At 67.3% G+C, this 55,187-nt stretch carries 52 protein-coding genes and 1 pseudogene (1 of these 53 running past the window's edge); 26 read left to right on the forward strand and 27 right to left on the reverse strand.

Going from position 1 to position 55,187, the window contains the following annotated elements:
* Positions 1-151 precede the first annotated feature (151 nt).
* From ACVOLJ_RS02310 to ACVOLJ_RS02320, 3 genes are all read right to left on the reverse strand, one after another.
* Entirely contained in the window at positions 152-1,327 is a 1,176-nt protein-coding gene (locus ACVOLJ_RS02310; RefSeq protein WP_481563356.1) for a lytic polysaccharide monooxygenase, read from the reverse strand.
* 196 nt (positions 1,328-1,523) lie between these two features.
* Entirely contained in the window at positions 1,524-2,696 is a 1,173-nt protein-coding gene (locus ACVOLJ_RS02315; RefSeq protein WP_481563357.1) for a lytic polysaccharide monooxygenase, read from the reverse strand.
* Between the two features lie 231 nt (positions 2,697-2,927).
* On the reverse strand, positions 2,928-3,413 hold the full coding sequence (locus tag ACVOLJ_RS02320; protein ID WP_481563358.1) for a DUF1203 domain-containing protein: 486 nt from the start codon (positions 3,411-3,413) through the stop codon (positions 2,928-2,930).
* A gap of 317 nt (positions 3,414-3,730) precedes the next feature.
* Here ACVOLJ_RS02320 and ACVOLJ_RS02325 point away from each other — a divergent pair, with 317 nt between their 5' ends.
* From ACVOLJ_RS02325 to ACVOLJ_RS02335, 3 genes are read left to right on the forward strand one after another with little or no spacing between them, the layout of a single operon-like run.
* Positions 3,731-5,257 (forward strand): alpha/beta hydrolase, encoded by a 1,527-nt coding sequence (locus ACVOLJ_RS02325; RefSeq protein WP_481563359.1) that lies wholly within the window; start codon positions 3,731-3,733, stop codon positions 5,255-5,257.
* Positions 5,254-6,000 (forward strand): ABC transporter ATP-binding protein, encoded by a 747-nt coding sequence (locus tag ACVOLJ_RS02330; protein WP_475280775.1) that lies wholly within the window; start codon positions 5,254-5,256, stop codon positions 5,998-6,000. Before ACVOLJ_RS02325 ends, ACVOLJ_RS02330 begins: the two co-directional genes overlap by 4 nt.
* Positions 5,997-7,181, forward strand: coding sequence for an ABC transporter permease (locus ACVOLJ_RS02335; RefSeq protein WP_475280776.1), 1,185 nt, complete (start codon positions 5,997-5,999; stop codon positions 7,179-7,181). The genes ACVOLJ_RS02330 and ACVOLJ_RS02335 overlap by 4 nt, the downstream gene beginning before the upstream one ends.
* Before the next feature lie 98 nt (positions 7,182-7,279).
* Here ACVOLJ_RS02335 and ACVOLJ_RS02340 read toward each other — a convergent pair whose 3' ends face one another.
* On the reverse strand, positions 7,280-8,065 hold the full coding sequence (locus ACVOLJ_RS02340) for an AraC family transcriptional regulator (protein ID WP_475280777.1): 786 nt from the start codon (positions 8,063-8,065) through the stop codon (positions 7,280-7,282).
* A gap of 75 nt (positions 8,066-8,140) precedes the next feature.
* Here ACVOLJ_RS02340 and ACVOLJ_RS02345 point away from each other — a divergent pair, with 75 nt between their 5' ends.
* Entirely contained in the window at positions 8,141-8,395 is a 255-nt protein-coding gene (locus ACVOLJ_RS02345; RefSeq protein ID WP_475280778.1) for a hypothetical protein, read from the forward strand.
* 73 nt (positions 8,396-8,468) lie between these two features.
* On the opposite strand, the gene ACVOLJ_RS02350 is transcribed toward ACVOLJ_RS02345, so the two are convergent.
* Entirely contained in the window at positions 8,469-9,464 is a 996-nt protein-coding gene (locus tag ACVOLJ_RS02350; RefSeq protein WP_475280779.1) for an energy transducer TonB, read from the reverse strand.
* A gap of 200 nt (positions 9,465-9,664) precedes the next feature.
* Positions 9,665-10,291: a TIGR00645 family protein gene (locus ACVOLJ_RS02355; RefSeq protein WP_481563360.1), complete on the reverse strand. Its 627-nt coding sequence runs from the start codon at positions 10,289-10,291 to the stop codon at positions 9,665-9,667.
* Between the two features lie 112 nt (positions 10,292-10,403).
* On the opposite strand from ACVOLJ_RS02355, the gene ACVOLJ_RS02360 reads away from it, so the two are divergent.
* The 4 genes from ACVOLJ_RS02360 (at position 10,404) to ACVOLJ_RS02375 (ending at position 15,880) form a co-directional block, all read left to right on the forward strand.
* Entirely contained in the window at positions 10,404-11,093 is a 690-nt protein-coding gene (locus tag ACVOLJ_RS02360) for a glutathione binding-like protein (protein WP_475280781.1), read from the forward strand.
* Between the two features lie 155 nt (positions 11,094-11,248).
* A complete protein-coding gene (locus tag ACVOLJ_RS02365) occupies positions 11,249-13,474 on the forward strand; it encodes a S9 family peptidase (protein ID WP_481563361.1) in 2,226 nt (741 codons plus the stop codon).
* A gap of 100 nt (positions 13,475-13,574) precedes the next feature.
* The gene (locus tag ACVOLJ_RS02370) at positions 13,575-14,015 is read left to right on the forward strand and encodes a cytochrome c oxidase assembly factor Coa1 family protein (protein WP_475280783.1); all 441 of its coding nucleotides are present in this window, start codon (positions 13,575-13,577) and stop codon (positions 14,013-14,015) included.
* Between the two features lie 68 nt (positions 14,016-14,083).
* Positions 14,084-15,880: a DUF885 domain-containing protein gene (locus ACVOLJ_RS02375; RefSeq protein WP_475280784.1), complete on the forward strand. Its 1,797-nt coding sequence runs from the start codon at positions 14,084-14,086 to the stop codon at positions 15,878-15,880.
* Between the two features lie 42 nt (positions 15,881-15,922).
* Here ACVOLJ_RS02375 and ACVOLJ_RS02380 read toward each other — a convergent pair whose 3' ends face one another.
* The gene (locus ACVOLJ_RS02380; protein ID WP_475280785.1) at positions 15,923-16,381 is read right to left on the reverse strand and encodes a hypothetical protein; all 459 of its coding nucleotides are present in this window, start codon (positions 16,379-16,381) and stop codon (positions 15,923-15,925) included.
* Between the two features lie 182 nt (positions 16,382-16,563).
* On the opposite strand from ACVOLJ_RS02380, the gene ACVOLJ_RS02385 reads away from it, so the two are divergent.
* The 4 genes from ACVOLJ_RS02385 (at position 16,564) to ACVOLJ_RS02400 (ending at position 19,165) form a co-directional block, all read left to right on the forward strand.
* Positions 16,564-16,812, forward strand: a complete 249-nt coding sequence (locus ACVOLJ_RS02385; protein WP_475280786.1) for a hypothetical protein — start codon at positions 16,564-16,566, stop codon at positions 16,810-16,812.
* A gap of 123 nt (positions 16,813-16,935) precedes the next feature.
* Entirely contained in the window at positions 16,936-17,853 is a 918-nt protein-coding gene (locus ACVOLJ_RS02390) for a bestrophin family protein (protein ID WP_475280787.1), read from the forward strand.
* Positions 17,854-17,872: 19 nt separating this feature from the next.
* A complete protein-coding gene (gene hemB / locus ACVOLJ_RS02395) occupies positions 17,873-18,862 on the forward strand; it encodes a porphobilinogen synthase (protein ID WP_475280788.1) in 990 nt (329 codons plus the stop codon).
* A gap of 33 nt (positions 18,863-18,895) precedes the next feature.
* Positions 18,896-19,165 (forward strand): gas vesicle protein GvpG, encoded by a 270-nt coding sequence (locus ACVOLJ_RS02400; RefSeq protein WP_481563362.1) that lies wholly within the window; start codon positions 18,896-18,898, stop codon positions 19,163-19,165.
* 98 nt (positions 19,166-19,263) lie between these two features.
* Here ACVOLJ_RS02400 and ACVOLJ_RS02405 read toward each other — a convergent pair whose 3' ends face one another.
* Positions 19,264-20,133, reverse strand: a complete 870-nt coding sequence (locus ACVOLJ_RS02405; protein ID WP_481563363.1) for a TolB family protein — start codon at positions 20,131-20,133, stop codon at positions 19,264-19,266.
* Positions 20,134-20,194: 61 nt separating this feature from the next.
* Between ACVOLJ_RS02405 and aroE the strand changes: the two genes are divergently transcribed.
* From aroE to dinG, 3 genes and pseudogenes are all read left to right on the forward strand, one after another.
* Complete coding sequence (gene aroE, locus ACVOLJ_RS02410; protein WP_481563364.1) at positions 20,195-21,040, forward strand: shikimate dehydrogenase; 846 nt, start codon at positions 20,195-20,197, stop codon at positions 21,038-21,040.
* A gap of 3 nt (positions 21,041-21,043) precedes the next feature.
* Positions 21,044-21,397 (forward strand): hypothetical protein, encoded by a 354-nt coding sequence (locus ACVOLJ_RS02415; RefSeq protein WP_475280792.1) that lies wholly within the window; start codon positions 21,044-21,046, stop codon positions 21,395-21,397.
* Positions 21,398-21,594: 197 nt separating this feature from the next.
* Positions 21,595-23,652 (forward strand): annotated as a pseudogene (gene dinG / locus ACVOLJ_RS02420) (ATP-dependent DNA helicase DinG); the annotation flags it as partial.
* A gap of 20 nt (positions 23,653-23,672) precedes the next feature.
* On the opposite strand, the gene ilvD reads toward dinG, so the two are convergent.
* A complete protein-coding gene (gene ilvD, locus ACVOLJ_RS02425) occupies positions 23,673-25,511 on the reverse strand; it encodes a dihydroxy-acid dehydratase (protein ID WP_481563365.1) in 1,839 nt (612 codons plus the stop codon).
* A gap of 346 nt (positions 25,512-25,857) precedes the next feature.
* Between ilvD and ACVOLJ_RS02430 the strand changes: the two genes are divergently transcribed.
* The 3 genes from ACVOLJ_RS02430 to ACVOLJ_RS02440 are packed head-to-tail and all read left to right on the forward strand — an operon-like array spanning position 25,858 to position 28,272.
* Entirely contained in the window at positions 25,858-26,427 is a 570-nt protein-coding gene (locus tag ACVOLJ_RS02430) for a DUF1190 domain-containing protein (protein WP_475280794.1), read from the forward strand.
* Between the two features lie 7 nt (positions 26,428-26,434).
* Positions 26,435-27,613 carry a glutathionylspermidine synthase family protein gene (locus ACVOLJ_RS02435; RefSeq protein WP_481563366.1) on the forward strand — a complete coding sequence of 393 codons (1,179 nt, stop codon included), beginning with the start codon at positions 26,435-26,437 and terminating at the stop codon, positions 27,611-27,613.
* Positions 27,613-28,272, forward strand: a complete 660-nt coding sequence (locus ACVOLJ_RS02440) for a hypothetical protein (RefSeq protein WP_475280796.1) — start codon at positions 27,613-27,615, stop codon at positions 28,270-28,272. The genes ACVOLJ_RS02435 and ACVOLJ_RS02440 overlap by 1 nt, the downstream gene beginning before the upstream one ends.
* 148 nt (positions 28,273-28,420) lie before the next feature.
* Here ACVOLJ_RS02440 and ACVOLJ_RS02445 read toward each other — a convergent pair whose 3' ends face one another.
* The 10 genes from ACVOLJ_RS02445 to ACVOLJ_RS02490 form a co-directional block, all read right to left on the reverse strand.
* The gene (locus ACVOLJ_RS02445; protein WP_481563367.1) at positions 28,421-29,719 is read right to left on the reverse strand and encodes a DUF58 domain-containing protein; all 1,299 of its coding nucleotides are present in this window, start codon (positions 29,717-29,719) and stop codon (positions 28,421-28,423) included.
* On the reverse strand, positions 29,716-30,702 hold the full coding sequence (locus tag ACVOLJ_RS02450) for an AAA family ATPase (protein WP_475280798.1): 987 nt from the start codon (positions 30,700-30,702) through the stop codon (positions 29,716-29,718). The genes ACVOLJ_RS02445 and ACVOLJ_RS02450 overlap by 4 nt, the downstream gene beginning before the upstream one ends.
* Complete coding sequence (locus ACVOLJ_RS02455; protein WP_475280799.1) at positions 30,699-31,886, reverse strand: DUF4350 domain-containing protein; 1,188 nt, start codon at positions 31,884-31,886, stop codon at positions 30,699-30,701. The genes ACVOLJ_RS02450 and ACVOLJ_RS02455 overlap by 4 nt, the downstream gene beginning before the upstream one ends.
* Entirely contained in the window at positions 31,883-33,508 is a 1,626-nt protein-coding gene (locus ACVOLJ_RS02460; RefSeq protein ID WP_481563368.1) for a DUF4129 domain-containing protein, read from the reverse strand. Before ACVOLJ_RS02460 ends, ACVOLJ_RS02455 begins: the two co-directional genes overlap by 4 nt.
* On the reverse strand, positions 33,498-34,490 hold the full coding sequence (locus tag ACVOLJ_RS02465; RefSeq protein ID WP_475280801.1) for a stage II sporulation protein M: 993 nt from the start codon (positions 34,488-34,490) through the stop codon (positions 33,498-33,500). Before ACVOLJ_RS02465 ends, ACVOLJ_RS02460 begins: the two co-directional genes overlap by 11 nt.
* Positions 34,487-35,176 carry an RDD family protein gene (locus tag ACVOLJ_RS02470; RefSeq protein ID WP_481563369.1) on the reverse strand — a complete coding sequence of 230 codons (690 nt, stop codon included), beginning with the start codon at positions 35,174-35,176 and terminating at the stop codon, positions 34,487-34,489. Before ACVOLJ_RS02470 ends, ACVOLJ_RS02465 begins: the two co-directional genes overlap by 4 nt.
* A gap of 124 nt (positions 35,177-35,300) precedes the next feature.
* A complete protein-coding gene (locus tag ACVOLJ_RS02475) occupies positions 35,301-35,831 on the reverse strand; it encodes a gamma carbonic anhydrase family protein (RefSeq protein WP_475280803.1) in 531 nt (176 codons plus the stop codon).
* Between the two features lie 70 nt (positions 35,832-35,901).
* Entirely contained in the window at positions 35,902-36,720 is an 819-nt protein-coding gene (locus tag ACVOLJ_RS02480) for a nucleotidyltransferase domain-containing protein (RefSeq protein WP_481563370.1), read from the reverse strand.
* A gap of 137 nt (positions 36,721-36,857) precedes the next feature.
* Entirely contained in the window at positions 36,858-38,747 is a 1,890-nt protein-coding gene (gene mnmG / locus ACVOLJ_RS02485) for a tRNA uridine-5-carboxymethylaminomethyl(34) synthesis enzyme MnmG (RefSeq protein ID WP_475280805.1), read from the reverse strand.
* A gap of 599 nt (positions 38,748-39,346) precedes the next feature.
* Positions 39,347-39,811 carry a hypothetical protein gene (locus ACVOLJ_RS02490; RefSeq protein WP_475280806.1) on the reverse strand — a complete coding sequence of 155 codons (465 nt, stop codon included), beginning with the start codon at positions 39,809-39,811 and terminating at the stop codon, positions 39,347-39,349.
* 158 nt (positions 39,812-39,969) lie between these two features.
* Between ACVOLJ_RS02490 and ACVOLJ_RS02495 the strand changes: the two genes are divergently transcribed.
* Positions 39,970-40,932, forward strand: coding sequence for a pyridoxal-phosphate dependent enzyme (locus ACVOLJ_RS02495; RefSeq protein ID WP_481563371.1), 963 nt, complete (start codon positions 39,970-39,972; stop codon positions 40,930-40,932).
* Entirely contained in the window at positions 40,917-41,561 is a 645-nt protein-coding gene (locus tag ACVOLJ_RS02500) for a YdcF family protein (RefSeq protein ID WP_481563436.1), read from the forward strand. Before ACVOLJ_RS02495 ends, ACVOLJ_RS02500 begins: the two co-directional genes overlap by 16 nt.
* A 210-nt stretch (positions 41,562-41,771) precedes the next feature.
* On the opposite strand, the gene bioC is transcribed toward ACVOLJ_RS02500, so the two are convergent.
* The 5 genes from bioC to bioB all read right to left on the reverse strand — a co-directional run bounded on the left by bioC (position 41,772) and on the right by bioB (position 46,609).
* Positions 41,772-42,656, reverse strand: coding sequence for a malonyl-ACP O-methyltransferase BioC (bioC, locus tag ACVOLJ_RS02505; RefSeq protein ID WP_481563372.1), 885 nt, complete (start codon positions 42,654-42,656; stop codon positions 41,772-41,774).
* A 12-nt stretch (positions 42,657-42,668) separates the two neighbouring features.
* Complete coding sequence (locus ACVOLJ_RS02510) at positions 42,669-43,448, reverse strand: SDR family oxidoreductase (protein WP_481563373.1); 780 nt, start codon at positions 43,446-43,448, stop codon at positions 42,669-42,671.
* Positions 43,449-43,477: 29 nt separating this feature from the next.
* Positions 43,478-44,257 (reverse strand): pimeloyl-ACP methyl ester esterase BioH, encoded by a 780-nt coding sequence (bioH, locus tag ACVOLJ_RS02515; protein WP_475280810.1) that lies wholly within the window; start codon positions 44,255-44,257, stop codon positions 43,478-43,480.
* Between the two features lie 17 nt (positions 44,258-44,274).
* Entirely contained in the window at positions 44,275-45,498 is a 1,224-nt protein-coding gene (gene bioF, locus ACVOLJ_RS02520) for an 8-amino-7-oxononanoate synthase (protein ID WP_475280811.1), read from the reverse strand.
* A 67-nt stretch (positions 45,499-45,565) separates the two neighbouring features.
* Positions 45,566-46,609: a biotin synthase BioB gene (gene bioB, locus ACVOLJ_RS02525; protein WP_475280812.1), complete on the reverse strand. Its 1,044-nt coding sequence runs from the start codon at positions 46,607-46,609 to the stop codon at positions 45,566-45,568.
* A gap of 158 nt (positions 46,610-46,767) precedes the next feature.
* Between bioB and ACVOLJ_RS02530 the strand changes: the two genes are divergently transcribed.
* From ACVOLJ_RS02530 to ACVOLJ_RS02550, 5 genes are all read left to right on the forward strand, one after another.
* Positions 46,768-47,334: a DUF3658 domain-containing protein gene (locus ACVOLJ_RS02530; RefSeq protein WP_475280813.1), complete on the forward strand. Its 567-nt coding sequence runs from the start codon at positions 46,768-46,770 to the stop codon at positions 47,332-47,334.
* A gap of 261 nt (positions 47,335-47,595) precedes the next feature.
* On the forward strand, positions 47,596-47,886 hold the full coding sequence (locus ACVOLJ_RS02535) for a helix-turn-helix transcriptional regulator (protein ID WP_475280814.1): 291 nt from the start codon (positions 47,596-47,598) through the stop codon (positions 47,884-47,886).
* 334 nt (positions 47,887-48,220) lie between these two features.
* Complete coding sequence (locus ACVOLJ_RS02540; RefSeq protein WP_481563374.1) at positions 48,221-49,129, forward strand: HEAT repeat domain-containing protein; 909 nt, start codon at positions 48,221-48,223, stop codon at positions 49,127-49,129.
* Positions 49,130-49,144: 15 nt separating this feature from the next.
* Entirely contained in the window at positions 49,145-50,050 is a 906-nt protein-coding gene (locus tag ACVOLJ_RS02545; RefSeq protein WP_475280816.1) for a transposase, read from the forward strand.
* Positions 50,050-50,301 (forward strand): hypothetical protein, encoded by a 252-nt coding sequence (locus ACVOLJ_RS02550; RefSeq protein WP_475280817.1) that lies wholly within the window; start codon positions 50,050-50,052, stop codon positions 50,299-50,301. Before ACVOLJ_RS02545 ends, ACVOLJ_RS02550 begins: the two co-directional genes overlap by 1 nt.
* 166 nt (positions 50,302-50,467) lie before the next feature.
* Here ACVOLJ_RS02550 and ACVOLJ_RS02555 read toward each other — a convergent pair whose 3' ends face one another.
* The 3 genes from ACVOLJ_RS02555 to ACVOLJ_RS02565 all read right to left on the reverse strand — a co-directional run bounded on the left by ACVOLJ_RS02555 (position 50,468) and on the right by ACVOLJ_RS02565 (position 52,499).
* On the reverse strand, positions 50,468-51,031 hold the full coding sequence (locus ACVOLJ_RS02555) for a fasciclin domain-containing protein (RefSeq protein WP_475280818.1): 564 nt from the start codon (positions 51,029-51,031) through the stop codon (positions 50,468-50,470).
* Between the two features lie 162 nt (positions 51,032-51,193).
* Positions 51,194-51,616: an H-NS histone family protein gene (locus ACVOLJ_RS02560; protein WP_475280819.1), complete on the reverse strand. Its 423-nt coding sequence runs from the start codon at positions 51,614-51,616 to the stop codon at positions 51,194-51,196.
* Positions 51,617-52,085: 469 nt separating this feature from the next.
* On the reverse strand, positions 52,086-52,499 hold the full coding sequence (locus ACVOLJ_RS02565; protein WP_481563375.1) for a hypothetical protein: 414 nt from the start codon (positions 52,497-52,499) through the stop codon (positions 52,086-52,088).
* Between the two features lie 710 nt (positions 52,500-53,209).
* Here ACVOLJ_RS02565 and ACVOLJ_RS02570 point away from each other — a divergent pair.
* Positions 53,210-55,187: the 5' portion of a type VI secretion system Vgr family protein gene (locus tag ACVOLJ_RS02570; RefSeq protein ID WP_481563376.1), read on the forward strand. It continues 140 nt past the right edge of the window; the window shows 1,978 of its 2,118 coding nt (coding positions 1-1,978); the start codon lies at positions 53,210-53,212; its stop codon lies beyond the right edge, outside the window.

Here is a 55,187-nt window from a genome sequence, read left to right on the forward strand (position 1 = left end):
GGGTGGAGGCTGGGCCCGAAGTTTTTACGGCGGGGGGTGGGGGAATGCCCCATACCCCCCGCTATATGTCCGCCCGCCGCAAGTCGGCCCGGCCGCGGGCCGGCAACCCCGCACGCCGGAGGCGGCATCACGCCGCCTCCGGGACCATGCCTCAGTACGGCACCCAGGCGTCACGCCAGGCGAAGCCGGTGCCCGGGCGGTAGGCATCGGCATTGATGTTGCACCATGCGCCGTGCGGGAACGGGCGGCAGGCGTAGAGCTTGCCGTCGGTACCCTTCACCACGGTCTCGCCCGGCTTGTAGCTGCCAAGGCCGGCCGGGTACACGAAGTCGTAGTCGCCGCTCGGCGGATCGACCGGATCGATCGGGCCCGGACCCGGCACCTGGGTTTCCAGCTGGAAGCGGTTGCCCGGCTTCAGGTACACGCGGTTGTCGGTAGCCGAGGCGACCGGCGTGATCACGCCGTTCTTCATCACACCCACGCGCGCGTGCTGTGCGCTGGCGTTGACCTTGCGGGCCAGGGCCAGCGGCCACTGCACCGGTGCGGTCTGGACAGCGGTCAGCTTGGTTTCCACGCGCTCCAGGTCGTTGCCGTTGGCATTGAACACGCGCAGGGTCACGGTGCTGTCCACCTCCAGTGCGCCATTGGCGGTCACCGCGCCGGCATCCTGCCACTGCGGCGGCGGAACCACGCCACCGCCACCTTCAAAGCGCACGTCCATGCAGGTGTAGAACGCCTCACCCGAATCCGAGCGCTGCCAGGTGTTGTAGATGATGTGCTGGCCACTGCGCTTGGGCAGCGGGCAGTCCAGTTTGTAGACACCGCCTTCGGACAGCGGCACGTTGCCCAGGGTGCAGAATTCCTGCAGGTCGGCCCAGCGCAGCGGGCTGCCCGGCTGCCAGCCGTCACGGGTGACGTAGAACTTCCACTCGCGGGTGGCGTGCGGCGCCGGGGCCAGGAATTCGAAGGTGTAGCGGCCACGCGAATCGGCGCGCATCGGCGTGGTTGGCCAGTCGCTGCGGTTCAGATCGAGGCCGCGGTACTTGGGGATGCTGGCGCTGCACAGCTCGCCATCACGCACCAGGTCGCGGTGGTTGCCATTGGCGTTGCCATGCGCGATCGCGCTCCAGTCATAGAACGGCTGCGCGCCGCCGATGGCCTTGGCCGCGGCACAGGCCGGGTTGGTCGGGTTTTCCGGATTGCCTTCGTGACACTGCTTCACGCGGCTGAGCGGCTTGGACATGGTGCCGTGGGCGAGGGCGCTGCCGGACAGGGCCAAGCCGGCGACGACGGACAGTGCGAGGACCGCCCGATGGGACAGATGCATGCAGGAATTCCTTTGCGAAGTGTGGGAAACCTCGCGCAGTCTCCACATGCAGGTGTACCGGCAACATCGGACAAGTTTTAAATCGATGGCTGCTTTTAAATCGATGGCTGCTGTGTTCGATCTGCAACACGATGCTCACTGTGCAGCCTTCCGGGCGGAAGGCGGTGCACTGTGCACCGCCTCCCGCATCACTGCCTCAGTACGTGATCCACGCATCACGCCAAGCCGCGCCTGCACCCGGCCGATAGGCTTCAGCGTTGACGTTGCACCATGCCCCTTCCGGGAACGGGCGGCAGGCATACAGTTTGCCATCGCCGCCCTTCACCACGGTCTGGCCCGGCACGTAACTGCCGATGCCGGCGGGGTACACGTGGTCGAAATCGCCGCCCGGTGACGGCGTGCCGGGGTCGGGCACCTGGGTGTCGAGCTGGAAGCGGTTGCCGTCCTTCAGGTACACGCGGTTGTCGGTGGCCGAAGCGGAGGGCGTGATCACGCCATTGTTGAGCACGCCCACACGTGCGTGCTGGGCGCTGGCATTGACCTTGCGGGCCAGCGCCAACGGCCATTGCGCGGCCGCGGTCTGGCCGCTGGCCAGGGTCGCTTCCACGCGTTCGACATCATTGCCGTTGGCATTGAACACGCGCAGTGCCAGGGTGGTGCCGACCGGCAACTCGCCGCGTGCGGTGACCGGGCCGGCGTCCTGCCACTGCGCTGCTGGCGGGGTGCTGCCGCCGCTTCCTTCAAAGCGCACGTCCATGCAGGTGTAGAACGCCTCGGTTGAATCGGCGCGCTGCCAGGTGTTGTAGATCACATGCGGGCCACTGCGCTGCGGCAGCGTGCACTGCAGCTTGTAGGTGCCATCGGCCGACAGCGGCGTATTGCCCAACGTGCAGAACTCCTGCAGGTCGGCCCAGCGCAGCGGGCTGCCCGGCTGCCAGCCGTCGCGGGTGACGAAGAAGCGCCAGTCGCGCGTGGCATGCGGTGCGGTGGCCTTGAATACGAAGGTGAACTTGCCGTTGGCGTCTGGCTGGATCGGTGTGGTCTGCCAGTCGCTGCGGTTCACATCCAGGCCGCGGAAGGTGGGGTTGTTGCCGCTGCACAGCTTGCCGTCGGGCACCACGGCCTGGTGGTTGCCATTGGCATTGGCCTGGTTGATGCCGTTCCAGTCATAGAACGCCTGCGATCCACCGACGGCCTTGGCCGCAGCGCAGGCCGGGTTGGTCGGGTTTTCCGGGTTGCCCTGGAAACAGGCATAGACGCGGCTGGCCGGGCTGATCATGGTGCCGTGCGCGGCTGCAGTGCCGGCAATACCGGCGCCGGCTCCGGCGCAGAGCGTGGCCAACAGTAGTGGGGTGTATCGCAGAGACATGGCGCATCCTTGTGGGTGTCGAGGGGAGCGGTGGCCACGGGTTCTGCGCTGCATCGCGCGCTGGACAGCGGCGGCACCGTGGCGAGTATCGAGCTGCGCCGCATGCTGGAAAACCGTGTTGATGCCGATCCGTGACTGCGTGTGTGAAGCCCTTCCCGCAGGCTTCACGCCACGCTGAACGAGCGCGTTGGCGGTCACGCCTGCAACGCGCCGGCGATCACGTTCGCGGCATCAGCACGGCGCGGTGCGCACCCGGTCCGCCTGGCAGGAAAAACAGCCATAACCGGCGTTGTGCAGCTGCACGAACGCCACGGCCGTATCGGCGAACAGACGGTCCAGCTGCTCGGCAACGCCCGCACCCTCGCAGACCTGCCCACCCAGCATCAGGTCTGCGCTGTCGTATGCGCGCAGCGAGATCAGGCGACGTTGCACGTAAGGCGGCACCGCGCCAGGCGGCAGCACGCAGCGCGTCGCTCCGCGCTGGATGAAGATGGGGCCTGAAGCGCGGTAGGGTGAGTGCGTCTGCAGATGCACATAGGGCAGCAGTAGCAGCTCTGCCCCGGGTGCCGCGTCGGTCAGGCTGATCCGGCACGGATAGCTTGCGCGGTCATCGGCGCGGCGGCGGACGATTCCCCTGGCGGACAGGATCCCGTCGCTGGCGTCGAAGAGGGGAAGGAAGCGTTGGTGGTCGATGCCGCTGAGGTGCCAGGTGTGCATGGGGAGTCTCCGGGGTCTGCACGCATTCTGGTTGCGCGTCCGCCGCGCTGCTCGCCGCTTCCCGCCATCAAGTTGGGCCGCGACAGGTCGCGCGTGCCACACCAGCACACGGGTGCCACAGCGTGCTGCAGCCGTGTGCTGGCAGGGGCCGCGACAGGCAGGTGGCGGTGCCGATGCCGGTCCAGCCCATCGGCCGGTCGCCGTCGGCGCCGGGGCCGTGTAAGTTGCTCATATCAGAGCGGCTACATCTGTCCGGTCACATCTGCCGCGACAACGCGTCAGAGTCGACAGGAACATTCCCAGGGGGAACACGCACGATGCAACGACACCATTCCAGGCGGGCCGGATTGCTGGCCGCCATGCTGATTGCCGGCTGCAGCGCACCGCCGCAGGCCGCAACCGAGGGCGCCGGAGATTCGCCCAGCCGCCACTACGGCCAGATCGACTTCCGTCCCTGCACGCTCACCACGGTCGGCGCCAGCGTCAACGTGGAAGCCCAGTGCGCCACCCTGCAGGTGCCCGAGGACAGGGCCCGGCCCGATGGCCGCCGCATTGACCTGCGCATTGCCTGGCTGGAATCGGGCAGCAGCGGCGCCAGCCAGCCGGACCCGGTGTTCTTCCTGGCCGGTGGCCCGGGCCAGGCGGCCAGCGAGGTGGCGGTGATCGTCGATACCGCCCTGCGCCAGGTGCGCAAGCAGCGCGATATCTTCCTGATTGACCAGCGCGGCACCGGCGGCTCCAACCCGCTCAGCTGCCTGGGCGCCGACGGCAAGGACCTGCCGATGGACGAAGAGGCTGCGCCCAGCGAGGCATTGCTGCGCGATTACGCCGAACGCTGCGCGGCGTCGCTGAAGGGGCACGCAGATCCACGCTTCTACACCACCAGCGAGGCCATCGCCGATCTGGACGCGGTGCGCCAGGCGCTGGGGGTCGCTACGGTCAATCTGATCGGCGGCTCCTATGGCACCCGCGTCGCCCAGCGCTACGCCCAGGCCTTCCCGCAGCACACACGCAGCATCGTGATCGACGGCGTGGTGCCGAACGACCTGGTGGTCGGCGGCGATTTCGCCAACACCTTCGACAACGCGATCACTCTGCAGTCCGAGCAGTGCCGCAAGGATGCCGTCTGCAGCAAGCGCTTCCCGACCGACACCCGCGAGCAGCTGCGCAGCGTGGTGGAAACCCTGCGACGTGCACCGGTCACGGTCGACTACCGGGATCCTGGTACCAACGCGCCGCGGCAGGACGTGTTGACCCCGGACAGTGTGGTCGGTCTGGCATTCGCCTTCTCCTACGTACCGCAGTACTCCTCGCTGTTGCCGCTGGTGCTGGATGAAGCCGCGCAGGGCCGCTATGCACCGCTGGCGTCGCTGGCGCGCGGAGCGACCCGCAGCATGGACTTCCAGATCAACCGCGGCATGCAGTGGTCGGTGATCTGCAGCGAAGATGCGCCGCGCTACCAGGCGCCGCCCGCGAGTCCCGGAAGCCTGGTGGGCCCGGAGGTGGCGCGTGCGTTCTTTGCCGCCTGCCCGGTATGGCCGCACAGGCCGGCGCCGGCTGCAGTGTCCACGCCGCTGAAGACGGATCTGCCGGTGCTGCTGCTGTCGGGCGAACTGGACCCGGTCACGCCGCCGCGCTATGCCGAGCAGGTACTGAAAGGGCTGCCGAATGGCCGCGCGCTGGTCGCACGCGGGCAGGGTCACGGCACCCTCAGCGCGGGCTGCATGCCGCGCCTGCTGGGTCAGTTCATCGACACCACCGATGCCAAGGCGCTGGATGCCGGCTGCCTGGACACGCTGAGCTACGTGCCGGCGTTCACCTCGTTCAATGGATGGGCCCCATGATCGTCGCCGACAACCTGCACAAGGCTTTCGACACCCGTACCGGTCGCATCCAGGCGGTGGCCAACGTCGGCTTCCGTGCCGAGGACGGCCGCATCACCGGCCTGCTGGGCCCCAATGGCGCCGGCAAGACCACCACCATGCGCATGCTCTATACGCTGATGACGCCGGATGAAGGCAGCATCACCGTCGATGGCATCGATGCGGCCCGCGATCCGGTTGAAGTGCGTCGCCACCTGGGCGTGCTGCCCGACGCACGTGGCGTCTACAAGCGGCTGACCGCGCGCGAGAACATCGCCTACTTCGGCGAACTGCATGGCCTGTCGGCCTCGCATATACGCGAACGTATCGAAGTGCTGTCACATGCATTGGACATGGCCGACATTCTTGACCGCCAGACCGATGGCTTCTCGCAGGGCCAGCGCACCAAGACCGCCATTGCCCGCGCGCTGGTGCACGACCCGCGCAATGTGATCCTGGACGAACCCACCAATGGCCTGGACGTGATGACCACCCGTGCGCTGCGCCGGTTCCTGCTGGGCCTGCGCGAAGAGGGGCGCTGCGTGATCCTGTCCAGCCACATCATGCAGGAGGTCGGTGCGCTGTGTGACCACATCGTCATCATCGCCAAGGGCACGGTGATGGCCGCCGGCAGCGCCGATGAGCTGCGTGCGCAGTCCGGTGAGCCGAACCTGGAGGATGCGTTCGTGAAACTGATCGGCAGCGAAGAGGGCCTGCACGCATGAAGATGATGTCGACCCTGATGACGGTGATGCGCAAGGAACTGCGTGATCTCTCGCGTGATCGCCGCACGCTGATGCTGACCCTGCTGTTTGGTCCACTGCTGTACCCGCTGCTGATCCTGGGCATGGGCAAGCTGGCCGAGAGCCGTGTGCGCACCCAGATCGAACAACCGCTGCAGATCCCGACCATCGGCGCCGAGAACGCGCCGAACCTGGTGCGTTTCCTGGCGGCGCAGGGGCTCAATACCGCGCCTGCACCGGCCGATCTGGCCGAAGCGATCCGCTCCCAGGACATCGACGTGGCCCTGCGCATCAGTACCGACTTCGGCAAGGACTGGGCCGATGGCAAGCCGGCGCTGGTGGAGGTGATCGCCGACAGCACCCGGCGTGCCGCCGAGGTGCCCAGCGCCCGCCTGCAGGCAGCGCTGGCGACCTACAACGGCCAGGTCGGTGCGTTGCGCCTGATGGCGCGTGGTGTCGATGCACAGGTGGCGCGACCGCTGGATGTGGCCAACCAGGACATGGCCAGTGCCGAAGCCAAGCGCGGCATGATGCTGTCGATGCTGCTGCCGGTGCTGTTGACGCTGACCTCGTTCATCGGTGGCGCCTACCTGGTCATGGATGCCACCGCCGGTGAGCGCGAGCGGCAGTCTCTGGAACCGCTGCTGGCGACCCCGGGTTCGCGCAGTGCCATCGTCAGCGGCAAGATCGCTGCGGCCTGCGTGGTGGGTTTCGCCTCGCTGCTGCTGACCCTGATCGCGTTCAAGGCCAGTGCGCAGATCGCGCCCGGCAATGTCGGGCGGCAGCTCAACATGAATGTCGGTTCGATGCTGCAGATGCTGCTGGTGATGGTGCCGATGCTGTTGATTGGCACCTCGCTGCTGACCTACCTGTCCGCGGCAGCCAAGAGCATGAAGGAAGCACAAAGCCACATGACCTGGCTGGTGCTGCTGCCGATGCTGCCCGGCTACGCGCTGATGGCCTACCCGGTGAAGAGCGAGCTGTGGCAGTACGCAGTGCCGTTCCTGTCGCAGAACCAGATGCTGCTGAAGGTGATCCGCCATGAGGTGATCAGCCCGACCATCTGGGCGATCTACCTCGGCGCCAGCCTGGGCCTGGCCGCCGTGCTGTGGTTCGCCGCCGTACGCCGCTACCACAACGAGCGCCTGGCCATCTCCGGCTGACTGTGGCGGCAGCGCCGGGCCATGCCCGGCGTACATGGAACGAGGCCCGGTCATTCCGGGCCTCTCTTTTGTGCGTTGCGCCGGCCTCGGCGAATGCATCATCCGCCGGCGTACCGCGCCGGCGTGACTCCCATCTCGCGCTTGAACACGGCAATGAAGGCGCTGGGCGTGTCGTAGCCCATCGACAGCGCGACGCTGATGACCGCTTCCCCGGCCAGTAGGCGTGGCAACGCCAGCAGCACGCGCAGGCGCTGCCGCCACTGGCTCAGCGACATCCCGGTTTCGGCCTGCCAATGGCGGGCCAGGCTGCGGCTGGACAGGCCGCTGGCGGTGGCCCAGTCCTCGACGGTGCGGGTGTCGTCTGGTGAACGAACCAGCGCGGCAGCGACCCGCCGCAGGCGTCGATCACGTGGTTGTGGCAGGGCCAGCGGCAGCGCCGTGCTGGTGGCGATCTCATCGGCGATCACCCCGGCCAGGCGCGCCTGCGCGGCATCCAATGCACGCTGTTGCCACTGCAGCGCCCGAATCACCGCGGCCTGCAGCAGCGGCACTGGCTGGAAAATGCGAGGGGCTGCAGGCAGCCCGGCACACGCCGCCGCGCTGAAGTAAAGGCTCCAGCCATCGAAGGCGCCGCTGCTGACCAGTGCATGCGGCAGCGAAGGCGGTATCCATGCCATATGGCCAGCGGGCAACAACCAGTGGAAATCGCCGGCCTCGATCCGCAGCAGTCCCCGGTGCGCGCCGAGCAGCTGCCCGCGGGCGTGCTGATGGCGCGCCGTCCGGCGCGGCACGGGCAGCCGCAGCTGCGCGGCAAGCAGGGCCGGGCCGTCGTCCGCATCGGCTGACGCAGGGGTGATCCAGCCGGTGAATGTCTGATCTGCCATATCGGTTGGCAGTTATACGGCAGAACGGTCGATGCCAGCCACCGACACTGGCCTGCCACTTCCCAGGAGTACGCCATGCAACCGCACGACATCCTTCCCGACCACCAGAACGATGTGCAGGTGAACGGCCTCACCGTGCGCAAGGGCAGCGTCGGTGCCTTTCTCGCCACCGTGCGGCAATGGCAGGACCCGGCCAGTGACGCCGGCATGCGTGCCGCCGCCGAAGCTGATCTGCGTGATCTGCTGCCCGGGCTGCACGCGCTGGGCCTGTTCCAGGTGCTGGGCGCACGTGATCCGGTGCTGCAACGGCTGATCGATAGCGCAGCCTGAAACGTACAAGGCCCGGATCGCTCCGGGCCCTGTGGGCAACAACAGCCGCCGGGCGTGGCCCGGCGCTACCCGCTCAGCCGCCCGGCGCGAACACCAGCGTACGGCGGGTGGTGACCGGGGCATTGACCGGCTCGAAGCGCCAGCGCTTGACCGCATTCAGCGCTTCGCGATCGAACACGCGCGACGGCGTCCCACGCAGCACGCGTGCGTTGGTGACCGAACCGTCCGTGCCAACGGTGATTTCCACCAGCACTTCGCCGGAGGTGCCCGAACGCAGTGCTTCGGCCGGATAGCGTGGGGCCGGCGTGCTGACCGGGCGCAGGCTCGGAGCCGCCGGAGTCGCCGCCTGGCGCGCGGCGCTGGCCTGCTGGGCAGCGGCCTGCTGCTGCTTCTGCTCGGCCTCGCGACGGGCTGCGGCCTGGCGCTCGGCTTCCTGGCGCACCGTATCCTGCTGTGCAGCGATCACCTTGGCCGCTTCGGCTTCCTTGGCGCGCTGTTCGGCCAGACGCTGCTGCTCGGCCAGCTGCTTGGTGCGGTCCTCGGCATCCTTCTTGACCTTCTCGGTCTCGTCCTCGGTGCGCTTGGCGGCCACCTGCACGCCCTTGGCCAGGCCTTCCTTCAGGCGCGGCAGGGCCGGTGCAGAGGCATCGACCTTCTCGATCAGGGCGACCAGACGCTGCGCTTCAGTGAAATCCTCGCGGCCCAGGTGCTGCTCGGCGGCGATCAGGGTGTAGGGCAGCAGGTCGGTCAGCGCGCTCTTGACCGACGCATCGTCCGGCGTCTTGTCGCGCAGTGCCAGGTAGTACTCGATCGCGTTGTCGCCGGCGGGGGCGTACATGCGGTTCTCGCGCAGGGCCTGGCTGGCCGATTCGCGCAGCTGTTCGGTGCCCATCGACTGCACTTTGGCAGCGACCGCAGGTGCGGCCGGTGTGGCGGCGGTGGTGGCGGCAGCCGAACCGGGTGCGGCGGCGGCCGGTGTTTCTTCCTTGCCCGAGCAGGCGGCCAGAGCCAATGCCAATGCAACCGGCATCCACCGGCGCCCGGCAGCGATCATTGCGACGTGCGACATCCTGCTCCCCTCTAAGAAGACGACGTTACGAAAAACGTAGTGGTGCCTGCCGGGACCGGAGGTCCGGGCGCGTTCGATGGCGTTTCCCGACGCCACCGCCGACAAAGGCGAGGGTGCAATCTAGCATCCCGGCAACGCCTGCGTACAAGGGCTGACGTGCCAGGCCGGTGGCGGCGGAGACTCCGCCACCGGCGTTGGGGTCAATGCGCGGCGGACTTGCCGTGGCCATCAGACTTGTCGTGGCTGCTGGACATCAGCTTGTCGGTCCAGGCAATGCCGATCGCCGACAGGATGAACACGCAGTGGATGATGGTCTGCCACAGCACGCCATCCGCGGTCAGCATCGAGCAGCGTGCCACGCCGATGTTGGCAGCGGCCACGCCCATCTGCTCCGGGGTGCACAGCGGGATGCCACCCAGTGCCCCGGTGGCGATGAACGTCTTCAACAGGTGGATCGAGGAGATGCCGATGATCGCCATCGCCAGCTTCACCTTCAGCACGCTGGCGTTGACGTGGCTCAGCCATTCCGGCTGGTCCGGGTGGCCTTCCAGGCGCAGGCGCGAGACAAAGGTCTCATAGCCGCCCACGATCACCATCACCAGCAGGTTGGAGATCATCACCACGTCGATCAGGCCCAGCACGATCAGCATGATCTGCTGCTCGCCCATCGAGGCCGAGTGGGAAATCAGGTGCCACAGTTCCTTGCCGAACAGGAACACGTAGACGCACTGCGCCACGATCAGGCCCAGGTACAGCGGCAGCTGCAACCAGCGCGAGGCGAAGATCAGGTTGGACAGCGGGGACAGCGGCGGTCGGTTTGCGCTCATGCGGAGGATGCTGCGTTTCGGGGGAGAGGCGAGGTTACCGGCCCGCCATGACGGTGCCAACCCAACTCTCGCACTAGACTTCAGGTTCCTTTCCGCACCCCGAGCCGCCGCCATGATCGACCTGTATTACTGGCCCACCCCGAACGGCCACAAAGTGACCCTGCTGCTGGAAGAAGCCGGTCTGGAATACCGCATCCACCCGGTCAACATCGGTTCGGGCGACCAGTTCAAGCCGGAATTCCTGGCCATTTCACCCAACAACAAGATGCCGGCGATCGTCGACCATGCCCCGGCCGACGGGGGCGCCCCGCAGAGCGTGTTCGAGTCCGGCGCGATCCTGCTGTACCTGGCCGAGAAGACCGGCCGCTTCCTGCCCAGCGACCCGCGCGGCCGCGTCACCACGCTGGAATGGCTGTTCTGGCAGATGGCCGGGCTGGGCCCGATGAGCGGCCAGATGGGGCATTTCAACGTCTACGCGCCGGAAAAGATCCCCTACGCCGTCGAGCGCTACGACAATGAAGTGCGTCGCCTGCATGGGGTGATGGACAAGCGCCTGGCCGAGCACGCCTTCCTGGCCGGCGACGACTACACCATCGCCGACATGGCCAGCTACCCGTGGATCGGTGCCTACGACAAGATCCCGGTCGATTTCGCCGCGTTCCCGCACCTCAAGCGCTGGCACCAGGCCATTGCCGACCGCCCCGCCACCCAGCGCGCCTATGCGCTGCGCACGCAGGTGAACCCGGACGCCGGCAAACCGCTCAGCGACGAAGAGCGCAAGCACCTGTTCGGCAAGCGCTGACCCAGTACGGTGGGTGCCGACCGTTGGTCGGCACTCCTTGCCGGCACTCCTTATGGGCAGAAGGTCATGCTGCCTTCCCGCACGGGCTTGGTTAGGATGGGGGACGACCGCCCCGCGTCCACCGGGGGCGGACCTGCCGTTTGCCGGGACCCTCCATGCGCCATCTGTTCGCTTCGCTCGCCCTCATGCTCGCTACCAGTACCGTCGCCCACGCTGAAAAACTCACCCTGGAAGCCATCACCGGCCCGCTGCCGCTGTCCGGCCCGACCCTGATGAAACCCAAGGTGGCCCCGGACGGTTCGCGCGTGACCTTCCTGCGCGGCAAGGACAGCGACCGCAACCAGCTGGACCTGTGGAGCTACGACATCGGCAGCGGCAAGACCCGCCTGCTGGTGGATTCGAAGATCGTGCTGCCCGGCACCGAAACCCTCAGCGATGAAGAGAAAGCCCGCCGCGAGCGCCAGCGCATCGCGGCGATGACCGGCATCGTCGATTACCAGTGGTCGCCCGACGCGCAGCGCCTGCTGTTCCCGCTGGGTGGCGAGCTGTACCTGTACGACCTCAGGCAGGAAGGCAAGGCCGCCGTGCGCCAGCTGACCCACGGCGAGGGCTTTGCCACCGATGCCAAGCTGTCGCCGAAGGGCGGCTTCGTCAGTTTCATCCGCGGCCGCAACCTGTGGGTGATCGACCTTGCCACGGGCAAGCAGGCGAAGCTGACCGGAGACGGCAGCGCGACCATCGGCAACGGTGTTGCCGAATTCGTTGCCGATGAAGAGATGGACCGCCACACCGGTTACTGGTGGGCGCCGGACGATTCGGCCATCGCCTATGCGCGCATCGATGAAAGCCCGGTGCCGGTGCAGAAGCGCTACGAGGTGTATGCCGACCGCACCGATGTGGTCGAGCAGCGTTACCCGGCAGCCGGCGATGCCAACGTGCAGGTGAAGCTGGGTGTCATCTCGCCGGTTGAACACGCACAGACGCACTGGATCGACCTCGGCGGGGAGGCGGACATCTACCTGGCCCGCGTCGACTGGCGCGATCCGCAGCACCTGAGTTTCCAGCGCCAGTCGCGCGACCAGAAGCAGCTGGACCTGGTCGAGGTCACCCTCGCCAGCAACACCCAGCGCGTCCTCGTCCACGAAACCAGCCCGACCTGGGTGCCGCTGCACAACAGCCTGCGCTTCCTTGCCGATGGCAGCGTGCTGTGGTCGTCCGAGCGCAGCGGTTTCGAGCACCTCTACCGCATCGACGGCAAGGGCAAGGCGACCGCGCTGACCCAGGGCAACTGGCCGGTGGATGAACTGCTGGCCGTCGATGAAGCGGCCGGCAAGGCCTACTTCCGCGCCGGCATCGACTCGGCGCGCGAAAGCCAGATTTACGCGGTGTCGCTGAAGGGCGGCCAGCCGCAGCGCCTGTCGAAGGCACCGGGCATGCACAGCGCCAGCTTTGCGCGCAATGCCAGTGTGTATGTCGATACCTGGTCCAACAGCGGCACGCCGCCGCAGATCGAGCTGTTCCGCGCCAATGGCGAGAAGATCGCCACCCTGCTCGAGAACGACCTGGCCGATCCCAAGCATCCCTATGCGCGCTACCGCGATGCACAGCGCCCGGTCGAGTTCGGCACGTTGATGGCTGCCGACGGCAAGACCGCGCTGAACTACAGCCTGGTCAAGCCGGCCGGTTTCGATCCGTCCAAGCGCTACCCGGTGGCGGTGTATGTGTACGGCGGTCCTGCCAGCCAGACCGTCACCGACAGCTGGCCCGGCCGCGGCGATCATCTGTTCAACCAGTACCTGGCCCAGCAGGGCTACGTGGTGTTCTCGCTGGACAACCGCGGTACCCCGCGCCGCGGCCGTGACTTCGGCGGCGCGCTGTACGGCAAGCAGGGCACGGTGGAAGTGGCCGACCAGCTGCGTGGTGTGGCATGGCTGAAGCAGCAGCCGTGGGTGGATCCGGCGCGCATCGGCGTGCAGGGCTGGTCCAACGGCGGTTACATGACCCTGATGCTGCTGGCCAAGGCGTCGGACAGCTACGCCTGCGGCGTGGCCGGCGCACCGGTCACCGACTGGGGCCTGTACGACAGCCACTACACCGAACGCTACATGGACCTGCCCAAGCGCAACGATGCCGGCTACCGCGAAGCGCGCGTGCTGACCCACATCGAGGGCCTGCGCTCGCCGCTGCTGCTGATCCACGGCATGGCCGACGACAACGTGCTGTTCACCAACTCGACCAGCCTGATGAGCGCGCTGCAGAAGCGTGGACAGCCGTTCGAACTGATGACCTATCCGGGTGCCAAGCACGGCTTGTCCGGTGCTGATGCGCTGCATCGCTACCGGGTTGCCGAAGCCTTCCTTGGACGTTGCCTGAAGCCCTGATCGCCCCACGGGAAGGAGCCCGCCGATGACACTGCCACCGCCGATTCCAGGTTCCTGCGCATCATCGTCCAGCTGGTGGTGCCGGCATTGGCGGTGGGCGATGCCGCTGGCCGTTGTGCTGTCCCTGGCCGTGCTGGGCAGCACCATCGCCTGGAGCGTGCTGCGCTGGACCGATGCGGCACACGGCAGCGCACCCATGCGCGAAGCCATGCGTCGTGCCGGTTGCAGCGTCGAGCTGGTGCAGGTGTTCGGTGAACCCCTGCAGGCCGGTGCACTGCCGCTGGGCAGCATGCAGACCGCCTTCAACGGCCAGCGCGATGTCGGCCTCACCGTGAGCCTGGAAGGCCCGCACGCACAGGGACGGCTGTTCGTGCAGGGCACCCAGCGCGACCACGTGTGGGATTACCCGGTGATGTACGTGCTGGCCGATGACAAGCAGACCTTCGACCTGAGCGAGCTGGACGATGCGGAGGCGGCAGGCGAGTGCGAACTGCAGGCCTGCCGTGCGCGTGGGGAATGCGCGTTGACCGCCGCGCTGTGACCTCCGGCCGATTGTCGCCACCGCCCTGAGCGCGTAAGTTGCGGGACAACCCTGTCCTGGAGTGCTTCATGAAGCCGATCGCGCTGGCCGTCGCCCTGGCCCTGACCGCTGCCCCGCTGTTGTCAGCCCCTCCGGCCCTTGCCGCACCGACGGCCAAGTCGGCCACCCCGGCCAGTCCGGCCTGGGTCGCCCGCAGCAATGCGCTGGCGCAGATCCTGCTCGATGCTCAGGGCCCGTTCCAGCCGGAGGAAACCGGCTTCTTCGGTGTGCCCGGCTACGACGACAAGGTGGCCGACCTCGGCCCGGACAATGACGCGCGGTATCGCGCGGCGATGGCCAAGGCGCGCGATGAACTGAAGACCAGGCTGGCCACCGAAAAGGATCCCAACGTCCGCCAGGACCTGGCGATCATGATCGCCGCCGCCAACCAGAACATCGAAGGCAGCGAGCTCAACCAGAAGTACCTGCTGCCGTGGCGCGACGCGCCGCAGACGGTGTTCAGCGGCCTCAACCTGCTGCTGTCCGACCAGGTGCCGGCCGAGCGCCGGGCCAAGGCGGTCGATCGCCTCAAGGCCTATGCCGGCCTGCAGCCGGGCGGCACCGCTTTCACCACGCTGGCCCGCCAGCGCTACGAGGAACGGCTGAAGGACACCACGCTGCTGCAGCCGACCAGGATCGAAGTGCAGCAATCGCTGGACAACGTCGAGACCTACATCACCGGCATCGAGTCGCTGCTGAAGAAGTACCAGGTCGCCGGTGCCGACGACGCGATGAAGGCGCTTGCCGGGCAGATGAAGGACTATGCCGCCTGGACCCGCAAGGAGGTGCTGCCGAAGGCACGTGCCGATGCGCGCCTGCCGGCGCCGCTGTATGCGTACCAGCTCAAGCAGGTCGGCATCGACATCGACCCGAAGCTGCTGATGCAGCGCGCGCAGCTGGAATTCATGGAAACCCGTTCGGCGATGCGCCAGCTGGCGCCGCTGGTGGCCAAGGACAAGGGCCTGAAGCTCAGCGACCCGAGCGACCCGGTGGCGGTGATCCGCGCGCTGAAGGGCGACAAGATCGCCAATGACCAGCTGGAAGGGCACTACCGCAAGGTGATCGATGCGATCGACCCGCTGATCCGCGAGCACCGCATCGTCGATGTGCCGCAGCGCGCGATGCAGATGCGCCTGGGCTCTGCCGCCGAGAGCGCGGCCAGCCCAGCACCGCACTTCCTGCCGGCGCCGCTGGTCAACAACACCGGGCAGCAGGGCACGTTCGTGCTGCCGCTGGGGAATCCGGCCGCCGGTGAGGGTGCGCAGTACGACGATTTCAATTTCGGTGCGGCGGCGTGGACGCTGAGTGCGCATGAAGGCCGTCCGGGCCACGAACTGCAGTTCACCGCGATGGTCGAGCGCGGCATTTCGCTGGCCCGCACCATGTTCGCGTTCAATTCGGTGAACGTGGAAGGCTGGGCGCTGTATGCCGAAGCCGAGATGGTGCCCTACGAACCGCTGGACGGTCAGATGATCGCGCTGCAGTTCCGCCTGCTGCGTGCTGCCCGCGCGATGCTCGACCCGATGCTCAACCTGGGCCTGACCGATCGCGCCAATGCCGAGCGCGTGCTGATCGAACAGGTTGGTCTTTCCAAGGCGATGGCCACCCAGGAGCTGGACCGCTACATGGTGCGCATGCCGGGCCAGGCCGGCAGCTATTTCTACGGCTATACCCGCATCCTGGAACTGCGCATGCAGACCGAGCTGGCACTGGGCGCGAAGTTCGACCGCCTGGCGTTCAACAACTTCCTGCTGGATCAGGGCCTGCTGCCGCCGGACCAGTTGGCCGAAGCGGTGAACAAGGTGTTCGTGCCGAAGTACCGGTAGCACCGGGCCATGCCCGGCGCTTCCCGCCTCGACGCACGCGCGTCAGCGTTGCGGGGTGATCGTCTGCGTCGGCAGGCGTGCCGGCGGCTCCGGGTTGGGCACCCAGATCGCCACACCGGCCGCGCGCTTCTGCGTGGTCGGTATGCCGATGCCCACGCCACCGCCCACGTGCGATCCGTAGCTGCCTGCACCGACCGACATGCCGACCGGTGAACCGCTGCTGCCAACGCCCATCAGGATCACACCGTTGGCGCCCAGCGCAGCGGCCTCGCGCTTGAGCCGGGCCACCGCCGCATCCGTCTGGCCCTGCGTGCCAAAGCCCACGGCCGAGGACGATTCCAGCTGGGCGATTTCCTGCGAGCCCGCCGGCGGTGTCGAATAGATCTGCACCTGGGCCGGATCGATCGGCGCGCGGGCGCGGCCCAGCATGACCTTGGAGGTGCTGGCACAACCGGCAGCGGCCAGCAGCATGGCCGCCAAGGCGACCCAACGGATGTTCATGGCGTGTACCCCTGTAGGACTGGTTCGGATCATCGACCGGGCACTCTGAATCGGCGCCAACATCGGCCCTCGACCCATGGCCGCACGCTAGCACGGCGCCGGTGAGGCTGTCGGCAATGGCGGTAGGCGACGCTGCCGGGACCGGCTATGGTGGCAGGCAGGGCAAACCACCGGAGCACGGCATGGGTGTGATCAGTCTGTTATGGGGCGTACTGGCGCTGTTGTGGATGATCCTGGCGCTGATCCCGCTGCTGGGATGGGGCAACTGGTTCCTGATCCCGTTTGCTGCAGTCGGCGCGATCATCGGCGCGCTGGGCATCCTGTTCACCCACCCCAGCAGGCGCGGCCGCGCCTGGACCGGGTTGATCCTGAACGGCATCGTGGTGGTGGTCGGCATCCTGCGGCTGGGACTCGGTGGCGGGGTGATCTGACAACCCGCACCGGGTGCGACAGGGCGTCGCAGGAGCAGGGCCGGCGGCCGGGCAGGGGAGTACAATGAACGGCTGCGCGAGCCCCCCGCGTGCCTGCAAAACCGCGTGCGCCGCGGCTGTCCGATGATAATCCGTTCCCGTCCCCACGGCTGGCAACTTCTCTACATCCTGCGTGGCTCCATCGTTCCGGCCATTGCGCCGAAGGTGCTGGCCATCCTGGTGCTGTCCATCGCCGTGGCGGCGGTGGTGGAACTGGCCCGGCCGCCTGGCATCGAGCGTGTTTCGGTTGTTCCGTTCACCCTGCTCGGCCTGGTCCTGTCGATCTTCCTCAGCTTCCGCAACAGCGCCTGCTATGACCGCTGGTGGGAAGGCCGCAAGCTGTGGGGCCAGCTGATCTATGAGTCGCGCTCGCTGGCGCGCCAGATACACCTGTTGCTGGCAGACGACAGTGGCCGCCGCCGCCGCATCGCCTATCTCACCACCGCCTTTGCCTACGCGCTGGCCGCGCGACTGCGCGGACGCATCGTCGCGCTGGTGGCGCTGCCCTGGCTGGACAAGGCGCAGCGCGAACAACTGGGCGAGCGCGAGAACGTGCCCGACGCCCTGCTGGCGATGATCGCCGCCGAGCTGGCGCAGGCGCTGCGCAGCGGCGAGCTGGACCCGATCCTGTATGCCCAGCTGGAAGATCGCCTGCACGCGATGTCCTCCATTCAGGCCGGCTGCGAGCGCATCCTCAGCACGCCGCTGCCATTTGCCTACACCCTGCTGCTGCACCGCTGCGCATGGATGTTCTGCGTGCTGCTGCCGTTTGGCCTGGCCAGTTCGCTGGGCTGGGCCACGCCGGTGCTGTCGGCGGTGCTGGCGTATGCCTTCTTCGGCCTGGACCAGCTGGGCGAGGAAATGGAAGAGCCTTTCGGGCTGGAGCCGAATGATCTGCCGCTGGACGCGATGGTACGTACCATCGAGATCGACCAGCTCGACGCCCTGGGCGAACGCCCGTTGCCCGAACCCCTGCTGCCGCAGGGTTACCTGCTGCAATAGCCACTCCCCGGAGCCTGCCATGCATCACCCCCATTACCGCCCGCGGCGCATGCGCCATGACGAATTCTCGCGCCGCCTGATGCGTGAGAACACACTGACCACCGATGACCTCATCTACCCGGTGTTCGTGCACGAACCCGCCGGTCGCGTGGCGGTGCCGTCGATGCCGGGCGTGGAACGGTTGTCGATCGAAGAACTGCTGAAGGTGGCCGAAGAAGCGCTGGAGCTGGGCATCCCGGTGATCGACCTGTTCCCGGTGCTGGATGCCTCGCAGAAGTCGCTGGACGCCGCGGCGGCGTGGTCGGAGGACGGCCTGGCGCAGCGTGCGATCCGCGCGCTGAAGTCGCGCTTCCCGGAGCTGGGGGTGATGACCGACGTCGCCCTGGACCCCTACACCACCCACGGCCAGGACGGCATCATCGATGACAAGGGCTACGTGCTCAACGACATCACCGTCGAAGCGCTGGTGAAGCAGTCGCTGTCGCATGCCGAAGCAGGCGCGGACATCATTTCGCCCTCGGACATGATGGATGGCCGCATCGGCGCGATCCGCCGCGCGCTGGACGCCGACCACCACCTCAACGTGCGCATCATGGCCTACTCGGCCAAGTACGCCTCGGCGTTCTACGGCCCGTTCCGTGATGCCGTGGGCAGCGCCGCCAGCCTCGGCAAGGCCGACAAGAAGACCTACCAGATGGACCCGGCCAACGGTGACGAGGCGATGCGCGAGATCGCCCTGGACCTGGAAGAAGGCGCGGACATGGTGATGGTCAAGCCGGGCATGCCGTACCTGGACCTGGTGCGCCGGGTGAAGGAAACCTTCGGCGTGCCGACCTTTGCCTACCAGGTCAGCGGCGAGTACGCGATGATGAAGGCGGCCTTCGCCAACGGCTGGCTGGACGAACGTTCCTGCGTGCTGGAATCGCTGCTGGGCTTCAAGCGTGCCGGCGCCGATGGCGTGCTGACCTATTTCGCGCCGCAGGTGGCGCGTTGGCTGCGCGAGCGCTGACAATAGCGCCCACGACGGACGGAGGAACACGCGATGGGACCCGAAATGGGCTGGATGCAATGGTTGATCTGGGGCACCGGCACGCTGGTGTTCGGCGCCATCATCGTCGGCGTGTTCGTTGCGGCGTGGCGGGCGTCACGGCGTCCGCCCGAGCAGCTGTCGGCGGCTGCCCGCGTCGCCCGTGAGCAGGCGCTGCCGGAAAGCGTGCAGTCGGAACTGGCGGCGCTGAACCGGCGCAAGGACAGTGGCCAGCTGAGCGAAGTGGACTACGAGCAGCAGCGCACGAAGGTGTTGTCGCGCTGACGGCGATCGCCCGGAAGCGGGCCATCCACGCATGGCGTGGCTCTACTGCTGGCAGGTCCATTACCCCGGTAGTCGCCAACCTTGGTTGGCGCTTGCCGTTACGGAACGGCGGGCACGCACCCGGCCACTGCCGTCACCTTCGGCAGCGCCAACCGATAGACATCCACGCCGCCCGCGCGCGGAGACTTCGCCGCGCTGCTGGCCACCAGCATTTCGCCCGGCTTGGCGTTGTCGATCACCGGTGCCGCAGTCCAGCCGCTGTCCTGGTTGAACGACAATCCCAGCGGCTGCAGCGCCGCACCTGTCCACGCACAACCGCTGGTCCAGACCTGCGCGGTGTCACCGCTGCCTCGGCTGAAGACCACCGCGCCCTCGCTGCCCAGCCAGTCGCCATCGGTTTCATCGGCGGGGCTGTTCAACGCCTGCAGCGCAGTGGCCGGGCCGCGTGCGCCCTGCGCGTCCAGGGGCGCCACGAACAGGTCCCAGCCGGCGCCCCGCCCCTGCTGGCGTGCAAACAGCAGGCGGTGTCCATCCACGCTCAGTGCCGGGCCGCGCTCCTCGTGGCGGCTGCCTTCGCCGGCCAGCGCCTGCGGGGTGCCCATGCTGCCGTCGGCGGCAATCGCCGCCCGATACAGCGCCAGCTGGCCCTCACGGCCGGCGGCAAACAGCAGCCAACGGCCGTCGCGGCTGAAGTACGGATCGCGCACCTGCCCGGGCACCGCCACCGGCAGTGCCTGCGCCTGCTGCCAGCGCCCATCCAGCCAGCGCGCCTGCCACAGGCCCCAGCCCGCCTCGCCGCGGCGGCCAAAGACGATGCGCTGGCCATCGGCGCTGATCGTGGCGCGGCCCTCCTCGGCGCGGGTGGATACCACGCCCATGCCCTCGATGCCGTATTCGTTCAACGCCATTGCCAGCGGGGCGCAGAGTAAACTGGTGGCCAGCGCCAGCAGGGTCGGGGCAATCCGCATGGATCCGGTTCCGGTTACTGAGAGGCGTCCAGTCTAGCCAGCTCCACAGCTCGAGGATTCCATGACCGACCGTTACGCCGTCTTCGGACACCCCGTTGCCCACTCGAAGTCGCCGCAGATCCATGCCGCGTTCGGTCGCCAGGAAGGCATCGCGATCGACTATCGCAGCATCGATCTCAGTGCCGACGCTTTCCTGTCCGGCCTGGAGGCCTTCGCCGCCGAAGGCGGTGTCGGCGCCAACGTCACCTCGCCGCACAAGGAAGCCGCGTTTGCCGTGTGCACCACGCTGACCGCGCGCGCGCGCCGCGCCGGGTCGGTCAACACCCTGCTGCGCAAGGGCGACCGCTGGCACGGGGACACCACCGATGGCATCGGCCTGGTGCGCGACCTCACCGATCGCCACGGCCTGGACCTGCGTGGCCGCCGCGTGCTGCTGCTCGGCGCCGGTGGTTCGGCGCGCAGTGTCGCCCCGGCGCTGCTGGATGCCGGCATCACCGAGCTGACGGTGGTCAACCGCACGCCGGAGCGTGCCGATGAACTGATCGACGCCATGGGCGAACCGGGCCGCGCGCTCAGCCGGTACTGGGACGACCTGCGCGACCTCGGCGATTTCGAGCTGATCGTCAACGCCACCTCGGCCGGCCGTGACCGCGAGGCCGAGTTCAAGCTGCCGCTGTCGCTGGTCAATTCGATGACCACCGCCGTGGACCTCAACTACGGCGAGGCAGCCATCGCCTTCCTGGCCTGGGCGCGCGCCGCGCAGTGCCGCAACACCGTCGATGGCCTGGGCATGCTGGTCGAGCAGGCCGCCGAGAGCTTCCTGCAGTGGCATGCGGTGCGCCCGCAGACCGACGAGGTCTACCAGCAGCTGCGCGCCAATGCCGGCGCATTCGCCGGGCAGGACTGATCGATGGATACGACCTCGCTGTTGACCACCCTGCTGACCATGGTCGGCGTACGCCTGCCGGTGCTGATCGCGTTGTGCGTCGGCCTGGTCTGGGTGATGGGCGCGCCGCGCGATGCGGCACGCTCCGGCGCACTGTGGGGCCTGCTGCTGCTGCTGGCGGCGAGCATGGGGGGCCTGCTGGCCGCGCTGATCCCGATGTGGATGTTCAGCAAGGGCGACTTCGGTTCGGTCTCGAACCTGAGCATCGTGCTGGGCGTGGTTCACTTCGTGCTGTCCATGCTTGAAGCCATCGGTACCGTGCTGCTGGTGTGGGCGCTGGTGCGGGTGATGCGGCAGCGGAGTGCGCCCGCACCGTGACCGTCGATGGCGGCTTCGGCCGCCCGGGCAACGGGCCTGCGGCTCATCCAGCCACCGCGCGACGTCGCTGACCCCGTTCAGCGCGCGCGCTTCGGAGCCCGTGGCCGGCCATGCGACAATGGCCGGCCTGACCCCGCTACGGTAGTTCTGGCGTGACCGAAACCGTCGCCGCCCCACGCAAGCTCGATGACGCCTTGAAGGACGCGATCCGCAAGGCGTACACGACGCTGCAGGCCAATACCCCCGGATTTTCCACCCGTCGCTCGCAGAGCCAGATGATCGGCGTGGTGTCGCGCGCGCTGTCCACCAGCGGCGGCGTGGGCGTGGTGGAGGCACCGACCGGCGTCGGCAAGAGCCTGGGCTACCTGACTGCCGGTGTGCCCATTGCCCTGGCCAGCAAGAAGAAGCTGGTGATCAGCACCGGCACCGTGGCGCTGCAGTCGCAGCTGGTCGAACGCGATATCCCGAACTTTCTCAAGGCCACCGGCCTGGAAGCGACCATCGCGCTGGCCAAGGGCCGCACCCGTTACCTGTGCACGCGCAATGCCGCCGAGGCGCATGGCGAGGGCGCGCAGAACGGCATGTTCGACGACGAGCAGCCGCTGTTCGACCGCCCGTTGGCGCCGATCGAGATGGACATCGCCAAGCGCCTGACCGTGGCCTTCAGCAACGGCAGCTGGGATGGCGACATCGACAACGCGCCGGAAACCATCAGCCCCGGCCTGCGCGGCCGCATCACCACGCCGGCTTCGGGCTGTGCGGGGCGGCGCTGCGCCTACTCGGCGCAGTGCGCGGTACTGCGTTCACGCAACACCGTGCGCGACGCACAGATCGTGGTCACCAACCACGCCCTGCTGCTGTCGGCGCTGTCCATTGGTGACAGCGACAACGGCCAGCCGATGATCGCCGCACCGTCGGACATGCTGCTGGTGCTGGACGAGGGCCATCACGTCGGCAACGTGGCGATCGACCAGGGCGCGGCCAGCCTGGCGCTGGATGAGATGGCCAAGCGCACCGGCCGCCTGCAGATCCTGATTGCCGGCGCCTACCGTGCCGTCGACAAGGATCGGCTGGGCAACCTGCTGCCGAACGAGGCCATCGACGCGGCCAGCAACGTGGCCAAGGGCCTGCGCATGTTCCGCGACCACGTCGAAGCGGTATGGATGCCGGCACCGGCCGATGAAGAACCGATGTGGCGGGCCGCCAACGGCCGCCTGCCCGAGGCCTGGCGCGAACCCATCGAGGCGCTGGCCGACGATACCCGCAGCCTGTACAACTGGGCGCATGCAGCCACTGCGCAGGTGGCCAAGGGCAAGCCCGATGATCCGGCGCGCGAGCGCCTGCAGCGCAACCTTGGCATGGCGCTGGAGATGATCGAGCAGCAGTACAACCTGTGGCAGGTCTGGCGCCGCGAAGACAAGGAAGGGGCGCCGCCGATGGCGCGCTGGGTGACGGCCACCCGCGATGGCGACCTGGTGCTGCACGGCTCGCCGGTGTCAGCCGCGCACGTACTGCGCAAGCTGCTGTGGGATGAAGTGGATTCGGTGGTGATGACCTCGGCGACACTGACCGGTGGCGGCGACTTCCAGTCGCTGGCGATCGACAACGGCATTCCCGAGACCGCCGAGATGGTCTCGCTGTCGTCGCCGTTCGACCTGCCCAACCAGGCCGAACTGATCGTGCCGCCGTTTCCGGTTACCCCCGATGACCGCGAAGGGCATCCGCGCGAAGTCGCCCGCTACATCGGCAAGGAACTGGACTGGTCCAAGGGCTCGATGGTGCTGTTCACCTCGCGCTGGAAGATGGAGAAGGTGGCGGGCCTGATGCCGGCCGCCAAGCGCAAGCAGGTGCTGGTGCAGGGCGAGATGTCGAAAACGCGCATGATCGACGAGCACCTGCGTCGGGTCGCTGCGGGTGAGGGCTCGGTGCTGTTCGGCTTGAACTCGTTCGGCGAAGGCCTGGATCTTCCGGGTGAAGCCTGCACCACGGTGGTGATCACCCAGGTGCCGTTCGCGGTACCGACCGACCCGCAGACCGCCACCTTGAGCGAATGGGTGGAAGCGCGTGGGCTGAATGCCTTCAACCTGATCGCGATTCCGCACGCACTGCGTACACTGACCCAGTTCGCCGGCCGCCTGATCCGCACCTCCACCGATACCGGGCGGGTGATCATCCTCGACTCGCGGTTGCTGACCCGCCGCTACGGCAAGCGCATCATCGACGCGCTGCCGCCGTTCAAGCGCACCATCGGGTAACCCCGCCGCCCGGCGCTACCTCAATCGCCCAGCAGCGCGGTGTTGCGCACGGCACCCTTGTCGGCGCTGGTGGCCAGCAGCGCATAAGCCTTCAGCGCGCTGGTGACCTTGCGCGGGCGCGGTGCCCGCGGCTTCCAGCCACGTGCATCGGCGGCGGTGCGGCGCTGGGCCAGGGTGGCTTCATCCAGCAGCAGATCGATGCGGCGCGCGGGAATATCGATGCGGATGCGGTCGCCGTCTTCAACCAGGCCGATCACACCGCCGCTGGCCGCCTCCGGCGAAACGTGGCCGATCGACAGGCCCGAGGTACCGCCGGAGAAACGACCATCGGTGAGCAGCGCACACTGCTTGCCCAGCCCCTTCGATTTCAGATAGCTGGTCGGGTACAGCATTTCCTGCATGCCCGGACCGCCCTTGGGGCCTTCGTAGCGGATCACCACCACGTCGCCGGCCTTCACTTCGTCGGCCAGGATGCCGGCCACGGCCGCGTCCTGGCTTTCGAACACCCGTGCGTTGCCTTCGAACACGTGGATCGATTCGTCCACACCGGCGGTCTTCACCACGCAGCCATCGACGGCGAGGTTGCCACGCAGCACGGCCAGGCCGCCTTCCTGCGAGTAGGCGTGTTCCAGCGCGCGGATGCAGCCTTCGGCGCGATCCAGATCCAGCGACGGCCAGCGCGTGGCCTGGCTGAAGGCTTCCTGGGTGGGGATGCCAGCCGGGCCCGCCTTGAAGAAGGTATGCAGCGTTTCGTTGTCGCTGCGCATCACATCCCAGCGCGCCAGCGCCTCGCCAAGGGTGGCGCTGTGCACGGTCGGCACGCTGCTGTCGAGCAGCCCGGCGCGATCCAGTTCGCCGAGGATGCCAAACACACCGCCGGCGCGATGCACGTCTTCAACGTGGTACTTCGGTGAGTTCGGCGCCACTTTGCACAGCTGTGGCACGCGCCGCGACAGTGCGTCGATGTGGGACAGATCGAAGTCGACCTCCGCTTCCTGCGCGGCAGCGAGCAGGTGCAGGATGGTGTTGGTCGAACCGCCCATGGCGATATCCAGCGTCATCGCGTTGGCGAACGCGGCCTGGCTGGCGATGCCGCGTGGCAGTGCACGCGGATCCTCGCCGCCGTACCAACGGTGGCACAGCTCGACGATCAGGCGGCCGGCGCGGCGGAACAGCGCCTCGCGGTCGGCGTGGGTGGCCAGGGTGGTGCCGTTGCCGGGCAGCGACAGGCCCAGTGCCTCGGTCAGGCAGTTCATCGAGTTGGCGGTGAACATGCCCGAGCACGAACCACAGGTGGGGCAGGCGCTGCGCTCGTACTCGGCCACCTTCTCGTCGCTGGCGGTGTCATCGGCGGCGATCACCATCGCATCGACCAGATCCAGCTTGTGCTCGGACAGACGGGTCTTGCCGGCTTCCATCGGCCCGCCGGAGACGAATACCACCGGGACGTTGAGCCGCAATGCCGCCATCAGCATGCCGGGCGTGATCTTGTCGCAGTTGCTGATGCACACCAGCGCATCGGCGCAGTGCGCGTTGACCATGTACTCCACCGCGTCGGCGATGATCTCGCGGCTGGGCAGCGAGTACAGCATGCCGTCGTGACCCATGGCGATGCCATCGTCCACGGCGATCGTGTTGAATTCCTTGGCGACGCCGCCGACCTGTTCGATCTCGCGCGCGACCAGCTGGCCAAGATCCTTCAGGTGTACGTGTCCGGGCACGAACTGGGTGAAGGAGTTGGCGATGGCGATGATCGGCTTGTGGAAGTCGCCGTCCTTCATGCCGGTGGCGCGCCACAGGGCGCGGGCGCCGGCCATGTTGCGGCCGGCAGTGGACGTGCGGGAACGGTATTCAGGCATGGCTGGCGGAACGGGCGGGCCGTACGACGTGGGGATGGCCCGATCATGGCCAATTTTTTCGGTTGCTGCTGCAACCACCGATGGTGGTCCGGCAGGGCTGCGCGCTGCACCTGCAGAGGCCAGGGCAGCGTCAACGTCAAAAGCTGGCTTTCTGCGGGTAGGCGAGGTGGGTCCGGTGGCTGTTGGTAGGTGTCGACCTTGGTCGACACGGCAGGTCCACGCCATGCGTGGATGATGGGGAACGACGGAAAATGAAATTCCGTTCATCTTTCCCACTTTGCCGATTCCGGTTGTTGGCCCGGATTTGGCATGATGGGGCATTGTTCCGACTTGAAGGCATGACGCCATGAAACGTTCCCGCACCACCGCGCTGCTGTTGATGAGCGCTGCGCCGCTGCTGTTCACTGCCTGCCAGAAGGACGAGCAGGTGCAGGTGCAGGAAGGCCTCTACACTTCGGTGCAGGCGTGCACCGAGGCCACCGGCGACCCGTCCTCATGCCGCAACGCCTTTGCCGAAGCGCAGAAGAAGGCGGCCGATTCGGCGCCGAAGTACGCCAGCAAGGAAGCCTGTGAACAGGACTACAAGCCCGAGCAGTGCGTGCAGCAGCACACCTCGGCCGGTACCTCCTTCATCGGTCCGATGATGATGGGCTTCTTCATGTCGCAGATGCTGAGCAACCGCGGTGGCCTGGCCCCGCAGGCACCGGCCTCGGCTCCGGCCTACCAGGACAAGAGCGCCGGTTGGGCGCGTCCGGCCCCGGGTGGCAGCGGCGGCTTGAACACCGCCAGCGGCATCGGCGCTGGCAAGGCCGGCCTGGCACCGGTCACCAGCGAACCGAACCGCGCCGTCACCGCCAGCCGCAGCGGCTTTGGCAGCACCAGTGCGCGCCGTAGCGGCAGCAGCGTCGGCGGCTGATCGACCCATGCAACGTATCCGTATTGCCGAACGTGCCCAGTGGCGGGCACGCGCGGAGGAGGCCGGTTTCCGCTTCCACACCATCGACGGCCAGCCGTACTGGGATGAAAGCGCGTACTACGCCTTCACCCTGCGCCAGATCGAGCAGGACATCGAAGATCCCAGCGCCGAGCTGCACCAGATGGCGATGGACCTGGTCGGCGATGTGATTGCCAGCGAGCGCCTGATGGACCAGCTGGCGATTCCGTCGCATTACCGCGACTGGATCGCCGACAGCTGGCGCCAGCGCCAGCCGCACCTCTACGGGCGACTGGACCTGGCCTACGACGGCACCGGCCCGGCCAAGCTCTACGAACTGAACTACGACACGCCGACCTCGCTGTTCGAGGCCAGCTTCTTCCAGTGGCAATGGCTGGAAGACCAGCGCAATGCCGGACGCCTGCCGCAGCACGCCGACCAGTTCAACGCCATCCACGAGGCATTGGTCGAACGCTTCGGCGAACTGGCTGCGCAGTTGCCGCCGCCGCTGTACTTCAGCGCGGTGGGCAGCTCGGACGAGGATCGCGGTACAGTCGAGTACCTGCGCGACTGCGCCTCGCAGGCTGGATTGAACGGCCAGGCCATCGCCATCGAAGACATCGGCCTGTCCGAGGACGGCCGCTTCACCGCGCTGGATGATTCGGTGATCGGCACCCTGTTCAAGCTGTATCCGCTGGAAGACCTGATGGCCGAGGAATTCGGTCGCGCGCTGCCGGGCTCGTGCGTGCAGCTGCTGGAGCCGGCGTGGAAGGCGGTGCTCAGCAACAAGGGCATCCTGCCGCTGCTGTGGCAGCGCAATGTCGGCCATCCGAATCTGCTGGAAGCCCACTTCGACGACGGCAGCACGCTGGCCTCGGGGTGGGTACGCAAGCCGCTGTTCTCGCGCGAAGGCGCCAACATCGAAATGCACCTGGCCGATGGCAGCACCCAGCGCAGCGACGGTCCCTACGACGGCCCGGCGATCATCCAGCGCGCGCATCCGCTCACGCGTTTCGAGGGCGGCTACCCGCTGATCGGCAGCTGGGTGGTGGGCGACCATGCCTGCGGCATCGGCATCCGCGAGGATGACAGCGCGATCACCCGCGACAGCGCGCGCTTCGTGCCGCACGCGATCGTTGATGAGGCGCCGACGCGGATCTACGTCTGATGGCGGTGCGGCGCAACCGTGACCTGCGGCCTGCGCCGCTGCCCGGACGCCATCTGGATGACGGCCATGGCCTGTGGCGCTACGCCGACCGGGTCGCCGTGCGCTGCCATCGCTGTGATACGCCGGGGTGGGTGGTCGGAACGTCGCAATCGCGGCGCTTCCGATGCCTTGGCTGCAGCGAGGCCCTGGATGGCGGCTGCGGCTGCGCCCATTGCGGGGCGGGTGATTGGGTCGGGCCGGTACGCTACAGCGGCCACCGTGCCTGCGGCTACTGCGGGCACAAGTGGGTCAGTGCTGACGTGCGCCGCGCACGCGCAACGTCTCCGCTGCGGACACTTGCAGCGGACTGCGGCCAGTGTGGGCGCAGCAGCGATGTGGACGTCACCCTGTCGCGGATGCGCGGCAATGAAGCGATCGACCCGCATTTCGGCCTGCCGCTGCGACTGGTCGAAAAGACCGCCGCCGGCCTGCTCTGGGCCTACAACGAAGCGCATCTGCAGGCGCTGCACGACTATGCCGCCGCACCCCTGCGCGAACGTGCCGGCGTCACCAACGCGTCGATGTTCTCGCGCTTGCCGCAGTGGATGAAGCTGGCCCGCAACCGGGTGCTGCTGCAGCGTGCGGTGGAGCGGTTGCAGCGGCGTTTGCTGCAGGGGTAGTGCCGGCCGCTGGCCGGCAACCGCTGTGGGTAGAGGCCGACCTTGGTCGGCGGTTTGGGTTTCGTGCCAACCAAGGTTGGCAGCTACCGGAGCGGCCGCGAATCAGAGCAATGCATCGGTAGCGCCGGGCCATGCCCGGCGCCATCGGTCAGAGCAGCCCTTCGCGCTTCACTGCCAGGTAGCGCTCCACCAGTGCGGCGGGCAGCGCATCGGCGGTCACGTCCAGCACCATTACCCGTTCGGCGCGCAAGGCGTCATGCGCCTGTGCGCGCTGCTGCAGGTACAGCGCGGCGGCACCGGCCTGGGTGGCATCCTCAAGGGTCTGCACTTCGCCTTCCAGCGCCGCATCCAGTTCGCGTTCGCGCAGGCTGGCCACGCACACCAGATGCCGGCGCTGCAGCAGGCGCACGGCGGCCAGCAGGTCGTCCATGTCCTCGTCGCGCACATTGCTGACCAGCATGACCAGTGCACGCCGGCGCTGGCGCAGCGATACCTCGGTGGCAGCAGCCAGGTAGTCGGTGGCCACCGCCTGCGGTTGCAGGTCGTAGCTGGCACGCAGCAGGTGCTGCACCGTTCCCATGCCGCGCTGGGGTGCTACCCAGCGGCGCTCGCCGCCCACCGCGAACAGGCCAGCGGCATCGCCCTGGCGCAGCGCCAGGTAGGCCACCACCAGCGATGCGTTCAAGGCGTGGTCGAAGTGCGAGAGCCCGCCTTCACTGGCGAGCATGCGACGGCCACTGTCCAGCATCAACAGCAGCTGCTGGTTCTTCTCGTCCTGGTACTCGCGCGAGATCAGCTTGCGTGCGCGTGCGGTGGCCTTCCAGTCGAGCTGGCGCAGGCTGTCGCCGATGCGGTACTCGCGCATCTGGTGGAAGTCGGTGCCTTCACCACGACGACGCTTCACATGCGCACCGACCAGGCGTGAGGCCTGGTCGGCACTGAACAGCGCGAACCGGGTGAGTGGCACGAAGTTGGGATAGACCCGCACGTCCAGTGCCGGTGGCAACGTGCGTTGCTGCCACCACAACCGCCACGGCGAACGGATGCGCAGGTGCACGCCCTCGAAACGGAAACGCCCGCGGTGCTGCGGCAGCACGTGGTAGTGCAGCGCGCTGCAGTGGCCCGCACGCAGCCGCAGCCGTTGCGGCATCGATTCCAGCGGCCAGCCACCGGGCACAAGATCGAACACCTGCACGTGCATGGCCTGTTCGGCCTGCAGGCGCAGACCCACCTCGCGGCGTACGCCCAGTGCCAGCGCCTCGGGTATGTCGCGTTCCACGGCAGGTGATGGACGCCGGCGTTGCCGCCACAGGTCGATGGCCGCCACAACGACGATCACCGCGCCCGCCGCCATCCAGCCCGCGCGTGGCAGCAGCTCGGCCAGCACCACGCCGCCCAGCGCGGCCCAGCCCAACAACAACGCCAGCAGCAGCGGCGCAGGCCTCATCGGCGCGGTGCTTCCACCTTGGCCAGCAGCGCGCCGAGCACATCGTCGGCACCCTGGCCCTCGATCTGCAGTTCCGGTGCCAAGGCAATGCGGTGGCGCAGGGCGGGGCGGGCGATATCGCGTACATCATCGGGGGTGACGAAATCGCGGCCGGCGAGCACCGCCTGTGCCCGCGACGCGCGTACCAGCGCGATGCTGCCGCGCGGACCGGCACCCACGGCGATGCCCGGCCATTGCCGGGTGGCGGCCACGATGCGTACGGCGTAATCGATCACTTCGTCATCGACAGTGATCGCTGCGGTGGCCTGCTGCAGCGCCAGCAGTTCGCCGCCGCTGAGCACGCGCGGCACCTGGCTGAGGTCGAAATCGCTGGCGGCGCGGCCGCTGGTGATCGCCGCGACCATGCGCTTCTCGTCTTCCAGCTGCGGGTAGTCGATCAGTACCTTCAGCAGGAACCGGTCCAGCTGCGCTTCCGGCAGTGGATAGGTGCCTTCCTGCTCCAACGGGTTCTGCGTGGCCAGGGTCATGAACGGCGGTGCCAGGGTGAAGGCCTTGCCCTCGATGGTCACCTGGCCCTCCTGCATCACTTCCAGCAGCGCCGACTGGGTCTTGGCCGGGGCACGATTGATCTCGTCGGCCAGCAGCAGGTTGGTGAACACCGGGCCGCGGCGGATCTTGAAGCTCTCGCTCTTGGGGTCATACACCGCGTGGCCGCTGACATCGCTGGGCATCAGGTCGGGGGTGAACTGCACGCGGCCGTAGTCCAGTTCCAGCGCCTGCGCCAGCGCGCGCACCAGCAGGGTCTTGCCCAGGCCGGGTACACCTTCGATCAGCACGTGGCCACCGGCCAACAGCGCCACCAGGATCTGGTCGAGCACATCGGCCTGGCCGATGAAGGCGTGGCCGACGGCCTGGCGGATGGCATCGACGCGTTCAATCAGGCGGGCGCTGGCGGCGGCCGGCAGCTCAGGGACATCGGTCATAGCAGGGATCTCATCTGGAGCAGCAAGCGAATGCGCTCGCGCAGGGCGGAGGAATCATGCGGGGAAGGAGGGGTGAGTGCGCTGGCCACGCGGTTGGCAGGCCACTGCAGCAGCGCAGCGATGGCCTGGTCGCGCGCGGGGCCTTCAAGTGCAGCGGCCAGCGGTGCGCGCAGCCGCAGGCGATGCAGGAACAGCGCCTGCACGGCCTGGTACAGGCGCGCGCCGTGGCCGAAGCGCAGCAGCAGCTCGCCACTGGCGCGCACATGTTCCAGCAGCGAGCGGCGCTCGACCACCGGCGAAGGCAGGGCGCTGCCGAAGCGTTGCGCGCGTGCCCACAGCCAGCCGAGGATGGCCAGCAGCAGTGGCACCCACAACGGCCAGCCCTGGTAGAAGATGCGCGCACCCAGCGACGGCGGGCGGCTGCCATACACCAACCACATGGTGCCGCGCCCATAGTTGGGATCGAGCAGGTAGCGCGTCAGGTCGCGATGCGAAAGGTCGTGCAGCCCGTCGCGGGCAATCGCGTCGGTACCGGTCGGGCGGCGCCGCGTCGAGGTCGACGCGCCTTCACCGCGCATGACATCCATGTCTGCCAGTACATCGATGCGGCCCTTGCCATGACGCAGGCGTGCGAACACCAGTTCTTCATCGCCCCAGCGGCGTTCGGCATTGCGGTTTGCCTGGAAGCCCAGGCTGAAGCGACGACCGCCGCAGAACTCTTCATGGCCGGGGTCATCTGCCACGTGGAAGGGCTGGCACAGGTTGCCGTGGAACAGGCTGTCCACGCCGATGCTGTCCAGCAGGGGGCCCTGGGTGCTGCTGGCATCGTCATCACCCGGCGGCGGCGTACGCAGCAGCAGGTGGCCACCGCCGTCGACCCAGGCCAGCAGCGCCTGCGCGGTACGCGGCGGCAGGTCGCGGGTGTCCTGCAGCAGTACCAGCGTATCGGTGGCGGCCAACGGCATCCGTGCCAGCTCAAGACGCTGCCGCGACTGCACGTCGATGCCATCCGCGCGCAGCGCCTGGCCGAGCACATACAGCGGGTTGTAGCTGGCTTCACCCTGCGGCGGCAGCACGGTGGTTTCGGTGACCTTTTCATGCGTCCGCAGGAACAGGATCGTCAGCGGCACCCCGAACAGCAGCAGCGCGCCGACCAGCAACGACCAGAACAGGCGCGGGCTCATGCCTGCCACCCGTACTGCTCGCGCAGGGTGCCAGACAGCGCATCGAAATCGCTGCGCGTGGGCAGGCGACCACCGTAGGCGGCGTACTGCCACATGCGCACGGTGCGGGCGAACAGCTCACGGTCGGCTGCGTCGGGCAGGCGCCGCGCCGCGCGCAGGCACTGGGCCTCGGTCGCACCGGGCGGCAGGGCGATGCCGGTGCGCTCCACCAGCGTGCGTACGCTGGCGCGGTACAGCAGGGCCAAGGCCTGCCGCGGCCGTCCCTGGTCCCACAGCAGTCCGGCCTGGGTGGCCACATCCGGCGGCAGCACCACGGGCAGTTCCACCCGCTCTTCGGTGATCTCCGGCGCGCGTGCCTGCCTGCGCCGACCCGAGCCGCGCAGCCACGGCAGCCACAGCCGCGCGGTCAACAGCAACACCAGCAGCAGTACACCCAGAAGGCCCCACAAACCCCACTCGGCCACCCGCGCCAGCCACGCCTGGCCGCCGCTGCGCGAGGCGCGTTGCGCACCGGCGCTGTTGTCCTTCTTCAGCTCTTCTGCAGTCTTCTTCTTTTCTGCATCGTCTTCGATCGCCTTCCAACGGCTGGTCTGCCGCGTGGGCCGTTGCAGCGGGTCTTCATACGCACGGTTCACCGCCTGGCGGAAGCCGGCCGTATCCACCGGGGTGTCGCCGAAGATCACTGCCGCCGTGTTGGCCGGATCGTTCTCTGTGGTTGCTGGTGCATCGGCTTCCGCCGACTCAGCGTCCTCGTCCGTACTTCCTGCATCGGTCTGTTCGGCGGCCGGCGCGTCGCACTGCTGTGCATGCACCGGCGCCAACGGCAGCGCCAGGCACAACAGCAGCACCAGCGACGAGGCCACCGGCAGCAGACGTTCGCGCAGGCGGCGCAGTGCGATTTCCACGTCCCAGGCTTCCATCTGCGTGCGCCGGTTCAGATACAGGCCGAAGCCGGCGGCCACGTAGAACGGCCCGATCAGCGCTGCCGCCAGCCAGCACAGCAGGTTGAGGCCCAGCCGCGCCCATGCCGGGGCGTCCACGCTGACCATCGCCCACGCCGCGCGCCAGGATTCGGGCAGCAGTTCCAGCGGAATGAAGATGAAGACGGCTGCGATCGCGCCGGCCACCAGCACCAGCTCGAATGCCAGGCAGGTCAGTGTCAGCAGCAACGCAGAGCCTGCAGCGCCGGCGGCGACTGCACGCCGGCGTGCACCGCGCTGGGCGGGCGCATTGCCTTCCAGCAGATTCACCGGCAGGCACAGGCTGCGCAGCACGCTGAAGCGGCGCCAGCCCAGGTAGCCCCAGAAGCCGCTGCCACCCCAGTGCCGTTGCGCACGCAGCGCTTGGCCTGCGCCCACGCGTTCGCCGAAGATGCCACGCGAGAGCACATACAGCGGTGCGCGTTCGAACAGGGGCTTGCACCACCACATGGCCAGCCACGCCCAGCCGAAGGCATCCAGCCACCAGGCCAGCGCGTTGAACAGCACGAACAACGGTGCACTGGCCAGCAGCCAGCTGCCCCACGCACCGCGCGCGTGGCGGCGTGCAAGTGCGCTGCCCAGTTCCATCGCTTCCCAGCCACTGCGTGCGCGCAGCACCACGTCCAGATGGTCAATCCGCATGGCCACCTCCGCGTCCGCCGCGCCACAGCCATAGCAGCACGCCGGCCCAGAGCACGCCGGCCACCGCGAATTTCACCGCTGCCGGAATATCGGCAATGGACGACCAGAACGCTTCCACGAACGCAGCCAGCAACAACATGAAGGCCGCGCCCAGACACAGCCGGGCACCGATGCGGCCGCCTTCGACCAGCGCGTCGATGCGCCGCCGGCGGCCGGGGGCCAGCAGCTTCATGCCCAGCTGCAGGCCCGCGCCACCGGCAATCACGATGGCAGTCAGTTCAAAGGCGCCGTGGCCGACCACGAAGCGCCAGAACGGATCGCCGTGGCCGATGTGCTGCAGGTGGCCGGCCACCGCGCCGATGGTGATGCCGTTGAACAACAGCACCAGCAGCGTGCCCAGACCTGCCAGCAGGCCACTGGCGAAGGTACGCAGGGCGATGCTGATGTTGTTCATGATGTAGTAGCCGAACATCATCCAGTCGGTGCCGCTGTCACGGCCCAGGCGCTCGGCGGACGGATCGTACATGCGCTCCATCTCGGCGATCTGGCCGTTGTCCATGAGCAGGTGGATGCTGTCCGGATACACCTGCACCAGTGCGAAGCAGGCCAGCGCCGGTACCGCGAACATTGCCAGCGCCACCCACATGCTGCGTGACTGGCTGCGCACCAGCGACGGGAAATCGGCGACCAGGAATTCGAGGGCGCGCCGCCAGCGTGTGGGCGGCGTGCGGTATAGCACGCCGTGGCCGTGCTGCATCAGCTGCTGCAGGCGCTGTACCAGCTGCGGGCTGTAGCCACGCTCGCGCGCCAGCGCCAGCTGCTGGCACAGCCGGCGATAGCGCTGCGGGAAGCCGACATCACCGGCTTCTTCGGTGCCGGGCCTGCGCCGGCGTCCGCGCGAGGCGCCGGCGCGGTGCTGCAGCCACAGCTCCAGGTCATGCCACTCCTGTTGATGGCGGGCGACGAACTGTTCCTGCTTCATCGCCGCCCCAGCAGCCAGTTGGCCATTGCGTACAGGCGCAGCACACCCACCTGGCCCGACGCGCTGGTCAGCGGTTCGGCGATACCGGCCAGTTCCTGCTGGCGCGCCGGCGACAGGCGGGGGGCGCGTTCGGCGAAGGCCATCACCGCGGCCTGCTCCTCCGGCCGCAGCGGCTGCGGCGGCGCCAACGCACTGTCGATGGTGGTGGGCGGCGGCAGGTAGTACAGCGGTGCATGCACGACCAGGGTGCCGGCAACCAGATCGCCCAGGCGACGCCCATGCGGGTCGAACAGGCTGCTGATCAGCCCCAGTGCGTACCCGAAGGGCAGCATGTCCACGGTGCGCAGCAGATTGCGGGTGATGGCTGCCATCCAGCCGACCGGCGCGCCATCCTGGGCCAGTACCCGCAGGCCCAGCACGCGCTTGCCCAGGGTGCGGCCCCACAGTGCCTCGCAGACGATGGGGTAGGCCCACATCAGCAGGAACATCAGCGCCAGATAGAGGCCACGGCCGAATTCATCGAGCAGGGCCAGCGGAATGGACAACGCGGTCAGCGCACCCAGGCGCACCGCCAGGTCGATCAGCCACGCCAGTGCGCGCGGCAGCGGCCCGGCGGCAGGCAACTGCAGCGGCACGCCTTCCGGCGTTACCACCTCGCGGTAGGTATCGAGCATCGGTGCGGCCATCAGCGCGATGGCCGTGGACGTGAGCGCTGGAGTCCTCTCCGGCGGGCAGCCACAGGCATGGGGGTCTCGACGGTTCCTGGTCGGGCCCAGACTTTAGCAGAGCGGCGTCACCGGGTGAGGTGGCTCAGCCCAGGTATTCGTCCTTCAACCGCACATAGTGGTCGGCCGAATAGTGCAGCGCCTCGATCTCCTTGTCGCTGAGCGTGCGCGCCGGCCGGGCCGGATTGCCGACCCACAGTTCGCCTTCGCCCACCACCTTGCCCGGACCCACCACCGCGCCGGCGCCGACGAAACCATGGCGCTCGACCCGGGCACCGTCGAGGATGCAGGCGCCCATGCCGATCAGGCTGTAATCACCGATGCTGCAGGCGTGGATGATGCAGCCGTGGCCGACGGTCACGCCCTCGCCGATCAGGGTCGGGTAGCCGGCCTTGTTGTATGGGCTGTGGTGGCTGACGTGGATGATGGTGCCGTCCTGCACGTTGGTGCGGGCGCCGATGCGGACGAAATTGACGTCGCCGCGGATGACCGTGCCCGGCCACACCGACGCGTCATCGGCCAGCTCGACATCACCAATGATGGTGCAGGCCGGATCGACGTACACGCGCTGGCCGAGCACCGGCATCTTGTCGCGGAAGGGGCGCAGCGGGGTCATCGGTGTCTCCGGAAATCAAGGCATTCACGACGATGATACGCGGCAGAGGCGTCGCTAGCGCCGGGAGCGCTCAGCCCGGCGCGTGCTCGGCCAGCATCTGCCGGAACAAGGCATCCAGCCATGCGCTGTCGCCATGGCCGGCCGGCAGCTGCGGACCATCGGCGCGCCTGGCCATCTCCTGGTCGATGTAATCGCTGATGGCGGCGATGCGGGGCGCTGCCGTGACCTCGGCGCTGGCGCGTTTGACCACCAGCAACGCATCGACAGCCTCGCGCACCGTGCCTTCAGGCAGCAGGCGATCCAGCAGGTTCTCGAATGCCATCGGCGGTGGGCTCGGTTCGTTCTCGATCCATTGGCAGGCCAGCAGGGCCCGCAGCACGTACAGGTATTTCTTGGTGCTGATCGCGTCCCTGCCAAGGTGGCGGCTGTAGGTGGTGCGCGCCATGCTCATGTAGTGCCACCAGCTGCCCAGTGGCGAGTAGAAGCGCTCGGCCGCCTGCCACAGCTGTGCCACCGCGGCGGCATCCTGCTGGTAGATGATCGGCGAGCGCAGCCATTCGATCAGCGTCGGGTTCGACTTGGATACCAGCCGCAGCGCCTTGCGCAGGTCCCAACCGCTGACATCGAGCTCGTCATCGATCGGCAGTTCGATTACATCGCGCTGCGCCTGGTTGGGCCCGGTGTCTTCGTTGACGCTGAGATACCACGGTTGCCGGTGCACGTAGATGAAGCGCGCGTCGTAGTCGCTGTCCGGCGAGGAAAAGCCCCAGCCGCGGCTGCCGGATTCGCAGGCCAGCAGCACGCGCACGTCGTGCCTGCGCTCGATATCGGCAAGGGTGGAAAGAATGGCGGCGCGCTTGTCCGGCGCGATCGGGTGGATGTCGTCCATGTGGTGAAGATTCGTAGAGTCGAGCTCGACTGTAGCGCATGCGTGGTTCATGCATTCGTGTCGACCAAGGTCGACACCTACCTGGGCAGCATTGCAGTAGATCCACGCCATGCGTGGATGGATCTGCGGGATTCGCGTTACGCCACGCGGCCGCGTCGCGCACGCTCCAGGTGCACCAGCAGCAGCGAGATCGCTGCCGGGGTCATGCCGGGAATGCGCTGCGCCTGACCGATGGTCTGGGGACGCACGCGCTCCAGCTTCTGCAGTGCCTCGGCCGACAACCCGCGCACGATCGCGTAGTCGAAGTCCCCGGCAATCGGTGTGGCTTCATGCCGCTGCTGGCGCTCGATTTCGTCGCGCTGGCGGTCGAGGTAACCGGCGTACTTCACCCCGATCTCCACCTGCTCGGCCACCTTGCCATCGGTCACCGCCGGGCCCAGCGAAGGCACCTGCATCAGCTTGGCGTAGTCCAGCTCCGGTCGCTTGATCAGGTCCAGCACGTTGGTTTCGCGGCTGACGGCCACGCCCAGCGTTTGGTTCACTTCGCGGCCCAGCGCATTGGCCGGGGTTGCCCACAGCGCGCCAAGGCGTGCGCGCTCGGCTGCCACGGCGGCCTGCTTGGTTTCAAAGGCGCGCCAGCGGCGATCATCGACCAGGCCCATTTCGCGGCCGGCCGGGGTCAGGCGCTGGTCGGCGTTGTCTTCGCGCAGCTGCAGCCGGTATTCGGCGCGGCTGGTGAACATGCGGTACGGCTCGTTGGTGCCATGGGTGATCAGATCATCCACCAGCACACCCAGATAGGCCTCGTCGCGGCGCGGGCACCAGCCCTCCAGCCCGCGGACCTTGCGCGCGGCGTTGAGGCCGGCCAGCAGGCCCTGCGCGGCCGCTTCTTCATAGCCGGTGGTGCCGTTGATCTGGCCGGCGAAGAACAGGCCGTTGACCAGCTTGGTTTCCAGCGAGGCCTTCAACCCGCGCGGGTCGAAGAAGTCGTACTCGATCGCATAGCCGGGGCGGGTGATGTGCGCGTTCTGGAACCCGGTGATGCTGCGCACCATCGCCAGCTGCACGTCGAACGGCAGCGAGGTGGAAATGCCGTTGGGGTAGATCTCGACGATGCCCAGGCCTTCGGGTTCGACGAAGATCTGGTGGCTGGCCTTTTCGGCGAAGCGCACCACCTTGTCTTCGATGGACGGGCAGTAGCGCGGGCCGATGCCCTCGATCTGGCCGCTGTACAGCGGCGAGCGGTGCAGTGCGTCGCGGATGATCTGGTGGGTCTGTCCGGTGGTGTGGGTGATCCAGCAGCTGACCTGCTGCGGGTGCTCGTCCACCGAGCCGAGGAAGGACATCACCGGCCGCGGCGTATCGCCGGGCTGCTCGTCCATCACGCTGTAATCCAGCGAGCGGCCGTCGATGCGCGGCGGCGTGCCGGTCTTCAGGCGGTCCACCTGGAACGGGCGCTCGCGCAGGCGTGCGGCCAGCGTGGTGGCCGGCGGGTCACCCATGCGGCCGGCGGCGTACTGGGTCGGGCCGACGTGGATCTTGCCGGCCAGGAAGGTGCCGGCGGTCAGCACCACCGCTTCGGCGTCGAAGCGCAGGCCGGTCTGGGTGATGACGCCGCGCACGGCGTCGCCCTCGATCACCAGATCGTCCACGGCGGCCTGGAACACGGTCAGGTTGGCCTGGCCTTCGACGATGGCGCGGATCGCCATGCGGTACAGGTTGCGGTCGGCCTGGCAGCGGGTGGCGCGCACGGCCGGACCCTTGGAGGCGTTGAGCGTGCGCCACTGGATGCCGGCGCGGTCGGCCGCATGCGCCATGGCACCGCCAAGGGCGTCGATTTCCTTGACCAGGTGCCCCTTGCCGATACCACCGATGGCCGGGTTGCAGCTCATCGCACCCACCGTTTCGATGTTGTGGGTCAGCAGCAGGGTGCGCACGCCGGTACGGGCCGCAGCCAGTGCGGCTTCGGTGCCGGCGTGGCCACCGCCGATGACGATGACGTCGTAACGATGGAAGGAGTCGATCATGAGGACTGTTCAGCAGGAGGGCGGCGCAGTCGGGACGGCGCCGGGGTGGCGATTTTAGCGCCAATTGGCGGGGGGCGGACCGGCGCCGGTCGGCCCGGCTGGAAATCAACCCTAAAGTTGGCAGGATTTTTGCAGATAACCCAATAGCACCCATCGTGGCTGGCGCCGCAGGCGCCCGTGACCGGAATTGGAACAGGGGCCGGTACAGGCGCACGATGGGGGAGCAGAGGGCTGGCAGTCGGGGGACTGTCCGGCCCTGTTTTTTCTGGACCTGAGGGGAAGGCTTCATCCACGCATGGCGTGGATCTACTGACACGCATGGCGTGGATCCACCGAGGCGGTGGCCTGCGCGGTGGCGCGTTGCCAGTCCCGTAAAACAAACGGCCCCGCAATGCGGGGCCGTCTGCTTTCAGAGGTGCCGACATCCGACAGGGCCGGAACAGGGGGGATCCAGATGTTCCTGTCGGATATCGACGTAGAGCTTTTTGGGACCGGCCCTTAACGTTTTTTTGTCACTTTGTGACGCGGGCCGTCACCACCTGCGTAGATTGAGGCTTGGACCGTGTGAAATGCAAGACGGAACAAGCCTCAACTGTGCGCTATCTCTCATGATCCATCGCGCGCCATGGGGAACTGTTCATCCTCGGCGCACGCGGGGCAGGCGCAGGGCGGGCCTGCGGCGGCGGTGAGGGCCGCTCGACGCGCTGTGCGGGCTGCGAAGGACGACGCATCGAGTCCATGTTGCGCCAGGGCGAGCCGCCATTGTTCTGGCGCGGCGGCGGTGGCGGACGGTTCTCGCCGCCGTTGCCGGGACGCGGCGGCGGGCGGTGGTTGTGCGGCGGACGGTAGATCGGCCGCTGGTAGTACGGACCGCCGTAGCCGTAATAGCCGCCGCCCCCGTAATACGGATAGCCATAGTCGGCCGGGTAGCCGTAGGGGTAGCGGTATTCCACCGACGGCGCGCCGTGGTAGTAGCCACCGCTGCGGCCACCGACATAGTCGTAAGTGGTGCAACCGGTCAGGGCCAGCAACAGGCCGCCGGCAAGCATCAGGCGCGTTTTCATCGGAGTCCCCCCAGAGGACGGGTGTACAGGCAGCTTCAGGCGCGGGCGTTGAATCGCCCCTTAACTCCGCCAACCAGGATGAATGGCGGTGTAGGGCTGCATGCTGGCATGACCGATGGCGCGGTCGCCAGCGCGGAGGCATACGTTAATCTTGCGTCATGAGCGATTCACTGTTGCCCCGCGCTGATGACGTCCTTGCCGCCGCCGCGCGGATCGCGCCCCATGCCAGCGTGACCCCGGTGCTGCGCTCGCGCACGCTGGATGCGTTGGCCGGTGCGCGTATGGCGTTCAAGGCCGAGCACCTGCAGCGTGGTGGTGCGTTCAAGTTCCGGGGTGCCTGCAATGCGGTGTGGTCGCTGGATGACGCGCACGCCACTGCCGGGGTGGTCACCCATTCGTCGGGCAACCATGGCGCAGCGCTGGCACTGGCCGCGCGTACGCGCGGCATTCCCTGCCATGTGGTGGTACCTGAAGGCGCGGTAGCGGCCAAGCTGGCCAACATCGCCCGGCATGGCGCCACGCTCTGGCGCTGCCCGGCCACCATCGCCGATCGCGAGGCCACCTGCGCCAAAGTGCAGGCCGATACCGGCGCGACCCTGATCCATCCCTATGCGAACCCGGCGGTGATGGCCGGGCAGGGCACCGCCGCGCTGGAGTTGCTGCACAGCGAGGGTCCGTTCGACGTGCTGGTGGTGCCGGTGGGCGGTGGCGGCCTGGCCGCTGGCACCGCGCTGGCCCTGCAGCACGCCAGCCCGGCTACCCGGCTGGTGCTGGCCGAGCCGCAGGGCGCCGATGACACCGCCCGTTCACTGGCCGGCGGCAGGCGCCTGGCCGACTTCAGCCCCGACACGGTCTGCGATGGCCTGCGTACGCTGATTGGCGCGCCCAACTTCGAACTGCTGCGTGCCGCCGGTGCCGAGGTGATCGTGGTCGATGATGCCGCGACCCTGGCAGCCATGCGCCTGCTGTGGGACGTACTGAAGCAGGTGGTCGAGCCGTCTTCGGCGATCGTGCTGGCGGCGGTGCTGGCCCAACCGGCACGCTTTGCAGGCCTGCGCGTGGGCCTGGTGCTGTCGGGCGGCAACGTTGACCTGCCCGCGCTGCGCTGGGGGACCGCGTGAGCCGCGGTCACAGCGGTCACCGCACCGGCCTGCTGGGCTGGGTCTGGCGCCTGTTCGTGCTGGTGGTGATCTGGCTGCTGGGCGTGACCGCGTGGATCGTATGGGTGGGCGAACGCGACCAGGCGGCCAAGGCCGACGCGATCATCGTGCTGGGTGCTGCCGCCTACGATGCGAAACCATCACCGGTGTTTGAAGAACGCATCCGCCACGGCCTGGATCTGTACGACGCCGGCTATGCACCCCTGCTGATCTTCACCGGTGGCTACGGTGGCACCGGTGCGCGCTTTTCCGAATCGCAGGTGGCGCGGCGTTACGCGCTCAAGCACGGCATTCCCGATGACGCGATCCTCATCGAGACCGCCTCGCGCAACACCGTGCAGAACCTGGTGGAAGCCAAGCGGCTGATGGACCAGCGCAAGCTGCATTCGGTGATCATCGTCAGTGATCCGCTGCACATGGCACGCGCGCTGCGCCTGAGCAATGCGCTGGGGATGCGGGCACTGGCGTCTTCGACGCCGAGCACGCGCTTCCGCAGCTTCCACACCAGCTGGCGCTTCCTGGTGCAGGAAATCTATTTCTTCCACCGCGACCTGGTACGGCCGCCGCTGAGTTCGCCGGCCAATACCTGAGGCGGAGGCGGAAGCCTGTTTTGGGTGGGTGCCAACCTTGGTTGGCACAATGCCGGCCGCAATGCGATCTGACGTGCTGTGCCAACCAAGGTTGGCACCTACCAGTGCGATTCGCGTACGGCGTGGCATGCGGTAGTGCCGGTCGCTGGCCGGCAGATGTCCAGCATGGAATCATGAGATTGCCGGCCAGCGGCCGGCAATGCCGGACGATCAGGTCTGCCTGCGCCGGATCGGGATGGCCGACACCGGTACCGATGCCACGTCGTGGCCGCCTTCGCGGATGGGCGCACCCGGATCCGGCGCCCAGGCATGGGCATAGATGACGTCCCAGCTGCTGGGCAGCTTGCCGTCGGCGCGGCGCATGGGTTCATAGGCGGCCGCGGCGGCGGCAAAACGGCCACGACCGGTAAGTGTGTGGCGGCGATCCACGCGGGCGTTGGTGGCGCCCATCGCACGCAGCTCGCGCATCAATGACGGCAGGTCATCGTAGGTCAGGGTGAACAGGTCGCGGTCGAGCACCGGGTCGCGGAAACCGGCCATCATCAGCGCATCGCCGAACTGCGCGATCTGCGCGAAACGGCTCACGTGCGGCCGGTCGTCGGCGGCCGCGAACGCCTCGTTGAGCTCGATCAGCGTTTCCGGCCCGAAGGTGGAGCACAGCAACAGGCCACCCGGCTTGAGCACGCGCCGGAAACCGGCGAACACCGCTGGCAGGTCGTCCACCCATTGCAGGCACAGGTTGCTGAAGATCACATCCACGCTGTTGTCGGCCAGCGGCAGCGCGGTGGCATCGGCCGCCAGGCGCTGGAAGGGTTTCCACCAGCCGGCCTGGCGCTTGGCCTGGTCCAGCATCGGCAGTGCCACGTCCAGTGCGATCACCTGTGCCTTCGGCCAGCGCTTCTTCATCAGCGCGCTGGCATGGCCGGTGCCGGCGCCGATGTCCAGCACCACCTCGGGCGTGCGCGCTTCCAGGTAGTCCAGCGATTCCAGCAGGCGCGACTGCACCTCGCGCTGCAGGGCGGCGGCGGCGTCGTAGCTGGTGGCAGCGCGTGCGAACGCGCGGCGGACGTGGCGTGCATCGAAGTGGGACGGCATTGCAGGAGTCTCTTAGAACGTACCGGGGTAGGCGCCGCCGTCGATCAGCAGGTTCTGCCCGGTGAGGTAACCGGCCTGTGCACTGCACAGGAAGGCGCAGGCGGCGCCGAATTCGTCCGGCGTGCCGAAGCGGCCGGCAGGGATCTGCTGGCGGCGGCGCTCGGCCACGGCCTGCACGTCTTCGTCCTGGCCAGCGGCGTGGGCGAAGTTGGCGCGCAGGCGGTCGGTGTCGAACTGGCCGGGCAGCAGGTTGTTGATCGTGACGTTGTGGGCGACCGTGCGCCGTGCCAGCCCGGCAACGAAGCCGGTCAGCCCGCTGCGCGCGCCATTGGACAGGGCCAGCGCATCGATCGGTGCCTTCACCGATGATGAGGTGATGTTGACGATGCGGCCGAAGCCGCGTTCGATCATGGCGTCCACGGTGCTGCGGATCAGTGCGATCGGCGCCAGCATGTTGGCGTCCAGCGCGGCAATCCAATGGTCGCGCTCGAAATTGCGGAAATCGCCCGGCGGCGGGCCACCGGCATTGGTCACCAGGATGTCGACCTGCGGGCACGCAGCCAGCGCCTGGGTGCGGCCGGCTTCGGTGGTGACATCGGCGGCTACCGTGCGCACTTCAGCCGCGCTGGACAGCGCCCGCAGCTCGGCGGCGGCGGCCTGCAGCGCATCGTCACCGCGGGCCACGATCACTACGTTCACGCCCTCGCGCACCAGTGCCCGCGCACAACCGAGGCCCAATCCCTTGCTGGCGCCGCAGACCAGTGCCCAGCGGCCGGAGATACCCAGATCCATGCGTCAGTCCTGCCCCGTTCGGAAGGCGCTCATTGTCCGCCATCGAGCGGTGACAGGCCGGCAACGAAGTGTTGCAGGGCAGCGGATACGTCGTCGGCATGGCCGAGGAAGGGGGCGTGGCCACCGTGGGCAACCGTCAGCGCCTGTGCGCCCGGCGCGAGTGCGGCGGCGGCCTGCATGGCAACCGGTGAAACCAGGCGGTCGCGCTGACCGGCAATCCACAGGCTGGGCTTGCCCAGCGTGGGAAGAGCGCCGCGCAGGTCGGTGGTTTCCAGCAGGCGCAGGCCCTCCAGCAGTGCGCGCTCGGTGGGCGCACCGCGCTCGACCAGTCGCTGGCGCAGCGTGCGCAGTTCCTCGCGTGCGTGTGCCGAACCCATCACGTCCAGGGCCAGGAAGCGTTCCAGGGTGCCGCCGAAGTCGCTGGCCAGTTCGCGCCCGAACTGCTCGAACACGGCCGGTTCCACCGCATGCGGCCAGTCATCCCCACGCACGAAACGCGGTGTGGCGGCGATCATCGCCAGCGCACGCACCTTGGGCAGCGTTGCCGCGGCGTGCAGGGCGAACAGCCCGCCCAGCGACCAGCCGCACCACACCGCAGGCGGCGTGGCCGCAGCGATGGCATTGACCACGAACGGCAGCCGCAACGGCGTTGTGTCGTCGCGGCTGTGGCCATGGCCAGGCAGGTCGACCAGATGCAGGGTGAACCGGTCTGCAAGGCGCTCCACCAGCGGCGCGAATACGCCTCCCTGCAGGGCCCAGCCGTGGATCAACACCAGGTCCGGCCCGTGGCCGGTCACTTCGATATGCATGGGAACTACACGATCACTCAGGCCAGCGCCGGCAGCGACGGCGGCGGCACCGCGCGCGCGGCAAAGGCCACGCGGTCGCGCGCCACGGCGATGGCTTCCACCAGCCCGCGGACCTGTTCGCCGGTATGCAACGCCGACAAGGTGACGCGCAGGCGCGCCTTGCCATCGGGCACCGTGGGCGGGCGTATTGCCCCGATCAGCCAGCCGGCCTGTTCCAGCGCCTGCGACATCGCAACGGCGGTGTGGTCATCGCCACACAGCAGTGGCTGGATCGGTGTTTCCGAGGCCATCAGGTCCAGCCCGTGGCGACGTGCTTCAGCGCGGAACATGGTGATCAGATCGGCCAGCTTTGCGCGCCGCCAATGATCACGGCGCGCCAAGCGCACCGCTTCCAGTGCGGATGCCGCCAGCGCCGGTGCCATGGCGGTGGTGTAGATGTAGGGGCGTGCGGTTTCGGCCAAGTGCTCGATCAGGTCTTCGCGGCCGAGCACCAGCGCGCCGGAACCGCCGAGCGCCTTGCCCAGGGTGACCAGCTGCAGCGGTACATCGTCCACGCCCAGGCCGGCGGTGGCGACCGCGCCACGGCCATCGCCGAGCACGCCCACGCCATGCGCATCGTCCACGTAGAACAGCGCCTGCTGCAGGCGCGCGACCAGCGACAGTGCACGCAGCGGTGCGATGTCACCGTCCATGCTGAAGACACCATCGGTGGCCAGCATCGCCGCGCCATCGGGCGCGTGCTTGAGCTGGCGCATGGCGCCTTCGGCATCCAGGTGCGGATAGCGGCGCAGGCGTGCCCCGGCCAGCCGCGTGGCATCGAGCAGGCTGGCGTGGTTGAGCTTGTCCTGCACGCAGACGTCGTTCTCTTCGCCCAGCAGCGCCTGCTGCACGGCCAGGTTGGCGGCGAAGCCACTGCCGAACAGCAGCGCACGCGGGTAGCCCAGCCACTCGGCCACTTCACGTTCGAGCGCGTCGTGCAGCGCATGGTGGCCGCACACCAGGTGCGAGGCACCGGCACCGGCGCCTTCGCGCGCGGCGGCGTCCTGCAGTGCGTTGACCACGCTGAACTGCTGGGCCAGGCCCAGGTAATCGTTGCTGCAGAAGCCGGTCAGCCAGCGCCCGTCGACTTCCAGGCGCACACCATCGCGACGGCTGACCGTGCGCCGGGGGCGGCGACGGCCTTGGGCATCGCGCAACGCGCGCTGGGCTTGGAGGCGGGCGGTCAGGTCGGGGCGTGCCATGGCGGCTGAATGCGGCGACGGGGCGGCTAGGGTAGCGCGTTGCCGCGACGCCTGCTTGGCCCGGCGGTCAGGCCGCGTGGGCGCAACCGCAGGCCGGTGCATCGGTGCTGATATCGGCGTGCACGGTGCCGGCTTGGTCGTGGCCTTCGGCGTCCACCTGCACCGCCATCGGCCGCAGGCCCAGGCGCGCGAACAGGGCAAGGTCGCGCTCGCTTTCCGGGTTGCCGGTGGTCAGCAGTTTTTCGCCATGGAAGATGGAGTTGGCACCGGCCAGGAAGCACAGTGCCTGCAGTTCATCACTCATCGCTTCGCGCCCGGCCGACAGGCGCACCATCGCGTGTGGCATGGCGATGCGCGCCACCGCGATCATGCGCACGAACTCGAACGGGTCCAGTTCGGCACTGCCATGCAGCGGTGTACCGGGCACCTGCACCAGCTTGTTGATCGGCACCGAATCCGGATGTGCGGGCAGGGTGGCCAGTGCAAGCAGCAGGCCCACGCGCTGCGCGCGTGTCTCGCCCATGCCGACGATGCCGCCGCAGCAGGTTTTCAGGCCTGCATCGCGCACATGGCCCAGCGTGTCCAGGCGGTCCTGGTACTGCCGGGTGTGGATGATCGTGTCGTAGTAGTCCGGCGCGGTATCCAGGTTGTGGTTGTAGTAGTCCAGGCCAGCGTCCTTCAACGCACGCGCCTGCTCGCCACTGAGCATGCCGAGCGTGGCGCAGGTTTCCAGACCCAGCGCTTTGACCCCGGCGATCATGGCGGCCACCTTGGGAATGTCGCGGTCCTTCGGCGACCGCCACGCCGCGCCCATGCAGAACCGCGACGCGCCTGCCGCCTTGGCCTGGCGTGCCTTGGCCAGCACCGCATCGGTTTCCATCAGCTTCTGTGCATTCACCCCGGTGCTGTAGCGCTGCGCCTGCGGACAGTACGCGCAGTCTTCCGGGCAGCCGCCGGTCTTCACCGACAGCAACGTGGAGACCTGGACCTGGGACGGGTCGAAGTGCGCGCGGTGGACAGCGGCGGCGCGGAACAGCAGCTCGGGGAACGGCAGCTCGAACAGCGCCTGCAGTTCGTCGTGTTGCCAGTCGTGGCGGATGGCAGCAGCCATGGCGGGACCTTGGATACGAGTGGAGCGAGGGCGGCAGTGTGGTTGGGGTGTGGATTGCTGTCAACCTATCGATATCAACAATGGTTTACGGCGATGGGTGTCTGCATGCCTGCGGCGGTGCTAAGTTCGCCTCTGCGTACAGATTCGCGAGCAACCCGATGGAAAATGACGACAGACCCCTGACCCGCCCCGATGCCGTGCTGTGCAGCCTGGGCGAACTGGCTGGCGGCCGCGTGCGGGTGGTGCTGGATGATCTGCGCAGGGCCGACCAGACGACGCACTGGCGGCACCAGGCGTTCGTGACTTCGAAGGACTACCCGGCAGAACTGCTCGCCGACCCGAGTGCACTGTCGGAAGAGGAGCTGGCCGACTTGGGCTTGTCCGTGCTGACCCGTCTGTTGGCGACCAACGGATATCTGCGCGACGTCCATGAGGGCCCGGACAGCGACATGCCTCTCACCGACCTGCAGCAGCGAAGTATTGCGTCGCTGACGGACGAGGACATCGCGTGGATCGATCGGCAGCTGCTCTCCCATTGTGATGGGCAGTTCCGGAAGATCGCCTACATCGTGGGAACAGCGATGTCGCTGGACCCGGAACGCCGACCGGGAATTCCCGATGTGTTCTATGCACAGCGTGTACGCGTGCTGGTGGAGCGGGGCTTGCTGGAAGAGCAGGGCGACATCACGCGCATGCGCTATTGCGAGGTGCGCCGCGTGGTGTGATATCGCGGTTCGGCAGGTGCAAGGCGCGCGGATGCGCTGTGCCTGCAGGTCGTCCGATAGCGGAACCTGCGCCAGCCTGTGCAAGGCGCAATTGGGCGAACCTGCCGGATGCCCGGTTACCGCCATTCCATGGTTTGACTCCTGCTCCGGGATTGATGGAGACTCGACATTCGCGCATGTGGAAGCAGTGGAGAGACTGTTTTGAACGGTGAGACAAGTTCCCTGGCAGAGAGGATCCGTGCTGCCAGGATCGGGGCAGGGATGTCCCAAACCGAGCTGGCACAGGCGCTGTCTGTCAATCGCGCAACCATCGGACATTGGGAGCGTGAAAAGGGATTCGCACCGAGTGTCGATCATCTGCGCGCGATGAGCCGTGTCATGCAGGTGAACTGTGCCTGGCTGCTTCATGGGGAAGAGGTTCCGCGCGCCGTCGAGGCAGGAGGCGGGCGGGCCGGGTTGGAGCTGAAGCTGCTGTCACTGTCAAAGCATTTGCCGGTGTCATTCCTTGCCAGCGTGGTCGCGCTGCTTGAGAACGCGGAGACCTATCTGTAGCCAGACGTTTATCCACTGCTGTGCGTCGCACAGCAGGACGTTTGCACCCTGAGCGCGCATGTAGATTTAATCAGGCCGGGCATGGATCGCGATGCGATGCATGGCCCGATAAGGCATGAATCTACTTTCACCCGTCAAAAAGGATGCAGCATGGAACGCAAGTCTGTCGTACTGGAAGATCTGCTGGACGACGTCGCTCCGACGACCAATACGACCACCGAGCTCGGGATCGTGATCACCATTGCGGTTGTCATCTTGTAAGCACGCGCCCGCCCACCCCTCCCTGTTCCGGGGAGGGGTTCTTCAGGGCGGGCATGCATCGCGTTGCGAACGGATGTTGAACGCTTACCCGATGGTGGAAAAAATGCACGAACACAGACGCTATCTGTCCGAGGCAGATCGCTACCCCCGACTCTGCGCGCTGGCCGCCGTCGCCGATGCCTGCGTGGCAGAGGGAAATGTCCAGCACCTGACCGGCCAATGCCGGGAACCATTTGATGATCTGCTGCGATCCGACGAGCTCTCGCGGATCGTGACCGAATCCCTCGAAGCCGTTGCCCGCGGCGACCTGGTCCATCCTGATTGGCTGTCCAAGACGGCCGAAGAATGGGTGGTGATGGATACGCGGGACTATGCGCTGCGACTGGTCGCATGCAAACCGCGTCCGAAGCCGTTACTGCAGAGCCTCAACTTCAACTGCCTGGTCGGCAACATGAGCGGGCCGGAATTTTCCATTACCCGTCATGGGTTCCCGCCGGGTGCGCAGATGGATGCATTCAAGGTGGGCCTGCCGGCTGTGGAGAGAGGCGCATTGACTCTGGCACGAGGCGAATCCGTAGAGCTGCTGATGCGGCAGGACATTCCAAACATTGACATTCGTGCGCCGGCACTGACGCTGACGCTGTACCCCAAGGTCTATGCGCCGTTGATCTGGTGCTTTGACCGGCAGACGCTGCAGTCTGTGATGGCATTGGCCAGTCATGACAGCCCCGTGCGACGACAAGCCGGCGCGGCGATGCTGCAGCATATCCACCAGGCCGAGACACTGCCGGTGGAGGCATCAATGGCGACGCTGGCCGCGCTCGCACGCGATGAATCACATTTTGTCCGCTGGGCGGCACTGCAGGGACTATGCTCGATTGATCTCGACAATGCCCGTCCCCATCTGCTGGAGGCGGCGCATGACCCACATCCGGCGGTTGCCGCTGCAGCGCAGCGTGCGATTCTGGCCCATCTCAACTGACGCGGAGAATCCCCTATGGCATTCAGCCTATATCCCGCTGTCCAGGGCACCGCCAGTGTCGAAGACCTTGTTTCGTACTGTCGCAGTCATGTCAGATACGGGGACTACGACAGCATTCTGGGAGCCTCGGACCTGCTCGCGGCGCTGGCCAATGACCGCGAGCTGCTGGTGAGAGCGATCAACTCGACCCTGCTGGAGCGCGACGACTATTTCAACGACAACATGGGCGTCTCCAGCCAATCGATCATTCTGCACTCCGACCCGACGTTCAAGATACGCGCCAATGTATGGAAGAAGCCTGTCGCCAGAGCGGGCAGCATGGTCCACGATTCCAATCTCTACTCCTACAACTACGCGCACAATCACAACTTCGAGCTGTTGACGGTAGGCTACCTGGGAAGTGGCTACTGGACCGAGATCCACGAGTGCAGGCCCGGTCAGATACAGGGATACATTGGTGAACCGGTTGCGCTGGACTACCTGGAGAAGACCTCATTGCCCCGTGGCAAAGTCATTCTCTTCCGTGCCTGCGAGGACGTGCACACCCAGCTGCCCTGCGAAGAGCTGTCAATATCGCTTAACCTGCTGGTCGTGCCGCCATACGAACGGCTCGCCGATCAGTACAGTTTCGACGTCGCCGCCAAGCGCATCGCCGGGGTCATAACCTCGCCGAACCTGGGGTGTATGTCACTGCTGACATTTGCCGCATTGCTCAGGACGACCCAGGCGTACGACGCCATCGAACAGCTGGCGTTCGGTGGTGGTCACTGGCGCGTTCGCAATGCCGCGCTGGAAGTGGCGGGGTTGCTGGCACCCGGTGAGCGCGACCAGCTGTGGCGAAGAGCCGAGCAGGACCGGGATCCGGCCATCCGCCGTTCGGCACGCCACTGGCTGGAACAGGGACAGGCCGCAACCGGATGATGGGCTTTCTTCGAAGCAGGCTGAACACACCGTTTGCCCGCAAGTGGGGAGCACTCATTGCGTTCGGCACGGTGATCCTGTTCCTGTCCAATCCGGAGCTGCTGTCGGTGGTTCTGCTGGTGAACATGATCGGCGTGGATGTATTCGTGCTGCTGATAGGCATCCAGGTGCGCCAGAACTGGTCGGTCATCAGTACCTTCATCATCATGCCCTGCTATCTCAGGCTCAAGAAGCTGTTCAAGGCAGGCTGAGGCCGGGTCCGGGCGTACGCACCCTGGTGGAGCGGGGCCCGCTGGAGGCCGCAGGTGATCTGTCGCGCATGCGCTACGGTGAGGTACGCCGGACGCGATGATGCGACCGGCGCAGACGGACTCACCAGATCGGGCACTCACTTGAGTGCCCGGCCGGCGCGTGGGATCACTTCGGCATCAGGACCGTGTCCACCACGTGGATCACGCCATTGGACTGCATGACATCGGCGATGCTGATGGCCGCCTTGCCGCCCTTGGCATCGATCAGCCACAGCGCGCCATCGTGCAGTTTGACCGTCAACGGTTCGCCTTCCACCGTCTTCAGCGACAGTGTGCCACCGTGCTTTTTCGCATCGGCCATCAGCTGCTGCGAGGTGTGCGTACCGGCAACTACGTGGTAAGTCAGGATTCTGGTCAGGTCGGCCTTGTGTTCCGGCTTGACCAGGGTATCGACCGTGCCGGCGGGCAGCTTGGCGAATGCGGCGTTGGTCGGCGCAAAGACCGTGAACGGGCCCTTGCCGTTGAGGGTATCCACCAGCCCGGCGGCCTTCACTGCGGCAACCAGCGTGGTGTGGTCCTTCGAGTTCAGGGCGTTTTCGACGATGGTCTTGTTCGGGTACATGGCAGCGCCACCGACCATCACGGTGTCGGCAGCAAAGCTGATCGTTGCGGTGCCGCAGAGCAGCGCGAGGCTGCCGGCAAGGGCGATGCGTTGAAGAAGAGCGTGCATGGTGCGTCTCCTGGATACGTCCACCCCCGGGATGGGGGCATGGACGGTACGCAGCTGGCGGACCAACAGATGCAGCGAGCGGTGCGCGGGCGCACGGGCTGCCTGCACGGTTCAGCAACGAGACGCCGCCGTGAGCGGCGTGCTGCCTTCAAGGCCGTCAGGTCAGCCCTGCTTGAAAACGGTTTTCTGGCCGATGGTGCGGGCCTTGGGGGCGTCGGAGCGACCCAGGCCGGGGATCAGGAAATCGGCGGGGCTGCGCCCATGCTTGGTGCGTTCAGCAAGCCAGCGCGGCATGCGGCCACGGCCGGACCAGGTATTGCGCTTGTTGTCCGGGTCGCGGTACTTGGCGGCCACCTTGCCGGATTTGCGGCGTGGCGCGCGCTTGCTGACCGGGGTTGCGACCTCGGTCGGCGCGGTGCCGAGCAGCTCCTCGATCGTATAACCGTTCTGCGCGGCGAAGGCCGTCAGTTTGCGTCGCACGGCTCCGATCGGGCGGCGGCTGGCAACCAGTGCCCTGCGCTGCTCGGCGGCAGTCACAAGGGCGTTGAGTTCGCGCAGGCTCAGGTGTTCAACGTCGATAGTCATGCTGCGGAGGGTCCGGACATCCCGGCAGGCTGTCAAGTACGCTGTGCAGGCAGGGCAACGACGCAGCGCTGGCCTGTCGCGCTCTACCGGGCTACCGTGCCTGCCTGACTCCACCTGTGGACGGGCCAGCATGATTCCAGCGCATTACTTCACCGCCGATGAAGGCTCGCTCCCCGAAGTTCGCCGCGCCCTCGCACGTGGCCGCCGCCTTCGCCTACCTGTTCGCGTGCGGCGCCTGCAAGGTTACCGCTGGGGGAGCGCAGACATGGACTGCGGACGGCCGGATGGCGCGATCTTTCGCATGGGCGGTGCGTGGAAAGCGCCGGAAATCCAAGCATTCCAGTGGCTGCTTGTCGAGCTCCGCGCTCTCGGGGGATGTGTGTCCGTTCCATGGTGGGGAGAAACCGGACAGCGCGATTTCCAGCGGGCCCTGACAGGATAGGAAACGCGTGGCAACGCGAGTGGCAGCTCAGCCGGGTCGCAGCTGCGCCTCCACATGTTCGGCCAGCCCCCGGCAAGCCAGCAACAGGCCATCCATCACGCCTTCGCCCAGTGGTTGTTGCAACGCGCCGCTGACACGTGCGCGTTCGCCGGCATGCAGAACTTCCAGTAGCGTGAGCAGCCCGGTAGTGGAACGGTCGGCGCGGGCCAGGGCCATGCGGCGGCCGGGCGGAAGTCCGTCCTCTGGCCATGGCTGGCCGTCGGTGCACTCGACGTTGCGGATGCGCTGCAGCTCGGCCAGCAGGCCGAGGTTGGCCGGTGTGGTGTCTTCGTGGGCGATGGTCAGTGCGGTTTCGATACGGGTGGCTATCTGCATGGGCAGGGAGGTGATGGCCTCACCCAGGATGTCGTGCAGATGCGGGCAGTCGGTGCTGATGGTCATATCGGCTTCCTTTACTGGGGAATGCGACGCCACCTTCAAGGAGGTGGCGGACGGTGCGGGGTTGCAATACCGGATCGACAAAGCGCAAGAAGCCGGCGGGCCGAAGCCCCCGCGCACCGCCCGCCGCAGAAGCGGGGACGGATCGCCAACCGACGTCGCATTCGAGCCGACGCCGGTTGGCAAGCGTAGAACGCTTTGTCGAAGTTCGGGATTGCAAGCCCGGCCACGTGCTACGGGTGGCTCGCCATCATTGCCACGGATAGCTGCGTGTTTCCAATTGATTGATCCGCAGGCTCTGCCAGCATCGATAGAAAATTTCACTTATCGCATTCGGCACGATGCCTGCGCCGACGTGCCGATCACGGCAGCCTGCGCAGACACCCGCAGGCGGGATGCAGCAGCGGCGCAGATCGCCTGAAGAACCGTACATGGTCGCTCGCACGCATGCGCCCGCAGTGCGCTGCCAGTGTCGCGAATGACCATTCATACCCGCGCAGCAGCTCATCGCTGCGATGACACTGTCCGTGCGGAACTGTGCAATACGTCAATTGCTGTCTCGTTGTTCCATTGGCTGCCAGCTTCTGCACGCATCCATCTAGGAAATGTACGAAGCGGCGGTTGCTTCGCTTCCACGTTGCTAGTGTCGCCAGCACGCGCTGGGTGTTCGCCGGCTTCTGCCGGAGCCCACATGCGCATTGCACAGGACGCGCATGGATACTCCCCCCGACACCACATTCCATATTGCGATTGACGACCTGGTGGGCCTGGAGGTCGTTCGCTTCGAACTGCAGGAAGGCCTGTGCCAGCCCTTTCGAATGGATGTCGAGCTCGCCAGCCATGACGATAATCTGGATGCGGTGCGCATGCTTGACGGCACTGCACTGTTCTCCATCCAGCAGCAGGGGCGGCCGCAGCGGCAGCTTGGCGGCATCGTAACGGCGTTCGAGCAGCGCAGCAGCGGATTCCGGCGCACGCGTTACCAGGCAGTGGTGGAATCATCCCTGGCTCGACTCGCGCTGCGCCACAACAGCCGGATCTTCCAGCGCGTCGACCCGGTTTCGATCCTCTCGACCCTGCTGCAGGAACACGACATCGTCGACGTTTGCAACCTGTGCGAGGCAGAGCGACCCCTTCGGCAATACTGCGTGCAGTACCGGGAGAGCGATCTGGCGTTCTTCCATCGCCTGGCCGCCGAAGAAGGGGTCGTCTACTGGCATGAGGTGCAGGAAGGGCGCGGCATGCTTGTGCTTGCCGATTCGGCCCTGATCGCCCCGGGCCTGCCGCCGCACGAGCCGGTCATCCTGCAGCCGATGTCTGCCGGCCAGGCACCGATGGCCCATCTGAGCCGCTTCAACTGCCGCCGCCAGCTCGCGCCCACGCAGCTGGTGCAGCGCGATTACAGCTTCCATCTGCCGCACCGCGATCTGGAACAAGAGGCCAGCGCCTACTCGTTGGAAGACGCCGTGGGCCGGTATCCCTACTACGATCCGGCGGGGCGCTACAAGGATGACCGTACCGGGCGTGCCTTCACGCGCCGCAAACTGACCGGCCTGCGCAACGCGGCCGCATACGCAACCCTGGAAGGCAACGACGCACGCCTGTGTGCCGGGCGGGCGTTCGTGCTCAGTGGCCGGCCGCACGCCCCCGCCGAAGATGACTGGCGGGTAGTGACCCTGCACCATCGGGGAGAGCAAGCCAGCTCGCAGGGGGAAGAGGCGGCCGATGCTGCCAACGGCAGTCGCTATCACTTCACCGGCAGCGCGGTGACAGTGGATATGGATTGGCGGCCCGCGCCGCTGCCGCGGCGGGTGATCGATGGCCCGCAGATCGCGCACGTAACCGGGCCGGAAGGTGAGGAGATCCACTGCGATGCCCATGGGCGTGTGCAGGTCTGGTTCCCGTGGGACCGGCAGGGAAAACGCGAGAACAGCACCTGCTGGATCCGGGTCAGCCAAGGCTGGGCCGGCACGATGTTCGGTGCGGTAGCGCTGCCAAGAATTGGCCATGAGGTCATCGTCAGTTTCCTGGAAGGTGACCCGGATCAGCCGATCATCACCGGGCGCACCTATCACGCCGCCAATCTGCCCCCGTACCCGCTGCCGCTGCACAAGACGCGCACGACGCTGAAGACCAAGACCCACCGGGGAGACGGCTACAACGAGCTTCGCTTCGACGATGCCCACGACAGGGAAGAAGTGTTCATCCATGCCCAGCGCGACTACAACACCGAAGTTGGCAACGACCAGACCAGCCAGATTGGCCATGACCGTACCGGCAACATCGCGCATGACGACAGCCTGCAGGTAGGGCATGACCGGCGCGCACAGGTGGACAACGATGACAGCCTGCATGTGCTGCGGCACCGGCGCCTGCAGGTCGATGCCGACCAGATGGTGCTGGTCAAGCGGGACCGGCAGGTGCAGGTCAGCAACGACTTGTCCGAGACCGTGGGCAATACCCGTACCGAGCGCACTACCAGCGATCGCAGCGCCGAAACCGGGGGCCAGTACCAGCATCATGTGTCCGGCCATATTGATGTAACTGCGGGCAAGTCGTTCAACCAGCGGGCACAGACCATCACCCTGCAGGCTGCCGACACCCTCGAGATACGTGGACCGGGTGGCTCGATCATCGTGGATGGCGACGGGATCACCATTGAAGGCCTGGCATTGCGCCTCAAGGGGCCCG

The sequence above is a fragment of the Stenotrophomonas sp. STEN046 genome (assembly GCF_056759755.1).

Bases quoted from the DNA above. Each gene is read 5' to 3' on its own strand.
- ACVOLJ_RS02310 (WP_481563356.1), bottom strand. From the start codon at position 1,327: ATGCATCTGTCCCATCGGGCGGTCCTCGCACTGTCCGTCGTCGCCGGC.
- ACVOLJ_RS02315 (WP_481563357.1), bottom strand. From the start codon at position 2,696: ATGTCTCTGCGATACACCCCACTACTGTTGGCCACGCTCTGCGCCGGA.
- ACVOLJ_RS02320 (WP_481563358.1), bottom strand. From the start codon at position 3,413: ATGCACACCTGGCACCTCAGCGGCATCGACCACCAACGCTTCCTTCCC.
- ACVOLJ_RS02325 (WP_481563359.1), top strand. From the start codon at position 3,731: ATGCAACGACACCATTCCAGGCGGGCCGGATTGCTGGCCGCCATGCTG.
- ACVOLJ_RS02330 (WP_475280775.1), top strand. From the start codon at position 5,254: ATGATCGTCGCCGACAACCTGCACAAGGCTTTCGACACCCGTACCGGT.
- ACVOLJ_RS02335 (WP_475280776.1), top strand. From the start codon at position 5,997: ATGAAGATGATGTCGACCCTGATGACGGTGATGCGCAAGGAACTGCGT.
- ACVOLJ_RS02340 (WP_475280777.1), bottom strand. From the start codon at position 8,065: ATGGCAGATCAGACATTCACCGGCTGGATCACCCCTGCGTCAGCCGAT.
- ACVOLJ_RS02345 (WP_475280778.1), top strand. From the start codon at position 8,141: ATGCAACCGCACGACATCCTTCCCGACCACCAGAACGATGTGCAGGTG.
- ACVOLJ_RS02350 (WP_475280779.1), bottom strand. From the start codon at position 9,464: ATGTCGCACGTCGCAATGATCGCTGCCGGGCGCCGGTGGATGCCGGTT.
- ACVOLJ_RS02355 (WP_481563360.1), bottom strand. From the start codon at position 10,291: ATGAGCGCAAACCGACCGCCGCTGTCCCCGCTGTCCAACCTGATCTTC.
- ACVOLJ_RS02360 (WP_475280781.1), top strand. From the start codon at position 10,404: ATGATCGACCTGTATTACTGGCCCACCCCGAACGGCCACAAAGTGACC.
- ACVOLJ_RS02365 (WP_481563361.1), top strand. From the start codon at position 11,249: ATGCGCCATCTGTTCGCTTCGCTCGCCCTCATGCTCGCTACCAGTACC.
- ACVOLJ_RS02370 (WP_475280783.1), top strand. From the start codon at position 13,575: ATGCCGCTGGCCGTTGTGCTGTCCCTGGCCGTGCTGGGCAGCACCATC.
- ACVOLJ_RS02375 (WP_475280784.1), top strand. From the start codon at position 14,084: ATGAAGCCGATCGCGCTGGCCGTCGCCCTGGCCCTGACCGCTGCCCCG.
- ACVOLJ_RS02380 (WP_475280785.1), bottom strand. From the start codon at position 16,381: ATGAACATCCGTTGGGTCGCCTTGGCGGCCATGCTGCTGGCCGCTGCC.
- ACVOLJ_RS02385 (WP_475280786.1), top strand. From the start codon at position 16,564: ATGGGTGTGATCAGTCTGTTATGGGGCGTACTGGCGCTGTTGTGGATG.
- ACVOLJ_RS02390 (WP_475280787.1), top strand. From the start codon at position 16,936: ATGATAATCCGTTCCCGTCCCCACGGCTGGCAACTTCTCTACATCCTG.
- hemB (WP_475280788.1), top strand. From the start codon at position 17,873: ATGCATCACCCCCATTACCGCCCGCGGCGCATGCGCCATGACGAATTC.
- ACVOLJ_RS02400 (WP_481563362.1), top strand. From the start codon at position 18,896: ATGGGACCCGAAATGGGCTGGATGCAATGGTTGATCTGGGGCACCGGC.
- ACVOLJ_RS02405 (WP_481563363.1), bottom strand. From the start codon at position 20,133: ATGCGGATTGCCCCGACCCTGCTGGCGCTGGCCACCAGTTTACTCTGC.
- aroE (WP_481563364.1), top strand. From the start codon at position 20,195: ATGACCGACCGTTACGCCGTCTTCGGACACCCCGTTGCCCACTCGAAG.
- ACVOLJ_RS02415 (WP_475280792.1), top strand. From the start codon at position 21,044: ATGGATACGACCTCGCTGTTGACCACCCTGCTGACCATGGTCGGCGTA.
- ilvD (WP_481563365.1), bottom strand. From the start codon at position 25,511: ATGCCTGAATACCGTTCCCGCACGTCCACTGCCGGCCGCAACATGGCC.
- ACVOLJ_RS02430 (WP_475280794.1), top strand. From the start codon at position 25,858: ATGAAACGTTCCCGCACCACCGCGCTGCTGTTGATGAGCGCTGCGCCG.
- ACVOLJ_RS02435 (WP_481563366.1), top strand. From the start codon at position 26,435: ATGCAACGTATCCGTATTGCCGAACGTGCCCAGTGGCGGGCACGCGCG.
- ACVOLJ_RS02440 (WP_475280796.1), top strand. From the start codon at position 27,613: ATGGCGGTGCGGCGCAACCGTGACCTGCGGCCTGCGCCGCTGCCCGGA.
- ACVOLJ_RS02445 (WP_481563367.1), bottom strand. From the start codon at position 29,719: ATGAGGCCTGCGCCGCTGCTGCTGGCGTTGTTGTTGGGCTGGGCCGCG.
- ACVOLJ_RS02450 (WP_475280798.1), bottom strand. From the start codon at position 30,702: ATGACCGATGTCCCTGAGCTGCCGGCCGCCGCCAGCGCCCGCCTGATT.
- ACVOLJ_RS02455 (WP_475280799.1), bottom strand. From the start codon at position 31,886: ATGAGCCCGCGCCTGTTCTGGTCGTTGCTGGTCGGCGCGCTGCTGCTG.
- ACVOLJ_RS02460 (WP_481563368.1), bottom strand. From the start codon at position 33,508: ATGCGGATTGACCATCTGGACGTGGTGCTGCGCGCACGCAGTGGCTGG.
- ACVOLJ_RS02465 (WP_475280801.1), bottom strand. From the start codon at position 34,490: ATGAAGCAGGAACAGTTCGTCGCCCGCCATCAACAGGAGTGGCATGAC.
- ACVOLJ_RS02470 (WP_481563369.1), bottom strand. From the start codon at position 35,176: ATGGCCGCACCGATGCTCGATACCTACCGCGAGGTGGTAACGCCGGAA.
- ACVOLJ_RS02475 (WP_475280803.1), bottom strand. From the start codon at position 35,831: ATGACCCCGCTGCGCCCCTTCCGCGACAAGATGCCGGTGCTCGGCCAG.
- ACVOLJ_RS02480 (WP_481563370.1), bottom strand. From the start codon at position 36,720: ATGGACGACATCCACCCGATCGCGCCGGACAAGCGCGCCGCCATTCTT.
- mnmG (WP_475280805.1), bottom strand. From the start codon at position 38,747: ATGATCGACTCCTTCCATCGTTACGACGTCATCGTCATCGGCGGTGGC.
- ACVOLJ_RS02490 (WP_475280806.1), bottom strand. From the start codon at position 39,811: ATGAAAACGCGCCTGATGCTTGCCGGCGGCCTGTTGCTGGCCCTGACC.
- ACVOLJ_RS02495 (WP_481563371.1), top strand. From the start codon at position 39,970: ATGAGCGATTCACTGTTGCCCCGCGCTGATGACGTCCTTGCCGCCGCC.
- bioC (WP_481563372.1), bottom strand. From the start codon at position 42,656: ATGCCGTCCCACTTCGATGCACGCCACGTCCGCCGCGCGTTCGCACGC.
- ACVOLJ_RS02510 (WP_481563373.1), bottom strand. From the start codon at position 43,448: ATGGATCTGGGTATCTCCGGCCGCTGGGCACTGGTCTGCGGCGCCAGC.
- bioH (WP_475280810.1), bottom strand. From the start codon at position 44,257: ATGCATATCGAAGTGACCGGCCACGGGCCGGACCTGGTGTTGATCCAC.
- bioF (WP_475280811.1), bottom strand. From the start codon at position 45,498: ATGGCACGCCCCGACCTGACCGCCCGCCTCCAAGCCCAGCGCGCGTTG.
- bioB (WP_475280812.1), bottom strand. From the start codon at position 46,609: ATGGCTGCTGCCATCCGCCACGACTGGCAACACGACGAACTGCAGGCG.
- ACVOLJ_RS02530 (WP_475280813.1), top strand. From the start codon at position 46,768: ATGGAAAATGACGACAGACCCCTGACCCGCCCCGATGCCGTGCTGTGC.
- ACVOLJ_RS02535 (WP_475280814.1), top strand. From the start codon at position 47,596: ATGTCCCAAACCGAGCTGGCACAGGCGCTGTCTGTCAATCGCGCAACC.
- ACVOLJ_RS02540 (WP_481563374.1), top strand. From the start codon at position 48,221: ATGTTGAACGCTTACCCGATGGTGGAAAAAATGCACGAACACAGACGC.
- ACVOLJ_RS02545 (WP_475280816.1), top strand. From the start codon at position 49,145: ATGGCATTCAGCCTATATCCCGCTGTCCAGGGCACCGCCAGTGTCGAA.
- ACVOLJ_RS02550 (WP_475280817.1), top strand. From the start codon at position 50,050: ATGGGCTTTCTTCGAAGCAGGCTGAACACACCGTTTGCCCGCAAGTGG.
- ACVOLJ_RS02555 (WP_475280818.1), bottom strand. From the start codon at position 51,031: ATGCACGCTCTTCTTCAACGCATCGCCCTTGCCGGCAGCCTCGCGCTG.
- ACVOLJ_RS02560 (WP_475280819.1), bottom strand. From the start codon at position 51,616: ATGACTATCGACGTTGAACACCTGAGCCTGCGCGAACTCAACGCCCTT.
- ACVOLJ_RS02565 (WP_481563375.1), bottom strand. From the start codon at position 52,499: ATGACCATCAGCACCGACTGCCCGCATCTGCACGACATCCTGGGTGAG.